Raw genomic sequence first — 56,687 nt, 5'->3', positions numbered from 1 at the left:
AGAAGAACGGCAGTTTACAGATATCCATGGTTCCCTAACAACAGTTAAACCTAATTCTGAGCATAATGTTACAGGCCAATACTTAACCAGTGAAAATAAAACCGGAGACGATGCTTGGGGCTCCCGGGGAAAATGGTGTATGCTGTATGGACAAAAAGGAAAAGATACCATTAGTATAGTGATTATGGACAATCCAGAGAATGTTGGCTATCCTACTTATTGGCATGCACGGGGCTATGGTTTATTTGCCGCTAATCCACTTGGACAAAAAGTTTTTAGTAATGGAAATGAAGTCTTGAATTTTAGATTGGAAAAGGGCAATTCGGTAACATTTCGGTATCGTATTCTCATTGCATCAGATAAAAAAAGATTGTCAACAACAGCAATCAACAAGTTATGGGAAGAATTTGCGCTTAACGATAAAAAGGCCAATAAGTAGCAGCAATTTGTATTAACCAACGCAGTTTACAACTATAGATTAGTCATTGCAACTATAAGTAGTGTAATAACAACTAGAAGTAGTCGTTATCTTACCCTATTCGGCCATGGCTCCGTGTATCTTTGCAGAGTCAAACATAAACACAATTACAAAGATGGACTTAAAGATATTAGGCAATAGAATTGCCAATGCCCGAAAAGCACAAAACATGTCTCAGGCTCAACTCGCTGGACTTTTATTTATTAGTCCCCCGGCCGTTGGAAAATGGGAGCGCGGAGAATCCATCCCTGATTTTATGACGATTAATCAGCTGGCTGATATTTTTGCTGTAGGATTAGACTATTTTTCTGGCGGCACTCATGTGGAGAAGGGCAGGGAGCTTCCTAAACTTACTTATTACAACGGTGACGGTACGGTAGCAGGAATGATCTGCGACATGGAGCCAACCACCGAGCCCGAACTCCCCCTACTGACTGATTTCAGCGGCAGTGCTTTAGCAGGTACTGATTTCGTTGGTGTCCATGCCCCCAAACGCAAATTCCTAGGAAGTGATCTGCGGAATGCCGATTTTTCGAACGCTGATCTCAACGGTAGTTCATTTAAAGGAAGTGATCTCTCCGGAGCCAATTTCAACGAAACCGATCTAAGCGGTTGCAAGTTTTCTACAAACAATCTCACAAAGGCTAGCTTTGATAAGACTATTCTTACGGATACAGAATTTTATGCGTCCGAGCTTACCAAAGCAAATTTTAAGGAGGTTTCATTGATCAATGCTAAGATCGCATGCATTGATCTTAAAAAAGCAGTGTTTGAAAACTGTTCCTTTAAAGGTACGACATTTAAATCCTGTGACATGAGCGGAGTTAACCTCGATGGACAGACCTTTATTGATGTAATGTTTGATCGTGTCGCGCTGACAGGTGCTTCTTTTCAGGGAGCGACATTTAGAAATGTCTCATTTCGATCTACTTCTAACTTTACAAACAGGTATTACAAAACACTCCAAACAATTCGCTTCGACGGAGCAATGATGGACAAGCTAACATTTGCCGCGCTCAAGGGGTTAGGTGTGGATCTTTCTCTTGTTAAAACTCTATAAGTGAACAGCTCTTGGTAAAATGAACCCTGTTTTCATCTGCCCTCGAAAGCTCCGATACAATTTTCGGGGATAGAAATATGAATTTCCACAATCGGGAGTGCATCATATACGTTCTGGTATAGGCCTTGTTTGAAAGAAACTGACTTTAGTAAGTTTTTTTTAAATTAGGCCATTAAATTTATCTTATGAAAAAACTTCCAATTTTATTCTTTTTATTGATTTCAAGTGTGGGCTATTCTCAAAACCTTTCACCGTATGAGAAAGGTAATGGTAATCAGTCGACAACTTTTGAGGAAATGCGTAAATTCTATCAGGGATTGGCGAATCAATTTCCCGCAATCAGCTATGAAACAAAGGGAGAGGATGATAACCGGGCTCCGATCGATGTTGTACTGTTCAATCCATCGCAGCAAAGCTTGGCGGAGGCAAGAGAAAATAAATCAGTACTATTTATTAACAATGGCATTCACCCGGGGGAGCCCGACGGAATTGATGCAACCATGATGCTTATGAGAGATCTGGCAATAGGCAGGATAAAAACACCTAAGCATGTTATAATAGCTGCCATAGCGAGCTATAATGTCAGCGGAATGCTAAACCGCAACGGGTTTTCCAGGGCGAATCAGAATGGACCCGAGGAGTATGGCTTTCGTGGAAATGCAAGAAATTATGATCTCAATAGGGATTTTATCAAAACAGATACTAAAAATTCCCAGAGTTTTCAGCAGATTTTTCAATGGATAAAACCGGATGTTTTTATTGACAACCATGTCAGCAATGGTGCCGATTATCAATATACGTTTACTTATATCTCGACCAATAAGGAACGTTTGGGAAGAATTTTAGGGAACTATTTTAATAACGAAATGCAAAAAATATTATTAAAGGATCTCGAAAAAAAAGGATTTATTTCAGTTCCCTATGTCAATATCCACCATGATATTCCAGATCTTGGTTTTCCCGTTTTTATGGATTCACCAAGATACGCAACAGGATACACCAGTCTTTTCAACGTCATTGGCACAGTCGTGGAAACACATATGTTGAAACCTTATAAAGAGCGTGTAAAGGCAACATATGATTATATGCTAAATACGCTCGATTTTATTGAGCGAAATCATAAAGTTATTCAACAGAAAAGAACGGAAAATTTAAAACAGTATAGGATTGGAAGCAAGTATCCCATTGCCTGGAAACCCGATACAACGAAATATGAAAATATTGATTTTAAAGGGTTTGAAGCAAATTATAAACCAAGTGATGTTTCCTCTGCAAAACGATTGTGGTACGACCGAAGTTCCAAATTCTCAAAAAAGGTTAAGCTGTACAATACCTATATTCCAACGAAAGAAGTTACTATTCCGAAGTATTATGTAATCCCGCAATCCGAATGGGAAGTTATTGACTTATTGAAGCTCAATCAGATCAAAATGAATCCAATTGAGCAAGATTCCACCATTGTTGTGGAACAATACCGGATCAACGATTTCAAGACGACTTCTACTCCTTATGAAGGACATTATCTCCATTATGATACCGATGTCGTCAGAGAAATGAAGGAGGTAAAGTTCAGGGCCGGAGACTTTTTGGTTCCACTGGATCAGGAAGGCGTAAAGTATCTTTTGGAGACCCTAGAACCCGAAGCGATAGATTCCTATTTCAACTGGAATTTCTTTGATGCGATCCTTGGACAAAAAGAATATTATTCTGCCTATGTTTTTGAAGATACAGCAGCTAAACTTTTGAAAGAAAATAAAGATTTAAAATCTGCGTTTGACAAAGAAAAAATAAATAACCCAAAATTCGCAGCTGACGGAAAAGCCCAATTGGATTGGGTATATAAGCATTCGAACTATTATGAAAAATCACATTTACGTTATCCGGTTTTTAGAATTGCTCCTTAATCCAATAGAGAATAGCAGAGATTCTGTTACAAATCCCAGGTTTTGGCTACTTTTTTTCAACAGTTTTCCGAGAACTTTGTTATACTAAAGGAAATGACGATGAGCATATTCGAAATCTTAATAGGTGGTCATCTTTTTCAGAGGGCAGAAGCCCTTATTTCAAAGGAAGTGGGCAAGGTTGTTATCCGACATTTTGAGGGAAAATAAATGAATAATTTAAATTCAGCGATCAAGGGGGAGTAACTTAATCATTAAAAATGTAATTATGGCACAGCACATGAAGGCGGAAAACGATCCGCAAATCCTATCGGGCATCCGGGAATTTTTGAAAGCGCTAAATAATAGTGGCGGTAAACCTTTGGAAACATTAACACCGGAGCAAGCAAGACAGGTGCTCATCGATGCACAGAAATCAGTAGAAGTCGACTATTCCGGTATTATCGAGGCAGAAAGAGAAATTACGCAAGACGGAGTCACGGTAAACATTCATATTGTAAAACCAGCAGGCGCTGTTTCTGAAAACCTTCCGGTATTTATGTTTACGCATGGGGGAGGATGGATTTTGGGGGATTATCCGACACATAGGAGATTAGTAAGGGATTTAGTCGTAAATAGCGGTGCTGCTGCGGTCTTCACAGATTATACACCATCGCCAGAAGCCCAATATCCGGTGGCCATCAATCAGATATATGCAGCCACAAAATGGGTCGCTGGTAATGGAGCTGAAATAGGTGTAGACGGCAAGAATCTTGCCGTTGCCGGAAATAGCGTCGGTGGTAATATGACGACTGTTCTTTGTTTAATGGCAAAGGACAAGGCTGGGCCAGAAATAAAATTCCAATTGTTATTGTGGCCGGTTACAGACGCTGATTTTTCTCGGGAATCCTGGCAGAAATACGGCGAAGGACGATTTCTTACAGCACCTTTAATGAAGTGGATGTGGGAAAATTATTTGCCAGATACGGCAAAACGTAAGGAATATTATGCCACGCCTTTCAGTGCTTCTATTGAACAATTGAAAGGGCTTCCGCCGGCACTGGTGCAGCTAGCCGAAAACGATATTCTGTTTGACGAGGGGTTAGCCTATGCGAGAAAATTAGATGAAGCGGGAGTACCAACAACCATTCAAACTTATAACGGATTTATTCATGACTACGGCCTATTGAATCCTTTGGATCATATTGAAGCCGTGAAATTTTCGACGGAGCAGGGCGCCTTAGCACTCAAAAAGGCTTTGTTTGGAAAATAATATGTGTGAATCTGAGATTAGGGTATACATCTTATTTTAAGATCGCATTTGCAATCTTAAAATAAGATGTATACCTTTTTTGTAGGGTTCTACGATTTTCCTGGATGTTATGTGCTTAAAAATTAGTATATTAAATGGAAGATATCGTAAAGAACATCGTTAGTTTAACGATAGAAAGCGACAATTTATCATAAGCTTAGTAAACGATCTTTGCCAGATAGCGCACATTGAGGCTATCGCATTGGGCGGATCTCATTCCTCAGGGAGGCGCACAGGAAAACTCCGACATAGATATCACAATCTACTTCATACCATTATATGATCCGAAAGATATTTTAAAACGGTTAAAGCAGCTGGTGGCAATATATCCACCGGCATCAAAAGAAATACCGAAGTAGTTTCTCTCACAGCGGGTTTGTACCAACCAAAATTTCATTTTAAGAAGTAATACATCCTTGACCAACTTGAAAGTCTTTTGAAATAAGTGTTACCTTCTATATTGATTTTGTTTCGTCCGTATTGCTGCTGTTTTTTTGAGCAACTTTGCCTGCTGTTGCTGTACTTTTACCCGATGATTTTGCTGCGGTTGTTTTAGCGGCTGTTACAACTATTTTCTTTGGAGCAGCTTTAGACTGCGGCTTAGCTGCTGTACTGGTACTTTTGACTGCTATTGGAGCGGCTTTGTTTGCAGTACTTTCAACCGTTGGTTTTGCTGTGGTTGTTTTAGCGGCTAGTACGGTTGTTTTATTTATCGTGGCTTTAGGCTGCGGCTTAGCTGCAGTACTGGTACTTTTGACTGCTATTGGAGCGGCTTTGTTTGCAGCACTTTCAACCGTTGATTTTGCTGCGGTTGTTTTAGCGGCTAGTACGGTTGTTTTCTTTGTCGTGGCTTTAGACGGTTGCTTAGCTGTTGTACTGTTATTTTTAGTCGATGAATGAGAAACATCCGCTTTGATAGAACTGGATGCCATTTTATTGGTAGTTAACTTTTTTTTAGCCAAACTTTCCTTAGCTGATTTAATATGTTTTTTAGCCAAAGTCTTGTTTTTAAGTCCCTCAGTTAATAATTTGGCTGCCTTTTCTATTCTGTTGCTAAATTCCTTTTCGCTGAAATGATCACGTAAGTAAGAAATAGCATTTTGTAAATGAGTGATTACTTGATTTTTTAATTCTTTTTTTGGAGATTGAATTTTTGCAGATTTAGCCATAATTTACTGTTATTTTGAGAATTAACATAAATATAATGTTAATTTAATTAAATACTAACAAAACTTACAGAGTTAATGTTTTTACTTTTTGGCGGTCCTTTGATTACCGACCAAAGACTTTTGCTTTTATTGGGGTTCTAACTTAATATTTAGGCTAAGTATGTTGGACAAGTACTTAGATAATATTAATAAATTTTAATTTACCCAAAAACAACGATGATCGGTGAAAATTCCGCTATAAATAGGCATAGTGTTTTTGTTAGGTATCCCTTCCTAACAGAAGGAATACCTTTATTTAAGCTATTATGCGAATCAGTTTCCTACGCTTTTTTACAGACCGATGGAGCAAGCCTTGTCGCTAAACATTCCTCATCCTCCGTATGGGGTTTTGAGAAAGTGACAAAACTCATTGCAAATGTTACTACTAATAGCAAGATACTTACCCATAAAACATGATGTACCCCGTAGTAGACACTTATTATTCCTCCGAGAAAAGCACCTAAGGAAATTCCGATATTGAAGGATGAAGTAAGTAAGCTATTCACAAATTCAAGTGCGTGATGGGGAACCGACTGAGTTGTCCGAATATTTGAAACCAGAAATCCACCCGTATGAATCATTCCCCAAACGGAGACAATAATGACCATTGGTACAAATATTCCACCTAAGTAGTAAGCGAGTACCTGTACTGCGATCAAAGAGGCCAAAAAGAGTCTTGCCGTTAACAGCACGTTTCTATTTAACGCGAGGCCCATCAGCCAATTTCCTAGCGTTCCCATGCCACCAAAGAGAAGTAACATTACGCTGATCTGTGTGCCATCCATTTTAGTAATTTGCTCAAGATAGGCGGTAAGATAGGTATAACTGGAGAACATCGCTGCTAGTGTACAAATGGTAGAGACCAGGTTGAGCCATAAAAGCGGACTTTTCAGTATCGCGATCTGATTTTGCGTAGATTTTGTATTGTCCGCAGGAATGGATGGTATAAAAACCAACAGACCTATAAAAGCGATTAGACTTATAGCGCTGCTAAGGAAAAATGACGCCTGCCAATTATCGAAAAGATCTACCGCATAGGTTGTTAACGGGATTCCAAGGACAGTCGCTAAACTGAGCCCTAACATTACTGTAGAAACACCCTTTGCTCCGCTATTCTTAAAGGCAATAGCGATAGAGATATTCCAAAATAGGGGATGTAATATTGCAGGTAGTATGCGGGCCACCATCAGCATAGTGAAATTTGAAGAAAATGCGGAGATTAAGTTTGAGAGAACAAATATGCTCATAACTAGACATAAAAGAAGTTTCCGATTTATTTTGGTCGTGAAGGAAGTAATGAAAGGTGAGGAGACCGCGACCGTTATCGCAAAAGCGCTGAGTAGCCATCCGGCGGTATCTAATGTTACACCGAATTCACGGCTAATTGTCGGAAGGATCCCAACTATTCCAAATTCAGTTGTAATTATGCCGAAAGCACCAAGTGCCAGGACGTAGATTGATTTTTTCATTGCTATCTAAAGTTTTGATGTAGCAAATTTGAACAGAAATATTGTGAATAATCAGTACATTTTAATGATAAATAGGTACTTTTGCGTTATGAGAAGAGAGAATATAGATCAATTGGTCAAAGTGGAACACCATCAGGTGGTAAACTGCCCTTTAAAGGATAACCAGTTTTCCTTTTTCCAAATCATATATGTCATTTGTGGAAAAGGATTTCTTAAGATTAACAACAATACCGCTTCATATAGTGAAGGCAGTTTGATACTCTTGACACCAAATGATCTGCATAATTTAGAAGTAATCGAACATACAGAACTTTTGCTCGTTAAGTTCAGCGAACGGTATGTAAAAGACTATAAGTGGAATAGCATTAATTCGATGGAATGTTTATTATATGGGGCTTCCTATTTGTCCGGTTGCATTTTACAGAATAAACCCGATGTTATTCTGGTTGATTCGATTGTTTCCTCGCTTCTCCATAGCATCAATCATCCGGACCTTTTTCAAGAGGAGCTGACCTTACATTATGTAAACGCATTGATTGTCATTGCGGCAAGGAACATCTCAAAAATGAGAATAGCGCATGTGGCATCCAATACAGATAAGCGGGTGTTAGACATTATTAATTATATTCAGGGAAATATCCATGATCCGGCATTGTTAAAAGTCTCCTCAATTGCTCATAAATTTGGCTTCTCTGAAAGTTATCTTGGTAGCTACTTTAAAAAGCAATGTGGTGAAACTATCCAGCATTATATATTGAATTATAAAATGAGATTGATCGAACATAGGCTTCTTTTTAGTGACATGCGGGTCAATGAAATTGTGTCTGAATTTGGTTTTTCAGATGAGAGCCACCTGAATAAATTCTTTAAAAAGAGACACGTAATGAGCCTCACAGAATTCAGAAAGGCGAAAGGAAGTATAGCAATGCAAGTTTAAGGATCGGGAAAATTAGCTTCTTTTCCTGAAGACTCTGCTTAAATCGAAACCATTGACCGGAATATCCGGGAAACAGTTTCATTTCCCGGATTTTTTGACCATTGCTAGGCAACACAATGATTTTTTATTTTAAACAGCTAGTTCATTTTCTAAATAGACCTGTCTGATCTGTGATCCCCACGCTTCGACAGTATGATTGTCTGCGCGGTCAGCTCGATCAAAGAAGAAATGTTGCTTGATTTCAAGACCACAATAACTATATATACCGTTATCAGAAGTCAATTGTAGGGCTTTGTCCATTCCGGTCTTTTGGTACTCCATAGTTGATTTACCGTGAGTATTGATGATGTATGCCGATTTTCCAGCCAGCAAACCTTTTTGAACACCGGCATCATATCTATAGGCAAATCCATAACTGAATACACGGTCTATATATCCTTTCATAATGGCAGGCATACCTGTCCACCAGATGGGGTATATAAAAGTAATGGCATCGGCCCAGATAATATAGTCCTGCTCTCTTTTTACGTTTTGGTCAATAACGCCCTGGCGTTGGCCGTCTATATCATCACGGGACAATACCGGGTTAAAATTTAATTGATAGAGATCTCTTACGATAACTTCCTGTCCATTTTGTAGCAAGGTGTCTTTTACGATCTGCTTAAAGTGATTATTTAAACTACCGTCAATGGGGTGTGCATAAATGATGAGATGTTTCATTTTTTTCATTTTTAATGGATTGAATAGGACAAATCTATCAGGAATGCGACCGAGAAAATTGTAAGAAAACGAAATGGTCTATCCATCGTATGTCTTGCAGACATCACGCTGAAATTTTAAAAATTTTTTAGGTGAAGTATTGATAAAATGTTTGAAGTCATGAATCAATTGGCTTTGATCATAATAGCCACATTCCTCGATTATTTCAAACCAGTTTACCTTTCCTGTTGAAGCGGCTAGTTGTTGGATGAGTCCAATCGTCTTGATAAAACGCTCATATCGACTCAATTCTTTAGCGCTGAATCCAAAATGTCTTTTATGGATGAGCTGAATATTTCTTTCACTGTGTCCGGTTTGCTCGGCAACAGATTTAACAGGATTCAGTGGTCCGGATTGAAAATTGAAAAGTAAAGCAGAAATATCATCCTGCGATCTCAAGTAAGGCTTACAAAAATTTAAGATAAACTTTACTTTTTCTGTCACATGGCCGATTTCATTTAGCTGCTGCCATAAATAGTGAAAGCAATTGTCCAACAAGAGCTCGTCAGGATCCATGGTCTGATCCCCGGAAAGGTGTGGTTTACCAAAAAAACGATAAAAAGCATCAGCTTTGAAATTAGCGATTAATAGCTGTGTCCCTGGAAGCAAAGTGTAAGAAAAGGCCTGTTTAACTGGGCCGAGTACAATGCAGGTACCAATGCTAATTTCTGCCTTTTCCTTGGAGATAAATAAGGCCGGTGTCCCGAAATTAAATACCATCATTGTCTGAAATGATGGTAACAGTGTTTTTGTAATATTGTTTTTTGATGTATTCGCTGCAAAGTAAAAATGGGAAAACACCGTTTCAAATTCCTCCGGAACGGGTATTCTATAGCTTTGATATGTTTCTTGGTCTGTGCTCATCAGTTTTCTAAGGCCAATTTAATAAAAAATACACGCTAAAATTAGACATCCGATAGTCATTTAGATAAATTGCCTGAATTTAAAACACTTGACGTCAAGTAACGGTTAATAAATAACATTTTGTTGACGTAGATCATCGTGTTGAATAATAAAAAAACAGAAATTTGATCATTTCCTAGATAGAGGATTACAGCTAAAATAATTAAACATGGAAATAGGTATAGATAGTTTTATTGCAACAGGTGCATATGAAGGTGCGTTAAGTCCTGCTAAAAATGTGGAGGCCATAGAAGCGTTGCTGACAAAAATAGAATTCGCGGATCAGATGGGACTACATGTTTTTGGATTGGGTGAGCACCATCGCAAGGAATTTTTAGATGAATCGCCTGCGGTGATACTATCCGCTGCGGCAGCGAGAACAAAAAACATCCGGCTGACGAGCGCAGTCACTGTATTAAGTGCTGCGGATCCTGTTCGTGTATTTCAAGAATATGCAACATTGGACCTTATTTCTAAAGGAAGAGCAGAGATCGTGGCTGGTAGAGGCTCTTTTATTGATGCATTTCCTTTGTTTGGGTTCGATACGCAGGATTACGATGTATTATTTGATGAGAAAATTAGACTGCTCCTTGAAATTCGGAACAACGAAATTGTGAGCTGGAAGGGAAATTTTCGGCCCGAATTAAAACAACAGGCAATATATCCGCGGCCATTACAGGAGCAGCTACCTGTATGGATCGGAGTAGGCGGCACACCACAGTCTTTCGTGCGGGCCGGACTATTGGGGCTTCCATTGATGGTAGCTGTTATTGGAGGCGAAACACATCGGTTCCGTCCATTGATTGATTTGTATTATGAGGCTGGAGAGAAAGCAGGGCATCCTCGGGAGAATCTTAAGGTAGGGTTACACTCCCTTGGTTTTGTTTCAGAGACAGGAACCAGAGCAAAAGACGTATATTTTCCGGGTTATCAGGAAATGATGGGTAAAATAGGTAAGGAGCGAGGTTGGTCGACACCAACACGTGATATGTTTGAAGCACAGGCAGGTAAGACAGGAGCTTATGTGATTGGCAGCCCTGAAGAAGTTGCTGAAAAGATACTGCGCCATAGCGAAGCCCTGGGAGGTATATCAAGATTTACTTTTCAGATGGATAATCCCGGGCTGAGTAAAGAAGATATATTCAGGTCCATTGAGCTCATTGGAACAAGAGTAATACCATTAATAAATCAATGAAGCAGATTATCTTCTGACTGAACGTGCCCGAATGCGGCTCAGTGTTTCTTTGGTAATACCTAAATAGGATGCAATCATGTGTTGAGGAAATCGCTGCAGAAATTCTGGATAGTTACTCAACAACATATTGTAGCGTTCTTCTGCTGTCATGCTGATTGCTGCATTAATTCTTCTTTGGTTAGCAAATGAATGGTTTTCATCCAATTGACGTGTCAACTCGATCATAGCTGGAAGAGAGAATACTTCTACAGAATCGCTCTTTGTTAATGTAAGAAGTGCGGTATCCTCGCAGGCTACAATATTAAAAGGAGAGGGGCTGAGTTTTGCAAAACTTTCACGGTCACCGACCCACCAGCCATCTATATAAAGATTGACAATATGTTCGATTCCCTTACTGTCCACACTATACTTTCTCATAGACCCTTTAACAAGGAAGCCCATGTATTTATTTACATCGCCTTCCTGCAAGAAAAATTCGCGCTTTTTTACTTTCTGAGGTACAAAGCTCTTTTTTAGTATGCTGATCTCATTTTCGGCCAATGGCCTGGAAATGCGTGAATTTATATATTCGAATAAAGTAGTATACATCTGTGACTGTTTTACGTATCTCAAAAGTAAAAATAGGAAAAGTAGCTATAAAATCGTAATAGCGCATTGTATGTTATTGATTTTATTGCTGCGCTTTTGATGGACAAAAAAAAACGTGTAGCAGAGATCTGCTACACGTCCTTAGAAGATGCGCCATGCAACTCCCAGATTGACTATTCTACTTAATTAAGCGATACGTACATTGGTGGCATTAATGCCTTTTTTTCCGTTTTCCAAGTCAAATGTTACGCTATCATTTTCGCGTACTTCATTGATCAGACCGGTAACATGTACGAAAATGTCTTCACCACCATCAGCTGGTGTAATAAAACCGAAACCTTTTGTCTGGTTAAAGAATTTTACTGTTCCTTCTTGCATTGTATTATATATTAGTATTAAATTATTCTGTTTACACACGTTGTATAAAGGATGCTGTCCCCAACAACGAGAAATAATCCATTTGTTTGCAAGAAATGATGTTTTGTATTTAATGGGCTTGGGGTTATGCAAGTTCAAAAAGGTACTTCACTATTATTTTGAAAACAAAATTAGCTTCTGGAAATGCAAAAACTGAGCAGAAAGGGATACTTGACGATTTCAGAAGAGCAAAGGCGGAACCTGATTATGATACAAGTATAGGTATAAATTATTGGTATATAGCATATTTTGTGTTTTATTTTCAGAATAAATTCATTTACCGCCTTTATATAGCATTAAAGCTCCTTCTTCATGAAGAAGAAGGAGCTTTAAATTTTGTTTTGCAGAACGATATTGGATCACTCGACTAAAGTTTATTTTGACATGGCATGAATAACACCAATATGCGACCTAAACGCTGCCCAAAAAGTACGGAATTCGTTGTATTGCAATTTATATTCCTTGCAGGTCTGTTTTACAATACGGTTGAGCGCCGGATAATGCACATGGCTTATTTTGGGGAAGAGATGATGTTCTACCTGAAAGTTAAGTCCACCGAGCAACCAGGTCAGTATCTTACTCCTTGTAGCGAAATTGGCCGTGGACTGGATCTGATGAATCATCCATTCTTCTTCCACACGCGCTCCCTCAACTGTCTTAAATTCAGTTCCGGAAACAACGTGAGCCAGTTGAAATACCGTTGCCAGACTCATTCCACAGATAACGCCAGCAATCAGTAAGCCCAAAAGAGTAGGAAGCCAACCCACAAAGATAATGGGAAGAACGACAAATAGCGTGAAATGTACGATCTTACTGAGCCAAAAAATGACACGTTCCCTAACTGGAAAATGAAAACGCTCGGTTTGATTTCCCATGCGGCCGCGGAAATATTTCTCATAATCCTGATAAAAAATCCAGGCCAAATAGGAGATACCGTATAACAGTGGAAAGTAAAACCGTTGATAGCGGTGGTGTTTTTTCAACTTCTGATCATGGTGGATACGCATAAATTTAATTTCAATATCATGGTCCTCACCATCGATATTGGTATATGTATGGTGGGCGATATTATGTTTGAGTTTCCAAAAATAGATATTGCCACCCAAGAGATTGAGTGTATAGGACAATACCGTATTCAGGCGTTTGCTATCCGAAAACGAATTGTGTCCGGCGTCGTGCATGATATTGAAGCCGATAGCAGCCAAGTTGGCCCCGAAAATAAGGCATAGTACGATAGCAATGCTCCAATGAAGTGGAACGAAGACCAAGAGAATATATAAAAGGATAAAAGTGATCAAAAGAATAGTGGCTTTCAAAAATATCCTTCGGTTGCCGGTTTTTTGCTTTAATGAATTATTAAAATAATTATTGATTTTTTGCTTTAACGCTTTGGAGAACAATGTATTAACATTGTCGAATTTAACAGACTGGGACATGTGATTTCTGACGGTGGAGATATTTCTCGTATTTAATTTGCAATCTGAAGTGATTGGCTGATGTGAAGTTACGTTTTATATTTGAATCAAAAACATGCGATAACGTTAAATGCATGTTAAAGTATAGATTTTTCAATAAACTTAAGGCATTACCAATTAACCTGTACATACCTGAGCTTGTTAGATGTGCTTATTCTTTCGTGGTATAAAGAAGATATAAACAGCACATATACCTATTATCATTGCAACAGTATAGCCTATGAATGCAATAATTGCCGCTTGTTGCGCTGTTCCTCGAAGAACGGATTCTGTAAATAATCCGGTATTGTCTTTGAAACCAAAAAACCAATGTGTCAGATTCCATGCAAAATGAATTCCTGCGGACAGGGCAATATTTCCTGTTCTTAAAGTTGCAAAGCCAAATAAGATCGCTCCCAGTCCCGATCCGATGAATGCGTTTGCAGCAGAATAACCACTGAGGAGATGCTCAGCAATAAAAATAGCCGTAACGATTACCATAGCTATTAAAGGCCCATTATTTGCCTTTAATCTCCAAAGTATGTACGTTCTAAAGACAAGCTCTTCCCGGAAAGCGACAAAAAGAAACAAAGGAATATAGACGGCAAGAATAGAAGGGTTAAATGTTTGCGATCGAATAAAAGAAACGCCGCTAAAATTACTTACAATCAGTGTCATTATAAGAACCATAATTATACCAATACAAAATCCTGAAACAAAGTGCATCGGGGTCTTTTGATCAATGCCCAGTCCATTTTTTGAAAGTGAATCCTTATCATTCCGGACAAAGCCATAGACTAAGATGAAAGTGAGGATAGATGCTAGGATTATGGAAAATAGATCTGGCGAAGATGTTTGTTTGGTGATTGCTGATGCTCCGACAAAAAAGACGAGGGTGAGAAGATAAAAAACAATCACTTTGAGACAGGTAAATAATCTTTTCATTATCAAGACGCTCTTTTACATAAAGTTAATATATAATTTGTGAAATATAGCGAGCACAGCCATAATCTTAATGATCTAATTTTTAAAGGTAATCGTTCTATCTGCAAATTCTTCTACATCTTATTTTTCCGCACATTATTTAAAGAAAAATAAAATATAGACAGACTTGTCTGTTTTGGATGGTTTTTCTATATTTGTTTGATACAATTTTAGAAAATGGATAACCCAAGAGCAAGAATTTTGAATACAGCTTCCCTGCTGTTCCATCAGCAGGGATACAACAGTACCGGAATAAATCAGATTATCAGTGAGGCAAAAGTGGCGAAAGCTAGTTTTTACCAACATTTTAAGTCAAAGGATGAGCTCTGTGTTGCTTTTCTAAAGTCCAGGCATGAGTATTGGTTTTCGGCGTTGTCGGATTACACAAAGGATTGTGTAAGTACCGATGACTTTATAATGAGTGTATTCGATTTTATCATCTATATGAACGAAAGAGAAAATTATAGAGGGTGCAGTTTCCTAAATATTCTTTCAGAACTGTCACAAGATCAGGAAGCGATTCTTTCTGTTATTCAGTCCCACAAAAATGATCTGAAGGAATTTTTCGAGAATAGGTTGGGGAAAGGGCTATTCGCAACCCATATCTATTTGTTGTTTGAAAGTTCTATTGTAGACAGTCAGTTATTCAGATCAAATGAACGTGTACAGAAATCCAAAGAAATCGTTAATCACATCATTTAAAAAATTATGGAACAGAGACAACCTTTGCCACCATTCACACTTGAAACGGCAAAACAAAAAATCCAAATGGCTGAAGATGCATGGAATTCGCAGGACCCCGAGAAAGTGTCAATGGCTTATACAATCGATAGCGAATGGCGCAATCGCAATTTATTTATCAATGGTCGAGCAGAAATTGTAAGCTTTCTGACCACAAAATGGGAAAATGAATTAGATTATAAATTGAAAAAGGAATATTGGGCTCATACAGATAATAGAATCGCGGTTCGGTTTGAATATGAATATAGAAATCAGGAAGGTCGTTGGTTTCGCGCTTATGGGAATGAGAACTGGGAATTCGATAAAAACGGATTCATGAAAAAGCGCTATGCTAGTATCAATGATTTAGAAATAGAGGAAAGAGATCGACATGTATAAGACAAAAGCCCGACAATATGTTTATCGGGCTTTTGATATTTGCTGACGCAAACCAAATTTTACACCTTAATCCAGATCTTCGATGGTAGCATTTGGGGCATTTGCTTTTACGGATTCAATTCCGTTTTCCATTCCACTTGCGCTTTCGTACATTTCACTTGTTCCGATAACTTGACCATTGGTCGCTTTCAAATTGAAGTAATGCTTACCATTTGTCGAAGCCTTTCTGTCAAATTTATCGTTGTCCTGAGCATTTCTTTTTACCGATTCAACACCGTTTAAGCAATTTGCTTTGGTTTTATAGCCCTCACTGCTCAGAATTACCTGGCCATTGCCTGCTTTTAAATTAAACTGAAACTCACCATCTTTTCTTGTTTTCACTACAAATTTTCCCATTTTTTCTATTCTAAATTTTATGTGATAAATGTGATTTTTTATACTACTAAAGATAATGTATAAAATTATTTTTATTGTGAAACAATGATTAAATGATCTGCATCAAGTTATTATGATGTTGAAATAGTAGACAAATATCTACATCATCTAATCACAAAATGTGGAAGTAGTAACTTGAACTTTAAAAATATCTAAAATCAAAAAAGCCTGCGATTTTGAGTAAATTACAGGCTTTTTAATACTTTTTAAATGCTTTTGATAGGTTAAAAAAAACCTTTTAAGCGGAAAGGGAGGGATTCGAACCCTCGATACAGTCATCCCGTATACAGTCTTTCCAGGACTGCTCATTCGACCACTCTGACACCTTTCCGTGTTTCAGTGCACAAATGTAGTAATTTTTTGCTTTATTGCAATACCATACAGCTTTTTTTAAGAACGATTTTTCCTATGCGATTGATCATAAGCGCATTGTTTTTATATTTTTTTGAATAAAACATATTTCTTATTTTTCAGAATGACAAATAGCTATTTAGACATAAAAAAGAATATTTTAGAAGTCGCCCTACAGCGAACAAATGATCGGATCGCGATGATCGAATCGGCGCTAGAAACCGCTAGGGATTCGAGTAGTGACGACACGAAAAGTAGCGCCGGGGATAAGTACGAAACCTCAAGGGAAATGATCCAACAAGACATCAATCGATATCAAGGGCAGCTTCTTGAAGCGAATAAGGATTTACTACAGCTCACGAATATTATGTCAGTGGTGGGGGATAAAACCGATTTTGTCAAATTGGGAAGTCTTGTCGAAACAAATGTGGGACTTTATTTTATCGCCACAAGTATTGGTGCAATAAAAATCGGGGATAATAATGTTTTTGTCATTTCAGCGGCATCGCCTGTAGGTCAGTTGCTTCTTGGTAGGAAAATAGGAGAGAGTTTTCTGTTTAACAGATTAAATCAGACCATATTGGAGCTTTGCTAATTGCCGAAAAAGAAGAAAGCTAAACAATATGTCCTCATAATTGTTTTCACTATGAACGAAAATAAAACAATACGATGAAATTAAACAGATTACTTTTAATATTTTCATTCGGTGTTTTACCTTTTGTTCACTCTTGCCGGTCACCAGAATCCGATGATAAGCTAAAGTCAAAAATTGAAGAAGCTTTAATAGATAACCAGGGCATAGCAGTGGATGTAGAAGAAGGTAATGTTACATTGAACGGGCAGTTAGGATCAGACTCATTAAAGCAAGTTGTAGAAGAGAAAACAAAGGCTGTGGGAGGTGAGAATATTAAATCCATCCACAATAATATCATGGTCAATCTTCCTGAACCTGAAGATGCACGTGAAAAATATCATGAAATAGTTGAGGGGTCAGTCGATTCCACAATTACTAGAGATGTCAACCGGGTCCTCGAAGATTTTCCGACCATTACAGCACAGGTAAAGGAAGGAATTATTATTGCAACAGGCAATATTGAAAAAACAAGAATGGATTCCCTAAAGAAAAGATTGGAACATATTAAGCCTAAGGGTATTGATATGAAAGGAGTAACCAGTCGATAGTTTTCGTATTTCCATTGAAATATAAAAGCTACTCGTCAACAGACGAGTAGCTATTATTATTTATGCATATGTTTATTTACCCCTAATTTAAACATTTTCCATCAAATCCCGAATAGCGACTGAGGCAATTGCACCTCCAAATGCTGCGGGTAGATAAGACATTGTTCCATATGCTGACTTTTTGAAGTTACTCCCATCGGTATATAGTAAGGAGCTTTTATCCGGAAGCTCAGTCGAGAAGGCAACTTTAACACCGTCACGGATACCATGTTTACGCAACTTCTTACGAATATGTTGAGCCAGTTTACAATTATAAGACTTGCTAATATCAGCGATTTCAATTTTTGTCGGGTCAACTTTACCGCCTGCACCCATTGAACTTACAAATGGCATTTTTGCATCCAGTGCCAGTCTGATGAAGAATAACTTCGGTGTAATACTATCGATGGCTTCTACACAGTAGTCGGGCGCCATTTCCAATAAAGCCGGTATTTTTTCAGGGATAATAAAGTCCTGAATCACGGTCAATTCCAATTCCGGATTAATAGCTAAAAGACGCTGTCTCATGATTTCAGCTTTCGCTTCACCATGATTCGTTGCAAGAGCTGGCAGCTGTCTATTTCTGTTGGAAGGGTCTACAGTATCACCGTCTATTATGGTCATTTTACCAACCCCCGCACGGCAGATAAATTCAGCTGCAAAGGAACCAACACCGCCTAGGCCTAGAACCATCACGTGTGAATTTGCTAATTTTTCCAAAGCTGTCCTACCAACCAATGCCTCGGTGCGCGACAGCCAACTTAAATCTTTCATTTTTTTAATACAATCTTATAATTATGATATAATGTCTGCTTTAGCATCTCTAATGGAATAGATCGGACTTGGGCGACATATTTATATAGGGTAGCAACTTCCGTTGCTGTATAGGTATCTGTTTCCAAAAATAAATGTGTAAGGGGGATATTTCTTATGACTTCGTCCTGGCTGCCATCCAAACAATGGACACCGATCGAAAGGTAATACCCTTTATCCATAAGCTGTTTGGCCAACGTCAAATTCTTGCGATAGCCATGGAAGATAACCGGTAAATGAAATTTAGCTTTTGCCAAAGATGCCAAAACTTCCTGAAAAGCACGAACACAATGAATAATCAACGGCTTCTGAAAAACAATAGCCAATAGAATCTGCTGGTCAAAAACCTGTTGCTGTTTCTCGAAAGCAACAGCACTATTTTTGTCCAGACCACATTCGCCTAATGCGACAACATTCGTTCTTTGTATCATTGTTCGCATCAACTCTAATGCTTTTTCCGTATTGCAGTCGATGTACCATGGATGCAAACCGATAGAGCAGTCTCCCTCAATGATAGTCTCACTATGGTTCAATGCTATATTTATAACAGATCGGTTGAAACCGTCCCGTATAATATCAAGCCGATGTGTATGTATGTCGATATAGGGAACCTGCATTGTCAAAGGACAAAGGTCGAAAAAATAGTTGAAGCAAAAAATATTCTCTACAAATTTAGTCTAGTTTTATTGCTCCAATTTGCTGTTGAGTGCCTGCAAGATCGCGGAGGCCTTTAAAAGACATTCCTGATATTCTTGCTCCGCCAATGCTTGGTTGGTAAGGGCTCCGCCGGTATGAAAGGATAGGTATTTTTCGCGTTGATTGTACAGGAGGGAACGGATGACGACATTAAAATCAAATTCATCACGAATAGTATCAAAATAGCCTACCGAACCTGCGTAAATCCCTCTTTTGGAGCCTTCAATCTGATCACAAATACGCATGGCAGCAATTTTGGGAGCACCTGTCATGGAGCCAGCAGGAAATGTATGTCTAAAGACGTCCATATTGGAAACGTTGGGATCCTGTATGCAGCTGATTGTGGATATCATCTGATGTACTTGTTTAAAAGACTGGATTTCAAATAGACGTGTTGCTTCAACTGTCCCGGGAAGCGCACTCCGTGTTAAATCATTACGAACAAGATCTACGATCATTACATTTTCAGCGATCTCCTTCTGCGACTGAAGCATACGATTGATAATATTTCGGTCTTCGCGCTCAGTGATGCCCCTTTTAGCTGTGCCTTTGATGGGTTGAGAGATTAATCGGCCTTTTCTCTTGGTCAAAAAACGCTCTGGAGATGCACTCATAATGAAATGAGATCCAACTTTAAAAAAATTGCTGAACGGGGTAGGTGAAACAGCATTCAATTTTAGATAGACCTCGATCGGGGAAATATCTGCATTTTCTGCGAAGAACTCCTGACAGAGATTTACCTCGTAGATATCACCACGTTGGATATGTTGCTGCACTTTATCAAAGGCATCAAAGTATTCTTCTTTTGTCCACCGTGAGCGTACGTGCAGATCTAGTGCAGCATTAGTCTGCGGAGCTGTCGTCTCGCAGATGGATTTATACACAGCAACTGGATCGTCGGCTTGAATGTGTACCTGCATATCCGTTGTGCTTACCGTAATCGCTGGGACAAAAAAATAGGCAGATGGAAAGCCAAGCTTATCCGTTGCGCGGGTCTGTAATTCTTCAATCTCATTCTTGAGATCATAGGATAGAAATCCCGGAATAAAGCCACATGGATGTTGCAATAGGAATTGCTGTAATTGATCCAGTACATCTTCATCCGCGCAAAAAGAATGTAAGGCCTTCACCGCCAGTACGCTCTCAAATCTTCCCCATTGGTCTGGCGACCCATTGCTATTAAAGAAAGAAATTTCATCAAATTGCCCCGACCAGTGCAGCGCTTTCTGATGAAATTTATCTTTAGAATCGAGAAGATCAAAACTTTCGATCCGCATATTTTACTTTGATAAAGCCAATGTTTGTTTACGATCCGGACCTACTGATAAAATCGTGATAGGAACTTCGAGAGCTTTCTCTAAATAAGAAATATAGTTACTTAATGCCTCAGGAATCTCAGCCTCAGATGTGATGCCTGTCAAATCTTGTTTCCATCCTTGGATTTCTTCCAAGATTGGCTCTGCCTGATGTGTGATAATCTCGTACGGCATATAATCAATCACTTCACCATTATAGTTATAATGTGTACATGCGTAGATCTTGTCGAAAGTATCCAATACATCAGCTTTCATCATGATAAGGTCTGTTACACCATTGAGCATAATAGCATATTTCAATGCCGGAATATCAATCCATCCTGTACGGCGTGCACGTCCTGTTGTAGCGCCGAATTCATGACCCAATTGACGTAGCTTTTCTCCTGTCTCATCATGAAGTTCAGTAGGGAAGGGGCCTCCACCCACACGTGTTGCATAGGCTTTAAAAATACCGTATACCTTACCGATTTTGTTCGGTGCGATACCAAGACCTGTACAGGCTCCAGCAGTTGTCGTGTTGGACGAAGTCACAAAAGGGTAAGAACCGAAATCCACATCCAACAGAGTACCTTGGGCACCCTCAGCCAATACACGTTTGCCTTCTTTCAGATATTGATTGACCAAATGCTCTGAATCAACATGCGGAATGGTTTTAATGAATTCAATGGCAGCTAGGAATGCTTGCTCTTTTTCACTGAAATCAGGAATTTCACCGTAGTGAGAAAGAATGTTCAAGTGCTTTTCTTTCAACTTCTGGTAACGCTCCTGAAAGTCGGGAAGTGTCGTATCACCTACACGTAAGCCATTTCTACCAGTTTTGTCCATATAGGTCGGACCGATACCCTTCAATGTAGATCCGATCTTGCCGGCGCCCATTTTCGATTCTGAAGCGGCGTCCAATAATTGGTGTGTCGGCAAAATAAGGTGTGCTTTGCGTGCTAATACCAAATTGCCTTTACCCACCGGATCAAAACCAGCTGTCTTAAGGTTGTCTAATTCTCTTTTTAGGATAATCGGATCGATAACGACACCATTACCAATAAGATTTAGTGTACCTTCATTGAAGATACCAGATGGAATTGTGTTGAGCACGAATTTTTTGTTATCAAATTCCAACGTGTGTCCGGCGTTAGGGCCGCCTTGGAAACGAGCGATTAAATCGTATTTTGGACAAAATACGTCTACGATTTTACCTTTACCCTCGTCACCCCATTGTAAGCCCAAAAGCACATCAACTTGCATAGCTTTTAAAGTATAGTAATTAAAATGTTATTAATAAAAATAGACTCATTAAAAAAATAAAAATGTTCAGGAATTTTTCTCCTGAACATTCCTGAACAAATGTACTATTATATTTAACAAAAATATAAGATTAATTTGAAATAGCTTCTTGAGCTACGGTTTCTTCTTTTTTATTTTTTTCCTGACAATCTTGACATACACCGTATAAATTTAAAGAATGGTGCTTGATGTCAAACTTCAATAAATCCCCCATAAGGCTTTGAATCTGGTTGATACGTGGGTCGCAAAATTCAACAACCTTATTGCATTCAATACAAATCACATGGTCGTGCTGCTTGAAGCCATAGGATTTTTCAAATTGAGCCATATTACGGCCAAACTGGTGTTTGGTAACCAAGTCACAAGAAACCAAAAGTTCGAGGGTATTATAAACTGTAGCACGGCTGACACGGTATTTTTTGTTCTTCATATGAATATACAAAGACTCAACATCAAAGTGATCAGTACGTGAATAAATCTCTTCCAAGATAGCATAACGCTCTGGAGTTTTTCTTAGATTTTTATTTTCTAAGTATGCTTCAAAGATTTTTTTTACAGTTGCAAAATTTTCAGCTTGATTCATAGTAAAAATATTCTTGTACAAATTTACCAATTTAGATTGACATTTGATAGTATTTCTAAATTGTGATATTCATTTGATTAATTTTCAGACTCATAACGATTTACTCCTGTTATTCCCCGTACTTGTTTAAGGTTTTTCATCAAACTTTCCAATTGCTGCGTATCGTTGACGTACACCATAATATTCCCATCAAAAATACCATCGTTACTCGATATGGCTAGGGAACGTATGTTGACCGCAAACTCTTGGGAAATAACCGTAGTAAGCTTATTGACCAAACCGACATCATCGATACCCACGATATGCAGGCCGGTCAGGAATGCGGAGTCTTTCGTCGACGCCCAGCGTGCCTTCAGAATACGGTATCCGTAATTTGCCATTAATTTGGATGCATTGGGACAGCTGGTGCGATGAATTTTGATGCCATCATTGACCGTCAGAAAGCCGAAGATGTCGTCGCCAGGAATAGGGTTGCAACAAGGCGCTAGGGTATAGTCAACTTTTTGCATATCATCACCGATAAGGATGGTATCAAATTCCTTTTTATTGATTTTCTCAACTAAACCTCCAATATGACTGTTGAACTGATTGCCGGAAGAAGACCCTGCATTGATTTCAACAGCTTTTTCATGGGCCACATACTCTCGCAATTGCTTGATATCAACAATGCCCTTGGCTACGTTATAAAAGAGATCCTGAGAACTTGGATATTTCAGATAATTAGCAATTTTATTGATATTATCCGTATTGTATGTCACTTTCAAAGACTTCAGTTTACGCTCCAGGATCTCCTTTCCATCCTCTGCGACCCTTCGTTTTTCTTCTTTGAGGGAAGATCTAATTTTTGATTTCGCTTTTGCGGTAACAACAAAATTGAGCCAGTCTTCTTTTGGCGACTGTTTGCTGGAAGTGATGATCTCCACTTGATCACCATTTTGTAGAACGTGGCTCAGTGGAACCAATTTGTGGTTTACTTTGGCCCCAATACAGCTTGCACCGATATCGGAGTGGATCTCAAAGGCAAAATCCAATGCCGTTGCATTGTTGGGTAATTGAATTAAGGTGCCTTTGGGTGTGAAGATAAAAATTTCATCAGAGAACAGGTTCATCTTGAAATCATCCACAAAATCCATGGCATTCTGATCGGGGCTGCTGAGTACATCACGTACCTTTTTGATCCATTGATCCAAGCCTGAATCGGAATTGGATTCTTTGTACTTCCAGTGTGCTGCAAAACCTTTTTCCGCAATTTCATTCATCCGCTTGGTCCGAATCTGTACTTCCACCCATTGCCCCTTAGGGCCCATTACCGTTGTATGCAAGGATTCGTAGCCATTTCCTTTGGGCGAAGAGATCCAATCGCGCAGGCGGTCCGGGTTGGGGCGATATAAATCAGTTACGATAGAATATACTTTCCAACATTCGGTTTTTTCCTTCTCATCCACCGCATCAATAACGATACGAATGGCAAAGAGATCATATACTTCTTCAAATGGAATTGACTTTTTGCGCATCTTGTTCCAGATCGAATGAATGGATTTGGGCCTTCCAAATACGGCAGCTTTAATTCCTTGTTCTTCTAAAATCTCTTTAATAGGACCGATAAAATCACCAATGAATTTCTCCCGCTCTGCTTTCTTTTCATTCAGTTTTCGCGCAATAAATTTATAGGTGTCCGGATCAGTAAATTTCATGGACAAGTCTTCCAATTCGGATTTGATTGCATATAAACCTAAACGATGCGCCAAGGGAGCGTAAAGATAACTGGTCTCTGAAGCAATCTTCAGCTGTTTATCTCTTGCCATAAATTCCATCGTCCGCATATTGTGCAGTCTATCCGCCAATTTGATAAGGATAACACGTACATCGTCAGCAAGCGTTAGCAACATTTTACGAAAGTTCTCGGCCTGCATTGAACTATTGGGATCAAATATCCCGGAAATTTTTGTCAATCCGTCGATAATACGACGAACTTTTTTTCCAAACATTTCCTCAATTTCGTCCAAGGTTACATTGGTGTCTTCAACAACATCATGGAGCAAAGCGCATACAATGGAGGTCGTCCCTAAACCGATTTCCTCGGCGGCAATTTGCGCTACCGCAATCGGATGATAAATATAGGGTTCTCCTGATTTGCGGCGCATCTCCTTGTGGCTATCCAGGGCCAAATCAAAAGCTTTACGAATCTCTTGCTTGTCCCCACGCTGCAAAGTAGGCTTACAGGCACGCAATAATGCACGGTAACGTTTTCTTATCTCTTTGTTTTCTGCTTCAATATCAATCACATAATCTTTCATAAACGTTGCAGGTAAATGATGTTTTTTTGAGTATTTTTGTTTAATTTAGTTAATGTATTTTGAATACAATTATCAAGCTAACTTATTTTGTAATAAATCTACCAAAATATAATAGCATTGACAAATTAAAAGAGTTATATAGTCGTTCAGATGAAGACAACAGTATGTGTTTTGTTTTTTCTTCTTGGGACTTTGCCAGGCGTGGCACAGGCTCAGTCTCTGGTTCTTCCTTTATATGGAGAGGGGGCCCAGGAGACAGTGACGGATTATATGAAAACAACACTGCCCTCAGGTGAGATATTGCCTTGGTTTCCCATTCCTGAAGTGGTTATTGTCAGGAAAAGAGTCTGGTCAAGCGAGGAAGCCCGACGGGAATATTTACGTTTTCGGAGAAACGTATTGAAAGTGCTTCCCTATGCCATATATGCGCAAAAAAGATATGACCAACTGGACCGGGACTTGGCTATGACATCGGATAAAAAAGAACATGAAGCTCTGGTGGAAAGATGTGAAAACGATGTGAAACAAATGTTTAATAGGGAAATTAAAAATATGACCATTTCCCAGGGTAAAATCCTAATAAAGCTGATCGATCGCTATACCGGACATACAAGCTATGAAATGGTGAAGGAAATGAAAGGTGGGATCTCAGCATTTTTTTATCAGGGAGTTGCCAAAATTTTTGGGCATAATTTGAAATCATCATACGATCCAAAAGAAGACTTTGAAATCGAAAATATCATCCGTGAATTTGAACGGTCGCGACCCAAACCGGTGATGTAAGAACCCATATATACTCGGATATATAAGTCACGAAGGTACTTTAGTTAAGATCGGGATCGTTATGTAATACCTAAATTAAGACAATATGAAAACGATATATGACTTTGATGCTTTGCAATTCAATGGAACCATGAAATCTCTTGGAGATTTTGAAGGAAAGGTTTTGTTGGTCGTCAATACAGCGAGTCAGTGTGTGTTCACAAGGCAGTTTAAATCGCTCGAAAAACTCTACCAGAAATATAGAGAAAGAGGATTTGAGGTCTTGGCATTTCCGTCCAATAACTTTCGGAATCAAGAGCCCTTGACAGGCAGTACATTGGAGACATTCTGTAGAATAAATCAACAGGTCAGTTTTCCGGTTTTTAAACGTAGTCACGTCATTGGTACCTATACAACTGCCTTGTATAGTTTTCTGTCAAATAAGGCAGAAAATGGGCATATAAACAGCAAGCCCTCCTGGAACTTTCATAAATACCTGATCAACAGGAGAGGGGAAGTTGTGGATTTCTATTATCCTACGACTTCGCCATTGTCAGGTAAAATTTGTCGTAATATCGAACGACTTTTGGAGGAGTAACCTACAAACTTCCTACCTTTGGCATCGGTTTCATAACAGTAAAAATCTGGATATGGTTGCTATCTTCAACGTAAGCCAGCACTATGAAGTGGTGAACTGCATCACGCCGATTTTTGTCGATTTTGCTGATATTGGAAGCCATAAACAAAAAAGAAGAAAAAAATATGGTAAAACTAGATTTACTTGTCATTGCCGTACATCCCGATGACGCAGAATTGGGGGCAGGCGGAGTAATGGCAAAATATATTGCCGAGGGGAAAAAAGTAGGAATTGTAGACTTAACTCAGGGTGAACTGGGTACACGTGGTACCGCGGAGACCAGAGCACAAGAGGCAAAAGATGCAGCAGCTATTCTCGGACTGTCAGTGCGTGAAAATCTCGGTTTGAGAGACGGTTTTTTTGAAAATGCCATTGAGGAAAAAATGGTCATTATAAATGCTATAAGGAAATACAAGCCTGAAATTGTTATCACCAATGCGGTTAATGACCGTCACCCGGATCATGGAAGAGCAGGACAGCTTGTGAATGAAGCCTGTTTCCTTTCGGGGTTAAGAAAAGTGGAAACCAGAGATCAAAACAATCAAATCCAAGAAGCCTTTCGTCCACGTCTAGTGTTGCAGTTTGTGCAGGATTATTACATCAAACCCGATGTAGTCATCGATATTACGGACTACTATGCCATGAAGGAAAAATCAATCTTGGCCTATAAAACGCAATTCTATACAGGTGAAAATATTAATCCCGATGAGCCGCAAACCTATATCTCCAATCCGGATTTTATGGAATCTACTGCTGCCAGAGCAAGGGAATTCGGTCGTTATATCCAGGCAAAATATGCTGAAGGATTTACATCTAAAAAAATATTAGGCGTTGATGATCTATTCGATCTAAGATAGCGGAGTTGCAATAAAAGATAGAGATGTAAAAAGCCGAGGATTTTATGATACATAGAATCTTCGGCTTTTCTATAAACGGCAGGCAATCTATCAGGAGATAAAACCTTTTACGTATTGTTTTGTGATTTCATGCTGTGGATTTAACAGCACTTGTTCAGTGGGGCCAAATTCAAGGATTTCACCACCATAAACAAAAATAATATAATCAGACACTCTTCGGGCTTGTCGTAAAATGTGTGTCACCAGAACAATGGTATAATCCTGCTTTAGTTCGATGAGTAATTCTTCAATCTTTGCTGTGGATAATGGGTCCAATGCAGAAGTTGATTCATCGCCAAGTATAATTTCGGGTTCTACAGCAAGTCCCCTCGCTAAGCAGAGCCGTTGTTGCTGTCCAATCGAAAGCCCGCTTGCGGAATGCCCCAACCGGTCCTTGACCTCATCCCATAAGGCCACATTTCGCAATTGTGTCTCGACAATCTTATCCAGTTCTTTTTTATTTTTAGTGCCATGTATGCGCGGGCCATAAGCTACATTGTCGTAGATGGACATCGGTAATGGATAAGGTTTTTGGGATAAAAGCCCCATTTTTTTACGGATATGCGTTACTTCGGCATTCTTATCATAAATATCCTCGCCGTTTACAAGCACAGATCCCGTTATTTCAACACCTTTTGTGTCGTCGACCAGGCGATTCAGTGTTTTCAGCAGTGTGGTCTTACCACAGCCTGAAGGTCCGATAATGGAGGTTACGCTATTGTTTGGTAAGGCAAGATTAATATTCTTTAAAATATGTCTCCCATCGATATATACATTGAGATCCTTGATCTGAATGTGAGGATCAGTCAAAGGACTGTTTAACGACGATTCTTTTGTTTCGATTGAAGGATATGCGTGCATACTACGATAATTAAAATGATGATAGTTAAAACCAAGGCCGAAGCATATGCCCGCCCCTGTACCTCAGGAATTGGACTGCTTAACTGAAAAAATATAGCCAAGGGAAGTGTTGCTGCCGGTTCGTCAATATATTTAGGCAAATTGTCACTGAACCCTGTTGTCAATAATACGCCCGCGACATCACCTATTGCCCTTCCGAACGCTAATAGGATAGCTGTCAATAATCCGGCACGAATACTCCGCAACATGACTTTCGCAAGCTCCCAGCGTGTGGTACCCAAGGAAAGGGTGACATTTTTCAGGTCTTCAGGAATCGTTTTGATCAGCTCGTCTACCGTACGCACCACAATAGGGATCGTCAATAGCGTGACTGTCATGATGCCGCCCAATAGTGATGCTCTAATGCCAAAATAGACCATGATACCAAAGCCGACTGCTCCATACACAATGGATGGAACACCATAAAGCACATCAAATAATAACTTCGAGAACTGCGTTACTTTGGATTTTGTTCCCAAATAGATATTAAGATAAAGGGAGATTGGGATCCCAATAAAAGCGGATAGGGCGGTCGCCACACCTGCCAGATATAGCGAACCCAGTATGGCGTTTAAGATTCCACCTTCTTTGCCGATGTAAAATCCGCCTTTGGGCAACTGACTGACCATTTCCCAATTGAGATAAGGAAGACCCTTGTAGAGTATAGTTCCCACAATAAAAAATAGGGAAGCTGTTACCGTAATCCCGGATAAATGCATAAAGCCTTTCGCGATCTTTTCGCTTATTAATCTTCTTTTGGTGTTATCCATCTAAACCTCCTTCAAGTCGTCTCAATATCAGACGTGATATTAAATTGAAAATAAATATGATGACAAATAGCAATAGTGCTGAAAACATCAAAGCAGACTCATAAAGGGGAATGGACATCATCTCACCAAAATTGTTGGCGATTAAAGCGGGGATGGGGTAACCGGCATCAAATATCGATGTGGGTACCTTGGGGACATTCCCGCAAACCATTAATACTGCAATCGTTTCTCCAAATGCCCGGGAGGTCGATAAGACTATGGCGGCGATGATACCAGGTTTTGCCTTTTTGAGAATAACATGTTTTATGGTATCCCATTTTGTTGCTCCCAAAGACAAAGAGGCGGCTTTTAATTCATAGGGAATCGTTTGAAGCACCTCCACCATAATGGAAATCATGATCGGAAAAATCATGACCGCCAATACGATGCCACCGGCTAATACTGAATAACCAGATGTCACCACACCAAAAATCGGAGCAATATAAAGCTGGATCAAAGGGACGATAAATAATACACCCCAAACACCATATAACACCGGCGGTATGGCTGCCAAAATATTGACAAGCGGAAGCATCATGTTTTTTAGCGCATCCGAAGCGTATTCGGTCAGATAAACTGCCGTCAATACACACAGTGGTATTGCGATGGCAAGCGATATCAATGTGACAGCGAGTGTACCGGCGATAAAAGGCAGAAATCCGAATGAGCCCTTCATAGGTGCCCATACTTTATCTGTCAATAGCTGAAATACGTTGCTGTATTCAAATAGTGGGATGGATTTTACAGTTAAACCGACCGCAATAATAACGACAACTGATAGCGAAATCAGTAGTAACAAAAATGTGGACCGTTTTACTAAGGTATCTTTAACTAGACGTGTATTTAGCATGCTATAACTTATTTAGTTCGTCATTGATCAGTGTTTCACTCAATGGTACATAGCCATTTTCAAGTAATTGTGACTGCGCCTGTTTCTGCAGCACAAAAGAGATAAATTCCTTCAAGAGCAGGGACTCTGTTTTATTGCGTGTGACAAATGTCAGATCACGGGAGGGGGGCGCGGGATATTTGCCTGCTGCAACAGCTCCGGTCAAGTCTGACAGCGATCCATAGAATTGCTCGTCGGCTTCAATCTGTCCATTTCTATTTAAATCCAATGGCAGTACATCGATATGGTCAAAGACTTTGTTTGTCTTTAAGTTATATACATAATTAATGTTGTTGAAGCCAATGCCAAACTTATCATCTTTAATAGCTTGCGCAATACCGGGATCTCCAAAGATTCCAACACCTTGCAGGTCTTCCTGTTTACGCCCAAAGAATTTGGCCCAGGTCTCTGCTGCTCCGGCGGCATCCGAACGCACATAAACATTAATCGGATCTGCTGTAAATTGCGGATCAATTTGATTCCATGTCCTAAATTTTCGACTGACAAAAATATCAGCAAGTTCCTCCTGTGTTAAGCCCCGTTGCAGTAATGCTTTATAATTCGGATTGCCAGGATTCAATGTGCATATTACAGCATCTTTGGCAACAATAATAGGGACTGCGCCTTTTTTGACTTCTTGTGGATGCAGATCCCGTGATACTAAACCAATGTCTACCATACCTGTTAATACATCGGCAATCCCCTTTCCTGCACCGCCTGCAGAGATATTAAAACGGACATGAGGGTGAATTTTTTTGAAGTCTTCACTCCAGATTACGGCCAAAGGGTAGAGGGCAAAAGCTCCAGATAGTGAAATATTGCCTTCAAATCCTCGCTCTTTACTATATCCATTCTTTACTTTTGGTGCGCATGACGTGATCTTAAATATGGTTATAAAGCTAAAAATCAGAACTATAAAATATCTCTTTGTCGTTACACCCATTAGTCTACAGGTTTAGTATATTAAATTTTATACGGCAAATATATATTAATTTGGTAGATATTATAGAATATTAAAAAAATATTTTTACATTTGACATCGAGAAAAGAATACTAAATCAATAGATTTTATTTGTTTTATGCAAAGCTTCCGTACAGAATTAGAAAATCCAGTCGTGGAAAAGGAGATTATTGAACTTGAAAAAAAGATTCGATTATTTCACGAAGGTAAGATCGCTGATGAAAAATTTAGATCATTGCGTCTGGCCAGGGGAGTATATGGACAGAGACAACCAGGAGTTCAAATGGTTCGTATCAAACTTCCATTTGGAAAAGTTACTTTTAAACAGTTAATCAAAATAGCAGCAATATCTGATGAGTATGCAAGTCGCAACTTGCACTTAACCACACGTCAGGATATTCAGATCCATTACGTTAGTCTGGATCGAACTCCAGAACTCTGGTCAAAATTGGCAGAGGATGATATTACCTTAAGGGAAGCCTGTGGTAATACCGTTCGTAATGTAACGGCTTCACCAACTTCAGGTATTGATCCGAAAGAACCCTTTGATGTCTCGTCATATGCACAGGCAACATTTGAATATTTTCTACGTAATCCGGTTTGCGCAGAGATGGGTAGAAAATTCAAGATGTCTTTTTCAGCAAGTGAAGAGGATACCGCTTTTTCGTATATTCATGATTTGGGTTTTATTCCAAAATTGAAATATGTGGATGGTGTGGAAGTGCGTGGTTTCAAAGTGCTGCTAGGCGGCGGACTGGGGTCGCAACCATTTTTGGCATCGCTAACAAATGAATTTCTTCCGGAAGATGAGCTTATTCCTTATATAGAGGCTACCTTAAGAGTATTCGACCGATATGGCGAACGTAACAACCGAAATAAAGCCCGTTTTAAATACCTCATTCAAAAACTAGGCTTGGAAGTGGTACTAAATCTGATCGAAGCGGAAAAAATCGCTACAAAAGTTAAGACTTTCGCTATTGATCGAACCAAAATTGAACAACCGCTACCACCTGATGACAGCAAAATTACTGTACTTGATCTGGATAGCGACTTAAACTATCAGGTATGGAAGAATACGAATACATTTGAACAAAAGCAAGCAGGCTATTATGGTGTCTATGTACGTGTTTCTACTGGAGATATCGGCACGGATAAAGCGCGATCCTTAGTCGCTGGATTAAAAAATCTCGTTGCGGATGATATCCGGATAACACAAAACCAAAGTTTACTATTGAAGTATGCAACTGAGAACTCGTTACCTCATATTTACCAATTGCTCAAATCACTTGATCTTGCACAGGTAGGTTTTGACAGTACTGCAGATGTGACAACATGTCCCGGAACGGATACTTGTAATCTTGGCATCTCAAATAGTACCGAAATGGCACGGGTTATTGAATCGTATATCGCCGAATTCCATCAAGATTTTATTTTCAACAGAGATTTGAAAATTAAGATATCCGGTTGTATGAATTCCTGTGGTCAACATGGACTGGCGCATATTGGCTTCCATGGCAGCTCGGTTAAAGCAGAGGGCAAGGTAGTTCCTGCTGCTCAGGTTATGCTTGGTGGTGGTACGATCGGCGATGGTGAAGGCCGGGTGGCCGAACGGATTATCAAAGTACCGACCAAAAGGGTACTGCATGTGGTTGAATTCGTATTGAACGATTATAAAAAGAATGCTGAAGAGACCGAGAATTTCCATGCGTATTATGACAGACAGGGTAAAAATTATTTTTACAATCTATTAAAACCACTGTCGGATCTGACGACGCTTGCGGAAGATGAGTTTGTGGACTGGGGACATGAAGGCACTTTCCAGACAGCCATAGGTGTGGGTGAGTGTGCCGGGGTGGTAATTGATTTAGTGGCAACATTAATTTATGAGGCGGAGGAAAAACTACAATGGGCAAACGAGACATTCGAGGAGGCAAAATTCGCAGACGCTATCTATCATGCATACAATGCCTTTGTTCAGGCGGCGAAAGCCTTGCTATTAGATAAAGGTATCAGCGCAAGCACACAAAATACAGTGATCAACGAATTTCAGACACATTTTGTAGAGTCTGGAGAATATAACTTTGATCCGTCATTTCCGGAGCTTGTCTTACAAATCAGTAAAAATGAACCCACCGAGGGCTTTGCAACAGGCTATCTACAAGCGGCGAAAAAGTTTATCAATGAGGTTTATCAACGTAAAAATTTAACGCCTGTATTGGCTTAGGAGGGAACGGAATGTCGATAGAAGCAAAAGTAACTTTAGTAGGCGCTGGGCCGGGAGACCCAGACTTGATTAGCCTCAAAGGGATCAAAGCAATCAAGCAAGCGGATGTTATTTTGTATGACGCGCTTGTCAATGAGGAACTATTGGATTATGCGAAAGCAGATTGTATAAAAATTTATGTCGGAAAACGTGCTGAACAGCTTTCTACATCACAAGATGAAATCAATCGCTTACTGGTTGATTATGCTTTAAATTATGGGCATGTGGTGCGTTTGAAAGGTGGAGATCCCTTTGTCTTTGGACGTGGAGGTGAGGAGATCGATCATGTGGCACAATATGGTATTGAAACAGCCGTTGTACCGGGTATTTCCTCCGCTATCGGTCTGACAGGCTTACAGCAGATTCCTTTGACTTATAGGGGGATTAGCGAAAGCTTTTGGGTGATAACAGGGTCAAAATCTGATGGCAGTTTATCTAGCGATCTATACCTGGCTGCGGAATCCAATGCGACTGTGGTCGTGCTGATGGGGTATGGAAAATTAGCTGAAATTGTAGCCATCTACCGGGATAAAAATCTTCATCATTTACCTATCGCTTTGATCCAAAATGGTTCATTGCCTAATGAGAAGGTTGTATTAGGCGCAATAGATAATATACTGGATGAATCTACTGAAAAGCGAGTCGGGGTACCGGCTATTATCATCATTGGTGAAGTGGTGGCGAAACACAGATCGTTTCAACAGATTAAAGAGAAAGCGCTTGCATTATAAGTAAGTATGAATCAGTTATTTCCCATATTCGTTAAACTTGATCAGATCCAGACCTTACTGGTCGGAGGTGGAAAAGTTGCATTGGAAAAATTCCAGGCACTGATAACAAATGATGAGAGACTGAAACTAACTGTTGTCGCAAGGGAAATTGTTCCAGAATTTGAACGATTGCTCGTCAATTATCCGCATGTCCGATTTCATATACGTCCTTTTGAGACAAATGACGTCGAAAACAAGCAACTTGTAATTGCGGCAACGAATAATATGGAACTGAATGATGAACTTCGAGAGTTAACATCACTTCACAATATCCTTTTCAATGCAGCGGATAAGCCAGATCTATGCGACTTTTATCTGGGATCTATTGTTACTAAGGGCAACCTAAAAGTTGCGATTTCCACAAATGGCAAATCGCCAACGATTGCAAAAAGGGTGAAGGAATTGCTCAACGATCTTTTACCGGCCGAAATTGACGAAACGCTTTCGCTGATGAGCGAATATCGTGAACAGTTGAAAGGGGACTTTGAATTTAAAGTAAAGAAGCTGAACGAACATACCAAAAATATATTACGTCATGAGCGTTAAGGAAATTAAAGAAATTATCGGCGATAAAAAGGGAGCGGAGATGCTGCAGACAATTGCGGCACTATATCCTGCAGAAGTTGTTTTTTCGACTTCTTTTGGGATAGAAGATCAGATTATCACCGAATGGATCGGTAAGAATAATATCGGTATCGAGATTTTTACGTTGGATACCGGGCGATTGTTCAAAGAAACGTACTCCTTGTGGAGCCGTACATTGGAACGTTATCAGTTGATTATCAATACATACACACCGGATACAGCGTCGCTGGAAGATTTTATCAGTAAAAAGGGACCTAATTCTTTCTATGAATCTGTTGAAAATCGTAAAGAATGTTGTCGGATCAGGAAGATCGAACCATTGCAGCGTGCTATCAAAGGGAAAAAAATTTGGATTACCGGCATTCGGTCTGAACAATCGGTCAATAGACATGATATGGATTTTGTAGAGTATGACGAAGTAAATGATATCATAAAAATCCATCCGTTGTTTGACTGGACCTTTGAACAGGTAAAAATGTATTGCAAGGAACAGTATATTCCCTATAATGTATTACATGACAAAGGATTTCCGAGCATTGGTTGCCAACCTTGTACGAGGGCTATTCAGGAAGGAGAAGATTTTCGGGCCGGAAGATGGTGGTGGGAAGATCAAAGTAAAAAAGAATGTGGTTTACATGCTGTTAAATCTTAATCATAAAAAAGCGTAAACCCGAATTCATTAAATCAAATTTATTATTTCAAAGAATGGACTATTTAGATCATTTAGAAGCGGAAGCAATATATATATTAAGAGAAGTCGCCGGACAGTTTGAAAAACCAGCATTATTATTCTCGGGCGGAAAAGATTCCATAACACTGGTTCATCTGGCAAAAAAAGCTTTTAGACCGGGTAAATTCCCGTTCCCACTGGTTCATATTGATACCGGGCACAATTTTCCGGAAACTATTGCTTTCCGTGACGGCCTTATTGAAGAGATCGGAGAAAAACTGATTGTGGGCTACGTACAAGATAGTATAGATCAGGGCAAAGTCGTTGAGCAAAAAGGCAAAAACGCAAGTCGTAATGCACTTCAGACTGTCACCTTACTCGAGACGATCTCGAAACACGGTTTCGATGCATGTATCGGCGGGGCACGTAGAGATGAGGAAAAGGCACGTGCAAAAGAACGTATTTTCTCGGTGCGTGATGAGTTTGGACAATGGGATCCAAAAAGACAAAGACCTGAGCTGTGGAGTATTTTCAACGGTAGGATAAACAAAGGTGAGAATGTACGGGTATTTCCGATTTCAAATTGGACTGAGCTCGATGTCTGGAATTATATCAAACGCGAACAAATCGCATTGCCATCCATTTATTTTAGCCATGAACGGGAGGTAATTACCCGCAACGGACAATTAATGGCGGCCGCGCCATTTTTAAATATGGATGAGGAGGATGTTGTTGAAACTAAATCTGTTCGTTTCAGGACGGTGGGTGATATGACCTGTACTGCGGCAGTAGATTCTACAGCAACTGCTTTAGATGATATCATCGCGGAAATCAAGGCATCAACAGTCAGTGAACGTGGGGCTCGGATGGATGACAAAGTATCCGAGGCAGCAATGGAAGAACGCAAAAAACAGGGGTATTTTTAATTCCTCAAATCTAATACTTGATATTGACAACAATGAATATATTGAAATTTATAACAGCTGGTTCGGTAGATGATGGTAAAAGTACGCTAATAGGTCGATTGCTTTACGATACCAATTCTATTTTGGATGACCAATTGGAGGCGATACAACGTGCCAATCGAAAGAATGATGATGGAACAGTAGATTTAGCGATATTAACGGATGGATTAAAAGCAGAACGCGAACAAGGAATAACCATCGATGTTGCTTACAAATATTTTCAGACCGATCAGCGAAAATACATTATCGCTGATGCTCCAGGCCATATCCAGTATACGCGAAATATGGTTACTGGCGCGTCTAATTCTGAGCTGATTATTATCTTGGTAGACGCAAGGAAGGGTGTGATTGAACAAACTAAAAGGCATTCATTTATTGCTAAATTGCTGGCGATGAACCAGGTATTAGTATGTGTCAATAAAATGGATATGGTGGATTATAGTGCCGCTGTTTTTGAACAAATCAAAAATGATTACCAACAATTGGCTGCCAATCTAGGACTTCAGGATGTTGATTTTATCCCTGTATCCGCATTGAAAGGTGACAATATTGTTCATAAATCTGAGCGTATGCTCTGGTATTCAGGAAAATCGCTATTGGACTACCTGGAAAATGTTGAAATTCACGAAAATCAGGCAGCAAACTGGAGATTCCCGGTACAATGGGTTGTAAGGCCACAAACGGATGATCTCCATGATTATAGGGGATATGCAGGTCGAGTGTTAGGAGAGGGGCTTACGGTAGGCGATCAGGTGATCATTTATCCCTCAGAAACATACAGCACTGTCAAGGCCATAGAATTTAACGGTCTGCAGGTTGACCGGGCAGAAAATGGACAGTCAGTTATTCTTCATTTAACTGACGATGTTGACATTAGTCGCGGCGACACGATTGCAAATGTTGAAAAACAACCAAAATTTGAGCGCAATATACAGGCAAATGTATGTTGGTTTGACAATAAGCCCCTGGATACCGAACAGATTTACTTGCTACAGAGCCACAGTAAATTGACAAAAATAAAGATCGTTGATGTGCTTTATAAATTTGACATCAACACGCAGGAAAAAGTCTTTGACGAAACGATCAAGCTCAATGATATTGGCCGGATCGCGATCAAATCTGCTGAAAATCTTGTATTCGATTTACAGGCAGAAAATGCTGCGAATTCGCAAGCGATCGTGATTGATCCACGGACTAATCTGACAGTCGGCGCGCTGATGATTCAAGCTGTTGATTAGTATTTTTATCTGTAAATATTCAACCTAAATATTTATTGAGGAATCCGGGCAGGTTGTTCGGATTCCTTTTTTATTTACAGTAATTCTTTTAAAAGCCGCTGTTTTTATCAATCCATATATTTGTTATAATTTATATTATGTTAAATAACAATAAACCCTCCCTATATATGGGCCATCACAATCTTAATTCAGCTTAAAATTATATCGCACAATTTATTGTGACTCCATGGCAGCCTTATAAATATTAAAATTTATAAGGACTAGAATTACACAAATCATTACGTTTAGCCTGTTCTATATAAAATCGAAAATGATTCTTTTTTTTATCTAAAGTATCGAATAAAATACGCGGATGATTTGTTTTTGGCTACATTTCGATATAATCAAGCTAAATAGCCATATTTTATAGAATTCGAAATTTCATTATAACAACGCAAAATTTATAAAAAATTAACAAAAATTGGATTTTTATTAAAAAATACATAAATTAGTGCCAGCCAAAGGGAAATTTTACTAATTAAAACATGTCAAAAAATTTTAACGAGTTCATTGCGAGCGTTGAGAAACGCAATCCAAATGAGCCAGAATTCTTACAAGCTGTAAAAGAAGTTACAGAGGATTTATTTCCTTATATCACCAACAATCATCCTGAATTTTTCGACCAAAAAATTCTTGAACGCCTGACCGAGCCTGAACGTATTATTTCTTTTCGTGTAACTTGGTTAGATGACAATCATCAAGTACAGGTAAACCGCGGATACCGTGTGCAAATGAATAGTTCTATAGGTCCATATAAAGGAGGTCTGCGCTTCGCTCCTTCTGTGAATCAAAGTATCTTGAAATTCCTTGCTTTTGAACAAGTTTTCAAAAACAGTTTAACAGGCTTACCAATCGGTGGCGGTAAAGGTGGTTCTGATTTTGACCCTAAAGGCAAATCAGATAATGAAATTATGCGTTTTTGCCAGAGCTTTATGACGGAATTATATCGTCATATAGGTGCAGATACAGATGTTCCTGCGGGGGATATCGGTGTTGGTGGACGTGAAATTGGCTTTTTATTCGGACAGTTTAAGCGCCTTCAAAATAATTTTACTGGGGTTCTAACAGGTAAAGGTGAATTATGGGGAGGTTCCTATATTCGTCCTGAAGCTACCGGATATGGCCTACTATACTTCGTAGACTGTATATTTAAACATCAAGGACAGTCTTTACAAGGAAAAGTGGCAACAGTTTCAGGTGCTGGTAATGTAGCATTTTACGCAGTTGAAAAAGCAATGCAATTAGGTGCAAAAGTAATAACCGTCTCTAATAGCCTGGGTACTTTGTATGATCCTGATGGCTTTGACACTGAGAAGATGGCTTTTGGAGCAACTCTAGGTCGCAACCTGGACCAATACCCTGCTCGTTATCCAAATGCACAGTTTTTACCAGGACAAAAACCTTGGCAATTTAAATGTGATATCGCATTGCCATGTGCGACACAGAATGAATTGGATGAATCCGATGCGAAAACACTTGTGGCAAATGGCTGCATCTGTGTTGCTGAAGGCGCTAATATGCCTTCCACTGCCGAAGCAATTAAGGTTTTCTTAGATGCTAAAATTAGTTTTGCACCAGGTAAAGCGGCAAATGCTGGCGGGGTTGCTGTGAGCGGTTTGGAAATGTCCCAAAACTCGATCCGTACACAATGGGGTACCGAGGAAGTTGATAGCCGTCTGAAAACAATTATGGAAAGCATTCACGAGACTTGTTTGAAATATGGCAAAGAAAGTGATTTTGTTAACTACTTAAAAGGTGCCAATATTGGCGGCTTTATCAAAGTGGCTAATGCCATGAAAGCCCAGGGAGTTGTATAATCAGCCTTTTTCTAATCATATCATAATCCTGAACGCTCAAATGTATTTCATTTGGGCGTTTTTTTATACTTTTATGGTAATTTTTAAAACAAGAGATTTACATGAGATTAATAGCGGAACTCCCCCATCCTGATTGCAAGATTTCCATCTTTGGAATGAATCAAAAATTCATCATCAAATTTGAACAAGGAAATCTGGAGCAGTCCTATAAAATTGCAGAGGTTGACATTATAGGTGGCGTAAATGGTGTTTTTGAATTGCTTGATGAGGAATTTCTGAAAAGTGTAATAGACCAGTTCGCGTTAATGCGTCAATCTTTTAACGGGGCTTACAGTAGATACGAATAGCGACAATTATGTTAAACTACCTTTATTTTGTGGCATTTTGGGCTTGCCAAATTGTCTCCTCCATCCTATTTAAACTCGGTGGTATTCATCCGAAGTATAAATGGGCGGCCTTGATTGTCGGCAATATTATTTTGCTTTCGGCGAGCTGGTTTCTCATTCAATTATTTAAAAATGTCTCTCAACCTATTGTTATAGCATTATGTTCAGGAGGGACTTTTCTGACCGTTCAGTTGGCAATGGCATTTTATTTTAAAAGTCCACTGAGCTGGCAGCAGGTTGCCGGCATGTTTGTTATTATTGTCGGTATGGTGATGATCACCTTTGGTGGTAAAGATCAAGCGATCTAAAAAATAAAGAGCACTCGCATGCGTGCACATGCGAGTGCTCTTATATTGCTATAAATAAGCATAAGTTATCCCGTCTCCGCCGCGGTCTTGATGTTCATCTTCAAACCGGCTGACATGACTGTATTTACGCAAGTAATCCCGAATGAATTTTCGTAGAATACCGTCCCCTTTCCCGTGGATAATTTTTAGTGATGGATAGCCTACCATAACAGCCCTATCCAGCACCTTCTCCAATTCATTCAATGCATCTTCGGTACGCATTCCTCTCAGGTCTATTTCCGGATTAAAATCCGCAACCGTTCCAGCTGACAATGACTTGGACAAACTTTTTGCCGATTTCTTATTTTCCCGTCCTTCGAGCTTAAGGACGTTCTTTCGTTTCTGTACTGTTCGCAATTCTCCCATGGCAAGAATCAAGTTGTTTTTAGCAATTTCAACAACCTGCGCTTCAGCTCCATTGTCAATAATCTGTACCCAGTCACCTACGGTCAGTTCGGAGGATTCCGTTATTTTCTCTTTGATGACTTGCTTAGTCGCCTGTTCTTTTGGCAAAACGGCTTTCAAAGCCTGATCCAGATTGCTGCGCAGTTCACGGGTTTTCTCCTTGTCAGCTTTCGCCGACTTGATCTGTGCAACCGTATTTTCAATTAATTTATTGGAGTTTTTGATGATTTCCTGAGCCTCCTCTTTGGCTTTTTTCAGTATAATCCGTTTATTTTCCTCTAGATAACTTTGCAATTCCAGGTACTCAGATTTAAGGGATTCAAGTTCTTTTTCCCTTTTATTGATGGCAACTTTCGTATCAAACACCTCTTTCTTTTCCCGTTCGAGGTCAATCAATAAAGTATCTACCTTTTTTTGTTGTACGCCGATTTTCCCTTTGGCAGCCTCCAGAATATCTTTTCCCAATCCTATTTTCTGTGCAATTTCGAAGGCATAAGAACTACCGGGTTTACCGATCTGAAGAATATACATGGGGCGCATCTCCCGGTTATCGAACAACATGGAAGCGTTCTCCAGACCCGTCGTATTGCTCGCAAACACCTTTAGGTTTGAGTAGTGGGTGGTGACCACGCCTCTAATCTGCTTTTTATTCAACGATTCCAACACAGCTTCGGCAATAGGTCCACCAAATAAGGGGTCTGTTCCGGTACCGAATTCATCAATGAGTACCAAAGTGCGTCCACTGGCAAATTCCGTAAAATATTTCATTTTCGACAAATGCGCACTATAGGTACTTAGATCACTCTCAATAGATTGATCATCACCGATGTCAGCAAATATCTGCTTAAATACGCCTACTTTCGTCGTTGGTTCAGCTGGAATCAATAAACCCGATTGTACCATGATCTGTAGCAAACCTACCGTCTTCATACAGACTGACTTACCACCGGCGTTTGGTCCGGAGACAACAATAACACGTTGCAGCTGATCGATCTGTATATTCAATGGAACGACGGTGCTTTTATGGTGTTCGTTGAGGATGAGTAAAGGGTGGCGCGCATTGATGAGATTGATCTCAGCTTCTTTGGACAGTTCCGGCATCTCGGCCTCAATATCCAAGGCAAACAAAGCTTTGGCCCGAACAAAATCTACCTTGGTCAATAAGCCATGATAAGACAGCAATAATGGGAGATGTGGACGTACTTTATCTGTGAGTTCCACAAGAATTCGGATAACCTCCCTCCTGCGCTCAAATTCAAGATCTCTAATCTTATTGTTAAGCTGGAATACCTCTTCTGGTTCAATATAAGCTGTTTGTCCTGTTGCTGACTCGTCGTGGATCAATCCTTTGAGCTTTCTTTTGTTCTCCGCCAGGATGGGGATACATAGACGCCCATCGCGTACAGTCAAATTGCCATCCGCAGTCCACCCGCTGTCCTGGGCATTTTTGAAAATACTATTTATGCGTTTGAGCGCATCTTGTTCCGCACGTTGTATTTGCTGGGTGATCTCAAGTAACAGGCGGGAGGCATTATTTTTGAGTTTTCCACGCTCGTCGATGACTGTTTCAATATCCCGGATGATTCCCTTCTCTATGGGTAGATGCTCAAAGAGCACTTCCAAATTCGGATATAGACCTTCTCTTTCGTTAAAATATCGAATGATGGCGTAAACAGTTTTCAAGGACAACAGGACACGAAAAAACTCCTCTTCAAGTAGAAAAGCACCTTCGGCCCTAGCCTTTTCAACAATGGATTTTAAAGGAAAAAAATTCTCGACGGGAAATGCGCCATCGTTGACGAGAAGATCTTTAAATTCGCTTGTCTGCCTCAAAAAACGATCTATCTGATCGAAGCGAGTTTGCGGCTGAATTTTTTCAACCAGTTCACGTCCTGATTCGCTCAGGCACTTTTGTTTTATTTTATCTTTTATCTCGTAAAAACCGAGTTTATCTATCGCATTTAATGGATATACCATAAAATTATATTCTTTGATGGTTAAAGTTCTGACACAGGTTTTAACGCCTGTGGTGGAGTAAGGATAGGTTTCTCAAGCCTTTGCTCCATTTTTTTTGGTAACGTTGCTGTGTCCTTTGCTGAAATGCCAGGTGTTGTCGCCGGGGGCGCAGGATTTCCTGAGGATGCAGGTGTTGTTGAACCGGCTGGAATATTTGAACTGGCTGTAGAAAGCTGGTTCATTAAATAGCTGTCCAAACTAATACCTGTTTTCTGCTGGAAATTTTTGTTAAACAGTGAAGATGCCTCTTTAAAGCTGAATTTTTCCTTACTTGGTTTGTAGTGGATAAGCGCAGCAATATTTTCTTGATACTGTTGTTGTTGTCGCATGATACGATTCGTACTATCCTGAATCCGCGCATTGACAATCGAATCCCTCGTGCGGATGGAGTCTTGCTTTTTACGTTCGATATCCGTATAAAACTTATTCTGCTTAGTCAAGTTATCTTCCACTTTCTTGTAAATAGCTGACATGACCTCAGCATCTTTACCATAATAGTTCAGATTTTTTTTAAAAGATACGGAGTCCAACCCGTATTTATCAAAAGTTACCTGATACAAAGGCACCATCACTTTGCGTGCACTATCAATGGGCAAAATATTGAGATACGAATCTGTCAATTGGATTTCTGTCAAAGCATTGACAAATTTGCTTTGTGAGATAATATCCTTCTCTTCTGGTCTGACACAGGAACCAAATAAAAAAATCACCGCAAGTAGATTCAGTATTAATCGTAGCATTTCGTAGTTTTGTACAAATTTACAAAAAGGACCGACATTTGGCACTTTTTACATCATCAAACTATATCGGAAATGAGTATTGCGAGTAATTTAGAAGCTTTAAGATTGGAAGCTGAGGCCAAAGGCGTTCAGCTTGTAGCAGTTTCAAAGACAAAGTCCAATTCAGAAATCATGGAAGCCTATGAGGCTGGACAACGTATTTTTGGTGAAAATCATGTTCAAGAATTAATTGAGAAAGCAGAGCTTTTACCCAAAGATATTCAGTGGCATATGATCGGACATCTACAGACGAATAAGGTGAAATATATTGCCTCATTCGTTAGCCTGATTGCTTCCGTAGATTCCTTAAAGCTGTTAAAAGAAATTAATAAACATGCGTTAAAAGCTAATCGTATCATTGATTGTCTATTGCAAGTTTATATCGCTGATGAGGATACCAAATTCGGTCTGGATCATGCGGAGTTGATCGAGCTCCTTCGTGATGAGGAATTCCTGGAACTAAAGAATATCCGAATTTGTGGACTGATGGGGATTGCATCCAATACAGATAATGAGAAGGTGATCAAAGCGGAGTTTTACGAATTAAAGATGTTATTTGACGGCATTAAAGCTAGCTTCTACCGGAAAGATGATTATTTTAACATACTTTCGATGGGAATGTCATCGGACTATAAATTGGCGATTGAAGAGGGATCAACTATGGTTCGTATTGGAAGCACAATCTTTGGTAGAAGAGTAATCAAACATTATAAAAACAATGACTAAACCAATTATACGCGCAGCAATTAAGTCTGATTGCCCACAAATGCTTGAGCTAATCAAAGAATTGGCGATCTATGAGAAAGCTCCGGATGAAGTAACGGTTTCCCTCGCGGAGTTTGAAGAAGCGGGGTTTGGCGATAATCCTATTTGGGGTGCATTTGTAGCGGAAATTGGTGAAGAAATTGTTGGAATTTCATTATATTACGTCAGATACTCCACCTGGAAAGGAAGAAGACTCTATCTGGAAGATTTAATCGTTACCGAAAAAATGCGCGGACTGGGAATGGGCAAGCAACTTTTTGACAGGACGCTCGCCTATGGTAAAGAATGTGGTTACCATGGCATGGTATGGCAAGTTTTGGACTGGAACGAATCTGCCATCAAATTCTACGAGCGGTATAAAGCTGATTTTGATTCGGAGTGGATTAATGTGTCAATCACTTATTAAATTAGAGGGGAAACAATCAATTCAATGCGGTTTTATCTTTTTTTTAAAATATTATCTATAGGCTGTTTTTTGTCTTCGTGTCAAAACAAAAGTGTATCACCTTCCCTAGCTCAGACCGGGGACACACTCTCCTATCACAAAAAAATGGTTGATGAGCATAGTAATTATTTTCTAAAAGGAGAAGATCAATTGGATACTACTTATTTCCGGGCGAGCTATCCGGTGTTCGATGAAGCAAAAATCAATGATCTTGTCTCATCTATTGTTCATCTTGAAGGAGATACCAGCATGGAAGAAGCCGCCCATCGTTTTATCAATGCTTATAATGAATATGTGGATGATAACAATGGTAAATCTACTGCGACCTGGAATCGAGATCTTCAGGTTGACGTAGTTGCAAATACGCCCATGTATCTAGCGATACGAACAAAACAGGAGGAATATACTGGCGGAGCTCATGGCGACCATGTAACCTTATATTCGAACTTTGATAGGCAGTCTAATAGTCCCATTACAATTGACGATATTATTCGTAAAGAAGATAAAGATAAGTTTATCACAATCGCTGAACAGTGTTTTCGGAAGCAAGAGGGACTGCATAACGATGATTCCTTAAATGGAAAATATTTTTTTGAAGGTGGTAAGTTTTCGCTTGCAGATAATTTTACATTTGAAAAAAACGAACTATTATTTTATTATAATATCTACGAAATTAAATCTTACGCGGAAGGCGGCACAGAGCTGCGTATTCCCTACTCAACTTTTAAAGATCTGATGTCAAAAAAAGGATTACATTATATCAATAGTATCAATTAGCAATCAACTAAACTCAATAAAATAAATGCAGGTTTTTAAATTTGGAGGTGCATCGGTAAAGGATGCAGAAAGTGTCAGAAATTCAGCAAAGATTATTTCGAAATACAAAGGTGAAGCTTTGTTGGTCGTTATCTCTGCCATGGGTAAGACAACAAACCTTCTGGAGAAATTGACCAGAGAATATTATAATAATACGGGCTTGCAGTTTCAAACCCTTGAAGAAGCCAAAGCATTTCATTTTCAAATTCTTCAGGACCTATTTCCTGGAGGTGAACATCCTATATTCGATGAAATTGCCAACTGTTTCGTCGAGATCGAATGGATTTTGGAAGAGGATCCGCAGGACTCCTACGATTACCTATTTGACCAGATCGTGTCCATGGGCGAATTGATCTCGACGAAAATTGTCGCTGCCTATGTTGCCTTTATTGGGGAGAAAGTAAAGTGGGTAGATGCGCGTGATTATATATTGACCGATAATACCTACCGCGAGGCTGCCGTGGACTGGAGCAAAACAGAAGAGAAAATCCGGGCTGAACTTCCATCCATATTGGACGAATATATTGTCATCACGCAGGGTTTTCTGGGGTCCACATCGGAGAATTTCACAACAACTTTAGGTCGTGAAGGTTCGGATTATTCAGCAGCTATATTTGCGTCATGTTTAAATGCTGAAAATGTAACAATCTGGAAAGACGTTCCGGGGGTTCTCAATGCTGATCCCAAATGGTTTGAAAAAACCGAATTGATTCCCGAACTATCTTATACGGATGCGATCGAACTTACCTATTATGGTGCGACTGTCATTCATCCGAAGACGATCAAACCGTTGCAGAATAAAAAAATCGCCTTAAATGTGCGTTCTTTTGTTGATCCGGAGTCTCCCGGAACGATAATTCGAAGTACAAATCAGACATTACCAGTCCCTTCGTTTATATTTAAAGTAAATCAGATTTTTATTTCTATTTCGCCACGGGATTTTTCTTTCATCGTGGAAGACAACCTCAGGGATATCTTTAATCTGTTTCATGAACATCGCATCAAAATCAATATGATGCACAATACGGCGATAAATTTCACCGTCGCAGTGGATGATACCGGGAAAAACCTGGTGGATTTAATTAACGATCTTGAGCAACGATTTAAAGTTACCTATGAGTCTGGTCTTGAGTTAATCACTATCCGTTATTATAACCAGGAAACGATCGACCGAGTTTTGGTCGATAAGGAGGTGATCAGTGAATTAAAGGATAGATATACTTGTCAGCTTCTTGTTAAGAAAATATAAATGAATAGATTGATTCTTCAAAAGGAGGTACAGTTGTTTTTGGAAAAAAACCTGAAGGAATCTCCTGTCAAAATAGCTTTAAAGAAATTTCCTTTTGAAGGAATATCGTCTTCTGAACTCGCTGCACAGCTCGATGGTAAACAACGTGCAAAGATTAAAATTCCACTATGGACAAAGACTCCTGGAATCTATTTCCCGGCTAAATTAAATCTAGAACAATGCTCGTCTGAAAAAACTGCATTATTTAAAAGTTCGCTTATTCAGGAAGGTACAAATTTAATTGATGTAACGAGCGGTTTTGGTGTCGACAGCTTTTATTTTTCAATACGCGCAAAGCAAGTGACTTCATGTGAGCTCAATCCCGATCTTGCAGAAATTTCTTCGCATAATGCAAAAATATTGTCCGCAACAAATATTAGCGTTGTTGCGGCGAATGGTGTGGATTACATCCTTAACCGTTCGCAGGAGCATTTTGATTATATCTATCTGGATCCTTCGCGCAGGGTTCAAAATAAAAAAGTATTTTTATTGGATGAATGTGAGCCCAATTTGGTTGCACTGCAAAACGATTTTTTTGAACGATCTGATGTTATTATCAGCAAGCTCGCGCCATTATTGGATATTTCTTCGGCATTGAGTATGTTAGTTCATGTAAAGGATGTATATGTGGTATCCTTGCAAAATGATTGTAAAGAACTTATTTTTATTCAAGAGAAAGGCTACGAAGGCGAACCAGTCATTCATGCTGTGCGGCTGTTCAGAGAGCAACAGCAGGTAGTCCCTTTCACCTATGCAGAAGAACGTGCGGCCCTGGTGGATTATAGTGTCCCCCTATCCTATCTTTATGAACCCGATGTGGCCCTGGCCAAAGCAGGAGCGTTTAAAACAATTGCTAGTCGTTTTGGGTTAAAAAAACTACACAAAAGCACTCATCTGTATACCTCCGATCAGAAAATCCCTGATTTTCCTGGGAAAGTATTTATAATTAAGCAGGTGGAATCTTTTACAGAATTTAAGAAAAAGAAAAGTCCGCTGATAGCTGATATTATCGCTAAAAATTTTCCGCTAAAAACGGAGGAGATCAAAAAGAAGTTTAAGATCAAAGATGCGGGTGACACCTTCAGCTTCTTCACAACAGTGCTGAATGATCAGCTTATTGTCATACATGCGCAGCGAATTCTAGAATAGACAATTTGATTACAATTGTCCTGTTTCTTCTCCGTAATTTTAATGCATGGATAAAATCGTATTATCAGCATTAGATTTAGCTCCTGTCAAAAAGGGAGAAAATGCAGCCAGTGCTATCGCTCGCAGTGTAAAGGTTGCCCAACATATCGAAAAACTAGATTTTAAAAGAATCTGGGTTGCCGAACACCATAATATGGAATATATCGCAAGTTCGGCAACCTCGCTACTTATACAACATATTGCATCGAATACTGACCGGATCAGAGTGGGTTCGGGCGGTATCATGTTGCCTAACCACGCTCCCCTAGTGATCGCGGAACAATTTGGTACATTGGAAACGTTATTTCCGGGGCGAATTGATCTTGGTTTAGGTCGGGCACCGGGTACTGATCAATTGACTGCAATGGCCTTGCGAAGAAATAACCTAAATACTGCATTTCAGTTTCCGCAGGAGGTCAAGGATCTTCAACGTTACTTCAGTATCGATAATTATGATGCAAAAGTGCGTGCATTTCCCGGTGAAGGACTGGAAATCCCTCTTTATATTCTGGGATCTAGTACGGATAGCGCTTATTTAGCAGCCAGTTTAGGACTTCCCTACGCCTTTGCTACACACTTTGCTCCGGCTCAATTTGCCTCAGCGAGTATGATCTATCATCAGAATTTTGTACCATCGGAGGTGTTGGATAAACCTTATTTTATTTCCTGTGTCAATGTTATCGCTGCAGATAGTACCGAAGAGGCCGAGTTTTTGTCTACTAGCTTCTATAATTTATTTGCTGGTATTGTAACGAATACCCGGCGACCCTTATCTCCGCCGACAGAGGAAGTAGTTTATAAAGGAATTCCAGCCATTGAACAAGCTGTACAGAGCATGGCCTCCTGTGCTTTCGTGGGGGATAAAAACAAGATTGCCCCAGAAATAGAAAAATTTGTCAAAGATCATAAAGTCGATGAAATAATGGCTACCTCCTATATTTTTGACGATGAAAAATGCCTGCAATCATTTTCCTTGCTTAAGGAAGCACTTGCCTAAGGCGTCTTAGAGACTTATATATTGTGAATTTTTATATATTTAAATAAAAATTCACAATATATGAACAGCTATTCTGCTTTTACCTTACTGTTTGGGCTAATATTCATCCAAGCTTGTCATAGTCCCACGACGAAAAAAGAGGATACCCCGATAGATTCAGTTGCCACGAAAGATAGTTCAACTTTATTGTCAAAAGACAGTACGGACTTGATAATTTCCGCGTCAGCCGATAGCTCAAAAGGTCAGATTTTTTTGGTGCGCAGTTACCGCATCTGGGAAAAAGAGGATCCCACCGCTGTATTGAATAAGGATTGGTTTGATCTCTATGAGCGCGAAGGAAAATATTATTTGGAGAAAGTGGATTATGAAATTAAAGATGGCTACGACGAATGTGCTCAGGTCCCTTCTAAAAGTGTCGAGTCTAAAAGAAACTCGCTTTTGTTTCTGAATATAAAGGGATTGAAACCGGGAGCCTTGGAAAATATGCAGATAAAGCATTCGGAGATATGGCCGAAAGAATCTGTAGAATATAATTTCAGAAAACAGCATATTATCCTGAAAGGGTCGGGAGATATTAAATCGACCGAAGTACAGACTGACGAAAAAGGGCATGAAAAGCTATTTCACGAAGTAGCTCATTATAAACTCAATGCCACTTTTGGAGAAACGCATGAACTGACATTATTTCAAAAGGATCAATATGAAGATGTATTTATGTCCACACAATTCGTTGGTGATATAGATCGTGACGGGCAATTGGATTTTATCTTTTCCAATCCGGGGAACTATGAGGAAGAAGTGCTGCTTTTGTTTCTTTCTAATAACGGAAAACCATTGGTTTTCGAGGCAAATGAACAGTTTGATTGTTAATTTGCGGCTATGGGAAAAATAAAGACAGTACTGCATCAAATGAAGTCCATTCATCGGGCTTTGATTGCAATTTGCGTTTTTACACTTGTATATCTCTTCTCCCCGATTAAAACTTTGACCTTGTTAAGTCTGGTTTTGTGTTGGTTTGGCTTTTGTATTTCCTATATATCGGTCTCCTGGTATACGTTTTACACCATGCCGGTGACGACAATCGCTAAGAAAGCACAACAGGAAGATGGTAGCCGGCTCTTTGTATCCTTATTTATAATATTAGTTACGGTTAGTTGCTTTATTTCTGTATTGATGATCATTATATCAACTAAGGATAAACAGCTTGATAATTCATTTATTATTATTATCTGTATGCTTGCGATGCTGGCTTCGTGGTGTTTGGTCCATACCATATATACATTCCATTATGCGCGTTTATATTATGAAAATGATTCTAATGGAAATGGGCTGGAATTTCCCGGCGATGATAAGCCCGATTATATAGACTTTGCCTATTTTTCATTTGTCATGGGGTGCACTTTTCAAGTATCTGATGTGGGTATCTCATCAAAGAAGATCAGACGGGTGGCGCTATTTCACGGTCTACTGTCTTTTGCACTCAATACATTCGTGGTGGCATTGACTATCAATATCATTTCCGGTTTGATCAATTGAGTATTTAAGCTAAAAACCGTATTTTAGTCCAAAATTTAAACACATGAAGTCGTTCAAACTCTTAGTCGCGCTCGTTTTATTCTTTATTGCCGTTGTTTCATGTAAAAAGAATGAAACACCTGATGCTGGCGCCTCCGCCGGAATTTCTGGAAGTTTTATTGGTAGGGTTCAATTTCAAGGCAACTCATTGTCTGTTGATAGATCCAATAGATTGATCCGAATTCTGCGTGAGGGAAATGTAGATTCCTATAAGATTGAGTTTTTTACTGGCGTGCCAAATATTACAGGAGTTCGCTTTATCAACGTTAATGACAGTACATGGATTTCCAGCGATACGATAAAATTGAAGGACGTAAGAATTCAAGGAAAACGGTTAACTATCAATTACCAATCAAACAGTGAAACTTGGATTGTGGACAATGCGCTTCGTAAGTAATAATCAATCTAAATTGTCATAATAAATTCATTTTTTGTTGTGAAAGTATTTCCCTATCGTTATATTTAGTGAAGCATAATGAAAAGAGAAATGAAACAAATCAAAAAAATTGGAGCAATTGCTTCTGTATTTGCCATAGTCATCGCCTTGAGTGGATTTAACTTCCAGCAGGAAAAACCTCAGGAAGAGCCCAAACCTACAAATTTAAAAGTCTTACCGAAAAATATCTCACATGACGAATTGATCGCGACAATGAAAGAGTTTAATGTCGCGTTGGGGGTAAAATGTGGATTTTGTCATGCACCTTCAAAAGAAGATCCTAAAAAGATGGATTTTGCAAGTGATGAAAATCACAAAAAGGAAATTGGTCGGGCAATGATCAAGATGACACAGAAGATTAACAAAAAATATTTCAATCGTAGTTGGGATAGCTCTCCGGCCAAAGCAATTTCCTGTAAAACTTGTCATGGCGGCAAAGAAGAACCAGAAATGGTAATAGCGAAAAACTAATCAAACTATATATTCATGTAACACCATAAGGTTTCTCTTATGGTGTTTTTTTTGCTTATTCTTTTCTTATTTGTTGCTGTTTCGCTTAGTCCGCAGGTTTTGAAACGGATCCATATGAATCTTGTCTACACGATGTCTACAAATTTTTCGGCTTGTTAACTAAATCATCCGTGTCGAGATGTGGTTTTTATTCCCCCAGAAAGGGTATTTTACTTAAAAAGGGCCTTAACATTTATAATGTTAAGGCCCTTTTAGTACCCGGAGCCGGAGTCGAACCGGCACGGTTTCCCACTGGTGTTTGAGACCAGCGCGTCTACCAATTCCGCCATCCGGGCATATCCGTTTGGGATGATGCAAAAGTAAGGAAAGTTTTTATTTTTCCAAACGATCTTCTACTTCTTTTCCTAAACTGCCTGAAAATGAATTAGAAATTTTTTATAAAACTATTTGTAATCCCCCTCCAAAGGCTTAACTGGCATTTTTTTCTTAAATTTAAGCTGGAAATATTAGGCAAATCATGGAAAAGGTAAAGTTAGGAAATAGTGAAATTGAATTTAAACCGATCGTTTTCGGTGGGAATGTATTTGGCTGGACTGTAGATGAGCAACAGTCGTTTGCTCTCTTGGACGCATTTGTCGATATGGGTTTTAGTTTTATAGATACATCCAACAACTACTCCCATTGGGTACCGGGTCACACTGGATCAGAGTCCGAATCCATTATCGGTAAATGGATTAGTAAACGGGATGTGCGGGATAAAATTCAGATTGCAACGAAGGTGGGCGGACGCCATGCCGGTAATGACAAGCCCAATTTGAAAAAGGAACATATTATCAAGTCTGTAGACGAATCGCTCATGCGATTGCAAGTAGACACAATAGATCTTTATCAGTCGCATCACGATGACCTTTCAACGGGCATAGATGAAACGTTGGAGGCTTACCAGCAACTGGTGCATGCTGGTAAGGTAAAATGGATTGGAGCGTCTAATTTAAGTCCTGAGCGCCTAAAGGAATCGTTGGTTGTCGCGGAGAAGCATGGTCTACCCACCTATATTGCCATCCAGCCAGAATATAATTTATACGACCGTTCAAAATATGAGAAAGATTATGAGCAGCTCGCGGTTGAAAATCACTTGGGTGTAATCACCTACTATTCCCTTGCAAGCGGATTTCTTTCGGGAAAATATAGGTCGATAGAGGATATTAAAGATGTGAAGCGATCGGATGCCCTAAAAGGTCGATTTGATAACCGTGGACTTCGTGTTTTGGACGCCTTAGCACAAGTAGCCCACAATCAACAGGTCGCTATGTCAACAATTGCACTCGCCTGGATTCTTCATCGACCTTCAGTCACCGCACCTATTGTCAGTGCCACCTCCCTACAACAACTTGAGGAACTAACTAAAGCAACCAAAATAAATTTGTCCACTGACGAAATGTCCCTGTTAAACATAGCTAGCGCATGGGAACAAAGTTGACATGTATTTTGTTATAATTTTCTGGTATATAGGTTTTTAAAATAAAATTTGGTGCTATTCAGAATATTATTTGGCAAGTTCGCGCGTAAAAGATTTGGGGTTTGGATTTCTGTTAAATTAGTTCTTTATATTGTAAAATATAAGTATCTGTATTTCAACATATAAAATATGCTGACAAAATAATATTTTGTCAGCATATTTTATATGTTTTATCGTTGTAAATCACAATCAGGGGTTTGTCGGTCTCTTCTCGTTCAATAAGCTAAGGACTTCTGTTGGTACCATTGCGCTAACATCTCCCCCGTTAAACCAGACATCCCGTACGATAGTTGACGATATGTGCGCTTTCCCGGATCTACTCATCAAAAAATAGCTTTCGACAGCAGGGTTTAGTAACAGGTTGTTTTGAGCTATTGCATTTTCAAACTCGAAATCGCCCGTATTTCGTAAACCGCGTAATATAAATTTCGCACCGACTTTCTGGCAGAAATCTACGGTCAAACCACTATACTTTACCACTTCTATCGCTCGGACCTCCTGAAAAAGATGCTGGATGCAATTGACACGCTCCTCATGGTCTAACATGCCTTTTTTGTTCGCATTATAACCTACAGCAATAATGATTTTATCAAATAGCGGCAGGGCTCTTTCGACCAGATCTTGATGAGCTGAAGTAAAGGGGTCAAACGAGCCTGGAAAAACAGCAATTTTCATACTATAAAGGATTTGTGTAAAATGAAAAAGATGAATAACCGTATTTTCTGGTTTCTATAAAATTCGGGTGTTCCTCCATCTGTCTTGTAGAAGGATGTTCTACAATAAGAAGCCCATTGTCATTCAGTAGATTGTGTTCGAAGATCAATTTTGGCAATTGGGGTAGTTTTGGAATATCGTAAGGTGGATCTGCGAAAATTAGATCATAGGTATTTTTACAGCTGCCAATAAACTTAAAGACATCTGCTTTCTTTGCTTTGATCTGTTCAAGTTTCATTTTTTTTGCAGTCTCGGTAATATATTGCACACATTTAAAATGCAAATCAATAGAATCAACCTGTTTCACTTCACGCGAGGCTAGTTCAAAACTAATATTTCCAGTGCCCGCGAAAAGATCAAGGCAATTTAGTCCATCAAATTCCAGACGATTCTGCAAAATATTAAACAATGCTTCCTTAGCAATATCTGTGGTTGGCCTAACCGGTAAATTGGTCGGCGGGTTCAGCCTTAAACCACCTATTCTACCTCCTATTATTCGCATAATATTGAATCAAATAGTACGTTGTAAGGTGTTAAGCTGCCTTCGATCTCTTGATCAGCCAAGACCACTTTTGTTTTTAACTCCAAGACTTCGATATTACCCGCATAGGATGCAATCCGTCTATAATAAGAATCATTGGGAACTTCGCCGGAAAGGAGAATCTTATCGATGGAATCACCCAGATTGAACTGTGTCAATATATTCAAGACGTAATAGCTGATGTCATCGAGATTATGAATTTCAAAACTATTATAAAGCTGAAAACCCCCATTTTTGAATAGATAAAAGTCAACCATGTTGTCAGCTACAAAATGTAATCCCAGCGCAGTTCCTCTGATGGATATACGCTCCTGAGCACGATCTAATACAACAGCAAATTCAGGAAGGATCACAGCGTCAGGAAATAATCTGCGCCAACGATTTAAAAGAAGTTTATCGAATTGATATAAAGCTACTAAACCAAGGTTATCTAAATAGTAAATAAATGTATTTTCAAGATCTGAAGTGCCCAAAAATTGCAGGTATTGTGCAATATTATCCTTCTGAAAAACCTCTTTAGGTATAAATGTAAAACTCTGGTGTGGGATCACTATTCGAACGAATCGAAATGGCAGACTCATTATTCTTGTTGCATCTAAAATTGGCTCCTCTGAGGGATATTCGATCAATATCGGTGCTACTGACTTCTTATCGACTACCGCTAACACATCTTTTTGGAAGCCAGCTTTTACCAAAAGGTTATACTCAGGTAAGTAATGAATGTTAAATTGTTTTGAAATATAATTCATTCGCTGAATTGTAAAAATAAAAACTTGTTAAGGCAAAAATAGCTTTTTCTAGAGGATAAGACAAACCTTTTAAATAACTTTGGGCGTGTTCATCAAAAATCTGCTAATACAACAATTTCCCTGGCAACCAACCGCACAGCAGCTGGAAGCATTCGAGTTATTGGAAGAGTTTCTGCTTGCTTTTGACAGGCAGTCCTGTTTTGTCCTCAAAGGTTATGCCGGTACCGGTAAAACAACATTAATTGCGGCATTGGTCAAAGTACTGCCCACATTGAAGAAACGGGCCGTACTCCTGGCTCCGACAGGCAGGGCCGCTAAAGTGATGAGTTACTATTCGGGACGAAAAGCTTTAACCATTCACAAGAAGATTTACCGGAAAAAGTCTGCCATTTCTTTTCAATTGGACTTTACACTCGCAGAAAATTTACATGAAGATACTCTTTTTATTGTTGACGAAGCTTCAATGATCTCCAATGAAGCAGTAAATGTATTTTCAAAAAGTCTTTTGGATGATCTGATTCGTTATGTGCAATCCGGCAAGAATTGTAGCTTGCTTTTTGTGGGAGATACTGCCCAATTGCCGCCTGTCGGTCTATTGGACAGTCCGGCATTAAACCCCGGTTATCTCGAACATGAATTTCAGCTTTGTGTCTATCCTTACGAACTGACTACCGTGGTTCGGCAGTCCCAGGATTCGGGCATATTGTACAATGCAACTAAAATACGTAATGAGATCATATCCGCTGAGGAAGGACAGCTTGATTTCCCGTTTCCTAAATTCATAACAAAAGGATTTAAAGATCTTTATCGTATGACTGGTGAACGATTGATTGAAGGTATAAATTATGCTTATGATAAATATGGTGTAGAGAACACCATGATCATATGCCGTTCAAACCGTTCGGCAAACCTATATAATCAGAACATCCGCAACAGAATCCTTTTTAGGGATGAGGAGTTGACCGGCGGCGACTATATCATGGTCGTAAAGAACAACTACTTCTGGCTACAGGAAAACAATATGGGTGATGGTTTTATTGCAAATGGCGATATGGCCAAAGTCAGGAAAGTGAGTAATATCCACGAACAGCATGGTTACAGGTTTGCTGATGTTACGCTGGAATTTATGGATTTTGATGAAATAGAACCCATCACCTGTCGCGTTATTTTAGACAGTCTCTATACAGAAGGACCTAACCTTTCGTATGAAAGCCAGAAAAACCTATACGAAGAGATCGGGATGGATTACGCGGATATTCTAGATAAAAAGGATCGACTTGAAGCTATCAAGAAAGATCCTTATTACAATGCATTGCAGATTAAATTTGCTTTCGCAATCACTTGTCACAAAGCACAGGGGGGACAATGGCCTATTGTTTTTGTTGATCAGGGATATATCAATGATGAAATGTTGGATCTTGAATTTCTTCGCTGGCTATATACTGGTGTTACTCGGGCTACGCAGGAACTTTTTTTGGTAAATTTTAATGAAAACTTCTATCCATCATAGGATTATTACACGAATCATTCTTTTGACTGTGTAATAATGGATATTTTAGCGACCAAAACCAAGATTACACAATTATCTATATTTATTTGATGCATAAGTTCTACTTTATCTTTGCAGCCAGTCTATTGCCTTACTTTGGTGCTGCACAACAGATTCAAGAGCCTCCGGTAAAACCGAATTATCAGTTGGCTGCCAAATTTTCGCCAGAGAAATTAAAAAAAATGATTTTCTCCACGACCATTAAGCCAAACTGGATCAATTTTTCGGATCGTTTTTGGTATGATTATGCCAGTCCACAAGGGAAAAATTGGTATATCGTCAACCCAGCACTTAAAAAGAAAGAGGCTCTTTTTGACAGTGAGCATCTGGCTGCCCAAGTTACTAAAATTGTCAAAAATCCTGTTGATGCCCAACATCTGGAATTACAGGGTTTAAGATTTACGAAAGATGAAAAAAAAATCAGATTTCAGATTCAGAGCACGAAAGATACTGTGAAGTCCAAAGATGAGATCGAAAAACTTAAAAATAAATCCGATACTACAAAAAAGAAACTCTTCTATTTGGAATATGATTTTGCATCAAAGATAGTATCCGAAATTAGTGATTCTACGAAAGTAAAAGCTCCCCTGTCCTGGGCAAGCTTCTCCCCGGATACCAATACGGTGTATTTTGCCAAAGACTTTAATCTGTATTGGATGGATAAAGCCAATTATCTCAAAGCGGTCAAGAATGAGAAAGATAGCACTATTGTCGAACACCAGATTACAAAAGACGGTGTACAAT

Annotated in this window: 60 protein-coding genes and 2 tRNA genes (2 of these 62 only partly in view); 36 read left to right on the top strand and 26 right to left on the bottom strand. The window is 39.3% G+C overall.

Translation table 11 applies throughout. The annotated features are described in order from the left end of the window. The 4 genes from HMAT_RS06540 to HMAT_RS06525 form a co-directional block, all read left to right on the top strand. A protein-coding gene (locus tag HMAT_RS06540; protein ID WP_104381955.1) for a PmoA family protein crosses the window boundary here: on the top strand, positions 1-439 show its final stretch. The gene continues 617 nt to the left of window position 1, outside the view; only the last 439 of its 1,056 coding nucleotides appear in the window; its start codon lies beyond the left edge, outside the window; it ends in the stop codon at positions 437-439. Positions 440-593: 154 nt separating this feature from the next. Beyond that, positions 594-1,538: a pentapeptide repeat-containing protein gene (locus HMAT_RS06535; RefSeq protein WP_104381954.1), complete on the top strand. Its 945-nt coding sequence runs from the start codon at positions 594-596 to the stop codon at positions 1,536-1,538. A 185-nt stretch (positions 1,539-1,723) separates the two neighbouring features. Then, positions 1,724-3,442, top strand: coding sequence for a hypothetical protein (locus HMAT_RS06530; RefSeq protein WP_104381953.1), 1,719 nt, complete (start codon positions 1,724-1,726; stop codon positions 3,440-3,442). A 265-nt stretch (positions 3,443-3,707) separates the two neighbouring features. Next, on the top strand, positions 3,708-4,691 hold the full coding sequence (locus tag HMAT_RS06525; RefSeq protein WP_104381952.1) for an alpha/beta hydrolase: 984 nt from the start codon (positions 3,708-3,710) through the stop codon (positions 4,689-4,691). 494 nt (positions 4,692-5,185) lie between these two features. On the opposite strand, the gene HMAT_RS06520 is transcribed toward HMAT_RS06525, so the two are convergent. Further along, positions 5,186-5,899: a hypothetical protein gene (locus HMAT_RS06520; protein ID WP_104381951.1), complete on the bottom strand. Its 714-nt coding sequence runs from the start codon at positions 5,897-5,899 to the stop codon at positions 5,186-5,188. Positions 5,900-6,219: 320 nt separating this feature from the next. Continuing rightward, on the bottom strand, positions 6,220-7,407 hold the full coding sequence (locus HMAT_RS06515) for an MFS transporter (RefSeq protein ID WP_104381950.1): 1,188 nt from the start codon (positions 7,405-7,407) through the stop codon (positions 6,220-6,222). Positions 7,408-7,495: 88 nt separating this feature from the next. On the opposite strand from HMAT_RS06515, the gene HMAT_RS06510 reads away from it, so the two are divergent. Then, positions 7,496-8,344 carry an AraC family transcriptional regulator gene (locus HMAT_RS06510; RefSeq protein WP_104381949.1) on the top strand — a complete coding sequence of 283 codons (849 nt, stop codon included), beginning with the start codon at positions 7,496-7,498 and terminating at the stop codon, positions 8,342-8,344. A 129-nt stretch (positions 8,345-8,473) separates the two neighbouring features. On the opposite strand, the gene HMAT_RS06505 is transcribed toward HMAT_RS06510, so the two are convergent. Further along, positions 8,474-9,064 carry an NAD(P)H-dependent oxidoreductase gene (locus HMAT_RS06505; RefSeq protein ID WP_104383327.1) on the bottom strand — a complete coding sequence of 197 codons (591 nt, stop codon included), beginning with the start codon at positions 9,062-9,064 and terminating at the stop codon, positions 8,474-8,476. Between the two features lie 78 nt (positions 9,065-9,142). Then, a complete protein-coding gene (locus tag HMAT_RS06500; RefSeq protein ID WP_104381948.1) occupies positions 9,143-9,967 on the bottom strand; it encodes a helix-turn-helix domain-containing protein in 825 nt (274 codons plus the stop codon). Positions 9,968-10,175: 208 nt separating this feature from the next. Between HMAT_RS06500 and HMAT_RS06495 the strand changes: the two genes are divergently transcribed. Continuing rightward, positions 10,176-11,201 carry an LLM class flavin-dependent oxidoreductase gene (locus HMAT_RS06495; protein ID WP_104381947.1) on the top strand — a complete coding sequence of 342 codons (1,026 nt, stop codon included), beginning with the start codon at positions 10,176-10,178 and terminating at the stop codon, positions 11,199-11,201. 6 nt (positions 11,202-11,207) lie between these two features. Here the strand turns inward: HMAT_RS06495 and HMAT_RS06490 are convergent, their stop codons facing one another. Both HMAT_RS06490 and HMAT_RS06485 read right to left on the bottom strand, forming a co-directional pair. Next, positions 11,208-11,789: a Crp/Fnr family transcriptional regulator gene (locus HMAT_RS06490; protein WP_104381946.1), complete on the bottom strand. Its 582-nt coding sequence runs from the start codon at positions 11,787-11,789 to the stop codon at positions 11,208-11,210. Between the two features lie 186 nt (positions 11,790-11,975). After that, entirely contained in the window at positions 11,976-12,167 is a 192-nt protein-coding gene (locus tag HMAT_RS06485; protein ID WP_104381945.1) for a cold-shock protein, read from the bottom strand. A gap of 158 nt (positions 12,168-12,325) precedes the next feature. Here HMAT_RS06485 and HMAT_RS06480 point away from each other — a divergent pair, with 158 nt between their 5' ends. Next, entirely contained in the window at positions 12,326-12,577 is a 252-nt protein-coding gene (locus tag HMAT_RS06480) for a hypothetical protein (protein WP_104381944.1), read from the top strand. A 3-nt stretch (positions 12,578-12,580) separates the two neighbouring features. Here HMAT_RS06480 and HMAT_RS06475 read toward each other — a convergent pair whose 3' ends face one another. Then, positions 12,581-13,642 (bottom strand): acyl-CoA desaturase, encoded by a 1,062-nt coding sequence (locus HMAT_RS06475; RefSeq protein ID WP_104381943.1) that lies wholly within the window; start codon positions 13,640-13,642, stop codon positions 12,581-12,583. A 180-nt stretch (positions 13,643-13,822) separates the two neighbouring features. After that, a complete protein-coding gene (locus tag HMAT_RS06470) occupies positions 13,823-14,605 on the bottom strand; it encodes a CPBP family intramembrane glutamic endopeptidase (RefSeq protein ID WP_104381942.1) in 783 nt (260 codons plus the stop codon). A 216-nt stretch (positions 14,606-14,821) separates the two neighbouring features. On the opposite strand from HMAT_RS06470, the gene HMAT_RS06465 reads away from it, so the two are divergent. Then, positions 14,822-15,346 carry a TetR/AcrR family transcriptional regulator gene (locus tag HMAT_RS06465; protein ID WP_104381941.1) on the top strand — a complete coding sequence of 175 codons (525 nt, stop codon included), beginning with the start codon at positions 14,822-14,824 and terminating at the stop codon, positions 15,344-15,346. Positions 15,347-15,352: 6 nt separating this feature from the next. Further along, positions 15,353-15,763 carry a nuclear transport factor 2 family protein gene (locus tag HMAT_RS06460; protein WP_199768563.1) on the top strand — a complete coding sequence of 137 codons (411 nt, stop codon included), beginning with the start codon at positions 15,353-15,355 and terminating at the stop codon, positions 15,761-15,763. A gap of 66 nt (positions 15,764-15,829) precedes the next feature. On the opposite strand, the gene HMAT_RS06455 is transcribed toward HMAT_RS06460, so the two are convergent. Then, positions 15,830-16,159: a YegP family protein gene (locus HMAT_RS06455; RefSeq protein WP_104381939.1), complete on the bottom strand. Its 330-nt coding sequence runs from the start codon at positions 16,157-16,159 to the stop codon at positions 15,830-15,832. A 282-nt stretch (positions 16,160-16,441) separates the two neighbouring features. Next, positions 16,442-16,529, bottom strand: a tRNA-Ser gene (locus tag HMAT_RS26980). A gap of 144 nt (positions 16,530-16,673) precedes the next feature. Here HMAT_RS26980 and HMAT_RS06450 point away from each other — a divergent pair. Together HMAT_RS06450 and HMAT_RS06445 are read left to right on the top strand one after the other, a co-directional pair. Next, complete coding sequence (locus tag HMAT_RS06450) at positions 16,674-17,144, top strand: 3-oxoacyl-ACP synthase (RefSeq protein ID WP_104381938.1); 471 nt, start codon at positions 16,674-16,676, stop codon at positions 17,142-17,144. A gap of 74 nt (positions 17,145-17,218) precedes the next feature. Further along, a complete protein-coding gene (locus HMAT_RS06445; protein ID WP_104381937.1) occupies positions 17,219-17,731 on the top strand; it encodes a BON domain-containing protein in 513 nt (170 codons plus the stop codon). Between the two features lie 87 nt (positions 17,732-17,818). Here HMAT_RS06445 and HMAT_RS06440 read toward each other — a convergent pair whose 3' ends face one another. The 6 genes from HMAT_RS06440 to HMAT_RS06415 form a co-directional block, all read right to left on the bottom strand. Then, entirely contained in the window at positions 17,819-18,544 is a 726-nt protein-coding gene (locus HMAT_RS06440) for a ThiF family adenylyltransferase (RefSeq protein WP_104381936.1), read from the bottom strand. After that, a complete protein-coding gene (locus tag HMAT_RS06435) occupies positions 18,541-19,200 on the bottom strand; it encodes a TatD family hydrolase (RefSeq protein ID WP_104381935.1) in 660 nt (219 codons plus the stop codon). The genes HMAT_RS06440 and HMAT_RS06435 overlap by 4 nt, the downstream gene beginning before the upstream one ends. A 66-nt stretch (positions 19,201-19,266) precedes the next feature. Beyond that, the gene (locus tag HMAT_RS06430; protein WP_104381934.1) at positions 19,267-20,556 is read right to left on the bottom strand and encodes an anthranilate synthase component I family protein; all 1,290 of its coding nucleotides are present in this window, start codon (positions 20,554-20,556) and stop codon (positions 19,267-19,269) included. A 3-nt stretch (positions 20,557-20,559) separates the two neighbouring features. Next, positions 20,560-21,837 carry an adenylosuccinate synthase gene (locus HMAT_RS06425; protein WP_104381933.1) on the bottom strand — a complete coding sequence of 426 codons (1,278 nt, stop codon included), beginning with the start codon at positions 21,835-21,837 and terminating at the stop codon, positions 20,560-20,562. Between the two features lie 130 nt (positions 21,838-21,967). After that, on the bottom strand, positions 21,968-22,459 hold the full coding sequence (locus HMAT_RS06420) for a Fur family transcriptional regulator (protein ID WP_104381932.1): 492 nt from the start codon (positions 22,457-22,459) through the stop codon (positions 21,968-21,970). Between the two features lie 77 nt (positions 22,460-22,536). Then, positions 22,537-24,756: a bifunctional (p)ppGpp synthetase/guanosine-3',5'-bis(diphosphate) 3'-pyrophosphohydrolase gene (locus tag HMAT_RS06415; protein ID WP_104381931.1), complete on the bottom strand. Its 2,220-nt coding sequence runs from the start codon at positions 24,754-24,756 to the stop codon at positions 22,537-22,539. Between the two features lie 150 nt (positions 24,757-24,906). Here HMAT_RS06415 and HMAT_RS06410 point away from each other — a divergent pair, with 150 nt between their 5' ends. The 3 genes from HMAT_RS06410 (at position 24,907) to bshB1 (ending at position 27,012) form a co-directional block, all read left to right on the top strand. After that, positions 24,907-25,539, top strand: coding sequence for a DUF4294 domain-containing protein (locus tag HMAT_RS06410; RefSeq protein WP_104381930.1), 633 nt, complete (start codon positions 24,907-24,909; stop codon positions 25,537-25,539). An 85-nt stretch (positions 25,540-25,624) separates the two neighbouring features. Next, a complete protein-coding gene (locus HMAT_RS06405; protein WP_104381929.1) occupies positions 25,625-26,116 on the top strand; it encodes a glutathione peroxidase in 492 nt (163 codons plus the stop codon). A 164-nt stretch (positions 26,117-26,280) separates the two neighbouring features. Continuing rightward, on the top strand, positions 26,281-27,012 hold the full coding sequence (gene bshB1 / locus HMAT_RS06400; RefSeq protein ID WP_104383326.1) for a bacillithiol biosynthesis deacetylase BshB1: 732 nt from the start codon (positions 26,281-26,283) through the stop codon (positions 27,010-27,012). 90 nt (positions 27,013-27,102) lie between these two features. Here the strand turns inward: bshB1 and HMAT_RS06395 are convergent, their stop codons facing one another. The 4 genes from HMAT_RS06395 to HMAT_RS06380 are packed head-to-tail and all read right to left on the bottom strand — an operon-like array spanning position 27,103 to position 30,592. After that, complete coding sequence (locus HMAT_RS06395) at positions 27,103-27,912, bottom strand: phosphate ABC transporter ATP-binding protein (protein WP_104381928.1); 810 nt, start codon at positions 27,910-27,912, stop codon at positions 27,103-27,105. Beyond that, positions 27,870-28,721, bottom strand: coding sequence for a PstA family ABC transporter permease (locus HMAT_RS06390; RefSeq protein ID WP_104381927.1), 852 nt, complete (start codon positions 28,719-28,721; stop codon positions 27,870-27,872). The genes HMAT_RS06395 and HMAT_RS06390 overlap by 43 nt, the downstream gene beginning before the upstream one ends. Continuing rightward, positions 28,714-29,610, bottom strand: coding sequence for a phosphate ABC transporter permease subunit PstC (pstC, locus tag HMAT_RS06385; protein WP_104381926.1), 897 nt, complete (start codon positions 29,608-29,610; stop codon positions 28,714-28,716). Before pstC ends, HMAT_RS06390 begins: the two co-directional genes overlap by 8 nt. 1 nt (position 29,611) lies before the next feature. Next, positions 29,612-30,592 carry a PstS family phosphate ABC transporter substrate-binding protein gene (locus HMAT_RS06380; RefSeq protein WP_104381925.1) on the bottom strand — a complete coding sequence of 327 codons (981 nt, stop codon included), beginning with the start codon at positions 30,590-30,592 and terminating at the stop codon, positions 29,612-29,614. A gap of 136 nt (positions 30,593-30,728) precedes the next feature. Between HMAT_RS06380 and HMAT_RS06375 the strand changes: the two genes are divergently transcribed. The 9 genes from HMAT_RS06375 (at position 30,729) to HMAT_RS06335 (ending at position 39,651) form a co-directional block, all read left to right on the top strand. Continuing rightward, positions 30,729-32,834, top strand: a complete 2,106-nt coding sequence (locus HMAT_RS06375) for a HEPN domain-containing protein (RefSeq protein ID WP_104381924.1) — start codon at positions 30,729-30,731, stop codon at positions 32,832-32,834. An 11-nt stretch (positions 32,835-32,845) separates the two neighbouring features. Then, on the top strand, positions 32,846-33,604 hold the full coding sequence (gene cobA / locus HMAT_RS06370) for a uroporphyrinogen-III C-methyltransferase (RefSeq protein WP_104381923.1): 759 nt from the start codon (positions 32,846-32,848) through the stop codon (positions 33,602-33,604). Between the two features lie 6 nt (positions 33,605-33,610). Further along, positions 33,611-34,189 carry a bifunctional precorrin-2 dehydrogenase/sirohydrochlorin ferrochelatase gene (locus HMAT_RS06365; RefSeq protein WP_104381922.1) on the top strand — a complete coding sequence of 193 codons (579 nt, stop codon included), beginning with the start codon at positions 33,611-33,613 and terminating at the stop codon, positions 34,187-34,189. Continuing rightward, positions 34,179-34,880 carry a phosphoadenylyl-sulfate reductase gene (locus HMAT_RS06360; RefSeq protein ID WP_104381921.1) on the top strand — a complete coding sequence of 234 codons (702 nt, stop codon included), beginning with the start codon at positions 34,179-34,181 and terminating at the stop codon, positions 34,878-34,880. Before HMAT_RS06365 ends, HMAT_RS06360 begins: the two co-directional genes overlap by 11 nt. A gap of 53 nt (positions 34,881-34,933) precedes the next feature. After that, complete coding sequence (cysD, locus tag HMAT_RS06355; protein WP_104381920.1) at positions 34,934-35,824, top strand: sulfate adenylyltransferase subunit CysD; 891 nt, start codon at positions 34,934-34,936, stop codon at positions 35,822-35,824. A gap of 32 nt (positions 35,825-35,856) precedes the next feature. Further along, positions 35,857-37,101, top strand: coding sequence for a sulfate adenylyltransferase subunit 1 (locus HMAT_RS06350; protein ID WP_104381919.1), 1,245 nt, complete (start codon positions 35,857-35,859; stop codon positions 37,099-37,101). 524 nt (positions 37,102-37,625) lie between these two features. Further along, entirely contained in the window at positions 37,626-38,957 is a 1,332-nt protein-coding gene (gdhA, locus tag HMAT_RS06345; RefSeq protein ID WP_104381918.1) for an NADP-specific glutamate dehydrogenase, read from the top strand. Positions 38,958-39,058: 101 nt separating this feature from the next. Continuing rightward, on the top strand, positions 39,059-39,304 hold the full coding sequence (locus tag HMAT_RS06340; protein WP_104381917.1) for a hypothetical protein: 246 nt from the start codon (positions 39,059-39,061) through the stop codon (positions 39,302-39,304). 8 nt (positions 39,305-39,312) lie between these two features. After that, positions 39,313-39,651 (top strand): hypothetical protein, encoded by a 339-nt coding sequence (locus HMAT_RS06335; protein ID WP_104381916.1) that lies wholly within the window; start codon positions 39,313-39,315, stop codon positions 39,649-39,651. A 48-nt stretch (positions 39,652-39,699) separates the two neighbouring features. Here HMAT_RS06335 and HMAT_RS06330 read toward each other — a convergent pair whose 3' ends face one another. Next, positions 39,700-42,072: an endonuclease MutS2 gene (locus tag HMAT_RS06330; RefSeq protein WP_104381915.1), complete on the bottom strand. Its 2,373-nt coding sequence runs from the start codon at positions 42,070-42,072 to the stop codon at positions 39,700-39,702. A 20-nt stretch (positions 42,073-42,092) separates the two neighbouring features. Continuing rightward, a complete protein-coding gene (locus tag HMAT_RS06325; RefSeq protein WP_104381914.1) occupies positions 42,093-42,851 on the bottom strand; it encodes a DUF4296 domain-containing protein in 759 nt (252 codons plus the stop codon). 72 nt (positions 42,852-42,923) lie between these two features. Here HMAT_RS06325 and HMAT_RS06320 point away from each other — a divergent pair, with 72 nt between their 5' ends. The 10 genes from HMAT_RS06320 (at position 42,924) to HMAT_RS06275 (ending at position 50,871) form a co-directional block, all read left to right on the top strand. Beyond that, the gene (locus HMAT_RS06320) at positions 42,924-43,616 is read left to right on the top strand and encodes a YggS family pyridoxal phosphate-dependent enzyme (RefSeq protein WP_104381913.1); all 693 of its coding nucleotides are present in this window, start codon (positions 42,924-42,926) and stop codon (positions 43,614-43,616) included. Then, positions 43,609-44,061: a GNAT family N-acetyltransferase gene (locus HMAT_RS06315; protein ID WP_104381912.1), complete on the top strand. Its 453-nt coding sequence runs from the start codon at positions 43,609-43,611 to the stop codon at positions 44,059-44,061. The genes HMAT_RS06320 and HMAT_RS06315 overlap by 8 nt, the downstream gene beginning before the upstream one ends. A gap of 144 nt (positions 44,062-44,205) precedes the next feature. Continuing rightward, a complete protein-coding gene (locus tag HMAT_RS06310) occupies positions 44,206-44,877 on the top strand; it encodes a DUF3298 and DUF4163 domain-containing protein (protein ID WP_158655646.1) in 672 nt (223 codons plus the stop codon). A 25-nt stretch (positions 44,878-44,902) separates the two neighbouring features. Continuing rightward, on the top strand, positions 44,903-46,165 hold the full coding sequence (locus HMAT_RS06305; RefSeq protein WP_104381910.1) for an aspartate kinase: 1,263 nt from the start codon (positions 44,903-44,905) through the stop codon (positions 46,163-46,165). Further along, complete coding sequence (locus tag HMAT_RS06300; protein ID WP_104381909.1) at positions 46,166-47,353, top strand: hypothetical protein; 1,188 nt, start codon at positions 46,166-46,168, stop codon at positions 47,351-47,353. It begins immediately after the preceding gene. A 46-nt stretch (positions 47,354-47,399) separates the two neighbouring features. Continuing rightward, a complete protein-coding gene (locus HMAT_RS06295; protein ID WP_104381908.1) occupies positions 47,400-48,389 on the top strand; it encodes an LLM class flavin-dependent oxidoreductase in 990 nt (329 codons plus the stop codon). A gap of 60 nt (positions 48,390-48,449) precedes the next feature. Further along, positions 48,450-49,259 carry a hypothetical protein gene (locus HMAT_RS06290; RefSeq protein ID WP_104381907.1) on the top strand — a complete coding sequence of 270 codons (810 nt, stop codon included), beginning with the start codon at positions 48,450-48,452 and terminating at the stop codon, positions 49,257-49,259. A 9-nt stretch (positions 49,260-49,268) separates the two neighbouring features. Further along, on the top strand, positions 49,269-49,925 hold the full coding sequence (locus HMAT_RS06285; RefSeq protein WP_104381906.1) for a DUF1345 domain-containing protein: 657 nt from the start codon (positions 49,269-49,271) through the stop codon (positions 49,923-49,925). A gap of 43 nt (positions 49,926-49,968) precedes the next feature. After that, entirely contained in the window at positions 49,969-50,361 is a 393-nt protein-coding gene (locus HMAT_RS06280) for a hypothetical protein (RefSeq protein WP_104381905.1), read from the top strand. 90 nt (positions 50,362-50,451) lie between these two features. After that, positions 50,452-50,871, top strand: a complete 420-nt coding sequence (locus tag HMAT_RS06275) for a c-type cytochrome (RefSeq protein ID WP_104383325.1) — start codon at positions 50,452-50,454, stop codon at positions 50,869-50,871. Positions 50,872-51,126: 255 nt separating this feature from the next. Here the strand turns inward: HMAT_RS06275 and HMAT_RS06270 are convergent. Beyond that, a tRNA-Leu gene (locus HMAT_RS06270) sits at positions 51,127-51,206 on the bottom strand. Between the two features lie 182 nt (positions 51,207-51,388). Between HMAT_RS06270 and HMAT_RS06265 the strand changes: the two genes are divergently transcribed. After that, complete coding sequence (locus HMAT_RS06265) at positions 51,389-52,351, top strand: aldo/keto reductase (RefSeq protein WP_104381904.1); 963 nt, start codon at positions 51,389-51,391, stop codon at positions 52,349-52,351. A gap of 228 nt (positions 52,352-52,579) precedes the next feature. Here the strand turns inward: HMAT_RS06265 and coaD are convergent, their stop codons facing one another. Genes coaD through HMAT_RS06250 form a run of 3 tightly spaced genes read right to left on the bottom strand, consistent with a single transcriptional unit; the run spans position 52,580 to position 54,394 of the window. Further along, positions 52,580-53,065, bottom strand: a complete 486-nt coding sequence (gene coaD, locus HMAT_RS06260) for a pantetheine-phosphate adenylyltransferase (RefSeq protein ID WP_104381903.1) — start codon at positions 53,063-53,065, stop codon at positions 52,580-52,582. A 1-nt stretch (position 53,066) separates the two neighbouring features. After that, entirely contained in the window at positions 53,067-53,606 is a 540-nt protein-coding gene (rsmD, locus tag HMAT_RS06255; protein ID WP_104381902.1) for a 16S rRNA (guanine(966)-N(2))-methyltransferase RsmD, read from the bottom strand. Next, positions 53,597-54,394: a DUF3822 family protein gene (locus HMAT_RS06250; RefSeq protein ID WP_104381901.1), complete on the bottom strand. Its 798-nt coding sequence runs from the start codon at positions 54,392-54,394 to the stop codon at positions 53,597-53,599. The genes rsmD and HMAT_RS06250 overlap by 10 nt, the downstream gene beginning before the upstream one ends. 85 nt (positions 54,395-54,479) lie before the next feature. Here HMAT_RS06250 and HMAT_RS06245 point away from each other — a divergent pair, with 85 nt between their 5' ends. Together HMAT_RS06245 and HMAT_RS06240 are read left to right on the top strand one after the other, a co-directional pair. Next, on the top strand, positions 54,480-55,904 hold the full coding sequence (locus HMAT_RS06245; RefSeq protein WP_104383324.1) for an ATP-dependent RecD-like DNA helicase: 1,425 nt from the start codon (positions 54,480-54,482) through the stop codon (positions 55,902-55,904). A gap of 89 nt (positions 55,905-55,993) precedes the next feature. Next, on the top strand, positions 55,994-56,687 hold the start of the coding sequence (locus HMAT_RS06240) for a DPP IV N-terminal domain-containing protein (protein ID WP_104381900.1). Its footprint extends 1,793 nt past the window's final position; only the first 694 of its 2,487 coding nucleotides appear in the window; its start codon is at positions 55,994-55,996; its stop codon lies beyond the right edge, outside the window.

The sequence above is a fragment of the Sphingobacterium sp. HMA12 genome, from assembly GCF_002933815.1.
Taxonomy (GTDB): Bacteria; Bacteroidota; Bacteroidia; order Sphingobacteriales; family Sphingobacteriaceae; genus Sphingobacterium.
The sequence above is the reverse complement of the archived record's forward strand: the minus strand, read 5'-3'. Positions and strand labels throughout refer to the sequence as shown.

What these genes read in the sequence shown, in the direction of transcription:
- HMAT_RS06535 (WP_104381954.1), top strand. Translation starts at nt 594, where the DNA reads ATGGACTTAAAGATATTAGGCAATAGAATTGCCAATGCCCGAAAAGCA.
- HMAT_RS06530 (WP_104381953.1), top strand. Translation starts at nt 1,724, where the DNA reads ATGAAAAAACTTCCAATTTTATTCTTTTTATTGATTTCAAGTGTGGGC.
- HMAT_RS06525 (WP_104381952.1), top strand. Translation starts at nt 3,708, where the DNA reads ATGGCACAGCACATGAAGGCGGAAAACGATCCGCAAATCCTATCGGGC.
- HMAT_RS06520 (WP_104381951.1), bottom strand. Translation starts at nt 5,899, where the DNA reads ATGGCTAAATCTGCAAAAATTCAATCTCCAAAAAAAGAATTAAAAAAT.
- HMAT_RS06515 (WP_104381950.1), bottom strand. Translation starts at nt 7,407, where the DNA reads ATGAAAAAATCAATCTACGTCCTGGCACTTGGTGCTTTCGGCATAATT.
- HMAT_RS06510 (WP_104381949.1), top strand. Translation starts at nt 7,496, where the DNA reads ATGAGAAGAGAGAATATAGATCAATTGGTCAAAGTGGAACACCATCAG.
- HMAT_RS06505 (WP_104383327.1), bottom strand. Translation starts at nt 9,064, where the DNA reads ATGAAACATCTCATCATTTATGCACACCCCATTGACGGTAGTTTAAAT.
- HMAT_RS06500 (WP_104381948.1), bottom strand. Translation starts at nt 9,967, where the DNA reads ATGAGCACAGACCAAGAAACATATCAAAGCTATAGAATACCCGTTCCG.
- HMAT_RS06495 (WP_104381947.1), top strand. Translation starts at nt 10,176, where the DNA reads ATGGAAATAGGTATAGATAGTTTTATTGCAACAGGTGCATATGAAGGT.
- HMAT_RS06490 (WP_104381946.1), bottom strand. Translation starts at nt 11,789, where the DNA reads ATGTATACTACTTTATTCGAATATATAAATTCACGCATTTCCAGGCCA.
- HMAT_RS06485 (WP_104381945.1), bottom strand. Translation starts at nt 12,167, where the DNA reads ATGCAAGAAGGAACAGTAAAATTCTTTAACCAGACAAAAGGTTTCGGT.
- HMAT_RS06475 (WP_104381943.1), bottom strand. Translation starts at nt 13,642, where the DNA reads ATGTCCCAGTCTGTTAAATTCGACAATGTTAATACATTGTTCTCCAAA.
- HMAT_RS06470 (WP_104381942.1), bottom strand. Translation starts at nt 14,605, where the DNA reads ATGAAAAGATTATTTACCTGTCTCAAAGTGATTGTTTTTTATCTTCTC.
- HMAT_RS06465 (WP_104381941.1), top strand. Translation starts at nt 14,822, where the DNA reads ATGGATAACCCAAGAGCAAGAATTTTGAATACAGCTTCCCTGCTGTTC.
- HMAT_RS06460 (WP_199768563.1), top strand. Translation starts at nt 15,353, where the DNA reads ATGGAACAGAGACAACCTTTGCCACCATTCACACTTGAAACGGCAAAA.
- HMAT_RS06455 (WP_104381939.1), bottom strand. Translation starts at nt 16,159, where the DNA reads ATGGGAAAATTTGTAGTGAAAACAAGAAAAGATGGTGAGTTTCAGTTT.
- HMAT_RS06450 (WP_104381938.1), top strand. Translation starts at nt 16,674, where the DNA reads ATGACAAATAGCTATTTAGACATAAAAAAGAATATTTTAGAAGTCGCC.
- HMAT_RS06445 (WP_104381937.1), top strand. Translation starts at nt 17,219, where the DNA reads ATGAAATTAAACAGATTACTTTTAATATTTTCATTCGGTGTTTTACCT.
- HMAT_RS06440 (WP_104381936.1), bottom strand. Translation starts at nt 18,544, where the DNA reads ATGAAAGATTTAAGTTGGCTGTCGCGCACCGAGGCATTGGTTGGTAGG.
- HMAT_RS06435 (WP_104381935.1), bottom strand. Translation starts at nt 19,200, where the DNA reads ATGCAGGTTCCCTATATCGACATACATACACATCGGCTTGATATTATA.
- HMAT_RS06430 (WP_104381934.1), bottom strand. Translation starts at nt 20,556, where the DNA reads ATGCGGATCGAAAGTTTTGATCTTCTCGATTCTAAAGATAAATTTCAT.
- HMAT_RS06425 (WP_104381933.1), bottom strand. Translation starts at nt 21,837, where the DNA reads ATGCAAGTTGATGTGCTTTTGGGCTTACAATGGGGTGACGAGGGTAAA.
- HMAT_RS06420 (WP_104381932.1), bottom strand. Translation starts at nt 22,459, where the DNA reads ATGAATCAAGCTGAAAATTTTGCAACTGTAAAAAAAATCTTTGAAGCA.
- HMAT_RS06415 (WP_104381931.1), bottom strand. Translation starts at nt 24,756, where the DNA reads ATGAAAGATTATGTGATTGATATTGAAGCAGAAAACAAAGAGATAAGA.
- HMAT_RS06410 (WP_104381930.1), top strand. Translation starts at nt 24,907, where the DNA reads ATGAAGACAACAGTATGTGTTTTGTTTTTTCTTCTTGGGACTTTGCCA.
- HMAT_RS06405 (WP_104381929.1), top strand. Translation starts at nt 25,625, where the DNA reads ATGAAAACGATATATGACTTTGATGCTTTGCAATTCAATGGAACCATG.
- bshB1 (WP_104383326.1), top strand. Translation starts at nt 26,281, where the DNA reads ATGGTAAAACTAGATTTACTTGTCATTGCCGTACATCCCGATGACGCA.
- HMAT_RS06395 (WP_104381928.1), bottom strand. Translation starts at nt 27,912, where the DNA reads ATGCACGCATATCCTTCAATCGAAACAAAAGAATCGTCGTTAAACAGT.
- HMAT_RS06390 (WP_104381927.1), bottom strand. Translation starts at nt 28,721, where the DNA reads ATGGATAACACCAAAAGAAGATTAATAAGCGAAAAGATCGCGAAAGGC.
- pstC (WP_104381926.1), bottom strand. Translation starts at nt 29,610, where the DNA reads ATGCTAAATACACGTCTAGTTAAAGATACCTTAGTAAAACGGTCCACA.
- HMAT_RS06380 (WP_104381925.1), bottom strand. Translation starts at nt 30,592, where the DNA reads ATGGGTGTAACGACAAAGAGATATTTTATAGTTCTGATTTTTAGCTTT.
- HMAT_RS06375 (WP_104381924.1), top strand. Translation starts at nt 30,729, where the DNA reads ATGCAAAGCTTCCGTACAGAATTAGAAAATCCAGTCGTGGAAAAGGAG.
- cobA (WP_104381923.1), top strand. Translation starts at nt 32,846, where the DNA reads ATGTCGATAGAAGCAAAAGTAACTTTAGTAGGCGCTGGGCCGGGAGAC.
- HMAT_RS06365 (WP_104381922.1), top strand. Translation starts at nt 33,611, where the DNA reads ATGAATCAGTTATTTCCCATATTCGTTAAACTTGATCAGATCCAGACC.
- HMAT_RS06360 (WP_104381921.1), top strand. Translation starts at nt 34,179, where the DNA reads ATGAGCGTTAAGGAAATTAAAGAAATTATCGGCGATAAAAAGGGAGCG.
- cysD (WP_104381920.1), top strand. Translation starts at nt 34,934, where the DNA reads ATGGACTATTTAGATCATTTAGAAGCGGAAGCAATATATATATTAAGA.
- HMAT_RS06350 (WP_104381919.1), top strand. Translation starts at nt 35,857, where the DNA reads ATGAATATATTGAAATTTATAACAGCTGGTTCGGTAGATGATGGTAAA.
- gdhA (WP_104381918.1), top strand. Translation starts at nt 37,626, where the DNA reads ATGTCAAAAAATTTTAACGAGTTCATTGCGAGCGTTGAGAAACGCAAT.
- HMAT_RS06340 (WP_104381917.1), top strand. Translation starts at nt 39,059, where the DNA reads ATGAGATTAATAGCGGAACTCCCCCATCCTGATTGCAAGATTTCCATC.
- HMAT_RS06335 (WP_104381916.1), top strand. Translation starts at nt 39,313, where the DNA reads ATGTTAAACTACCTTTATTTTGTGGCATTTTGGGCTTGCCAAATTGTC.
- HMAT_RS06330 (WP_104381915.1), bottom strand. Translation starts at nt 42,072, where the DNA reads ATGGTATATCCATTAAATGCGATAGATAAACTCGGTTTTTACGAGATA.
- HMAT_RS06325 (WP_104381914.1), bottom strand. Translation starts at nt 42,851, where the DNA reads ATGCTACGATTAATACTGAATCTACTTGCGGTGATTTTTTTATTTGGT.
- HMAT_RS06320 (WP_104381913.1), top strand. Translation starts at nt 42,924, where the DNA reads ATGAGTATTGCGAGTAATTTAGAAGCTTTAAGATTGGAAGCTGAGGCC.
- HMAT_RS06315 (WP_104381912.1), top strand. Translation starts at nt 43,609, where the DNA reads ATGACTAAACCAATTATACGCGCAGCAATTAAGTCTGATTGCCCACAA.
- HMAT_RS06310 (WP_158655646.1), top strand. Translation starts at nt 44,206, where the DNA reads ATGGTTGATGAGCATAGTAATTATTTTCTAAAAGGAGAAGATCAATTG.
- HMAT_RS06305 (WP_104381910.1), top strand. Translation starts at nt 44,903, where the DNA reads ATGCAGGTTTTTAAATTTGGAGGTGCATCGGTAAAGGATGCAGAAAGT.
- HMAT_RS06300 (WP_104381909.1), top strand. Translation starts at nt 46,166, where the DNA reads ATGAATAGATTGATTCTTCAAAAGGAGGTACAGTTGTTTTTGGAAAAA.
- HMAT_RS06295 (WP_104381908.1), top strand. Translation starts at nt 47,400, where the DNA reads ATGGATAAAATCGTATTATCAGCATTAGATTTAGCTCCTGTCAAAAAG.
- HMAT_RS06290 (WP_104381907.1), top strand. Translation starts at nt 48,450, where the DNA reads ATGAACAGCTATTCTGCTTTTACCTTACTGTTTGGGCTAATATTCATC.
- HMAT_RS06285 (WP_104381906.1), top strand. Translation starts at nt 49,269, where the DNA reads ATGGGAAAAATAAAGACAGTACTGCATCAAATGAAGTCCATTCATCGG.
- HMAT_RS06280 (WP_104381905.1), top strand. Translation starts at nt 49,969, where the DNA reads ATGAAGTCGTTCAAACTCTTAGTCGCGCTCGTTTTATTCTTTATTGCC.
- HMAT_RS06275 (WP_104383325.1), top strand. Translation starts at nt 50,452, where the DNA reads ATGAAACAAATCAAAAAAATTGGAGCAATTGCTTCTGTATTTGCCATA.
- HMAT_RS06265 (WP_104381904.1), top strand. Translation starts at nt 51,389, where the DNA reads ATGGAAAAGGTAAAGTTAGGAAATAGTGAAATTGAATTTAAACCGATC.
- coaD (WP_104381903.1), bottom strand. Translation starts at nt 53,065, where the DNA reads ATGAAAATTGCTGTTTTTCCAGGCTCGTTTGACCCCTTTACTTCAGCT.
- rsmD (WP_104381902.1), bottom strand. Translation starts at nt 53,606, where the DNA reads ATGCGAATAATAGGAGGTAGAATAGGTGGTTTAAGGCTGAACCCGCCG.
- HMAT_RS06250 (WP_104381901.1), bottom strand. Translation starts at nt 54,394, where the DNA reads ATGAATTATATTTCAAAACAATTTAACATTCATTACTTACCTGAGTAT.